Origin of the sequence: Variovorax boronicumulans (genome assembly GCF_040544675.1) — a bacterium.
Taxonomy (GTDB): domain Bacteria; phylum Pseudomonadota; class Gammaproteobacteria; order Burkholderiales; family Burkholderiaceae_C; genus Variovorax; species Variovorax boronicumulans_D.
The window spans coordinates 1-56,795 of record NZ_JBEPKK010000006.1 but is presented as its reverse complement, the minus strand read 5'-3'; the positions used below and the strand labels follow the sequence as shown (position 1 = coordinate 56,795).

Below are 56,795 nucleotides of genomic sequence, written 5' to 3'. Positions count from 1 at the left end.
GGGCCACGGCATCAGCCAGTTCACGCCGCCGGACCATGTGGCGGCGCTGGTGCAAGCTGTGCACAGCCAATCGCGCGCCCTGCGCGGCTGAAACTGTTAACTAGGGCCGGCCGCGCGAAAGGCGGCTGCGCGCCCCTGAAAAACGTTCCGCGGCGGTTTGTCAAGCCTAAAAACGGTGTAGGGAGGCAGACTTATGCACAAAACAAGTGTTGCAGTGCGGAAGATTATCTGAGGGGTGCCCTTCTTTGCTCCCAAACCAATAGCACGCGCAAGTTGTTGATTTATATAGGATTTGAACTTTGCTTTTTTTTGGGGCAATCCAGCGAGAGCCTTGATTTTCAAGGCTCTCCGGCCCGTCGAGCCTTGTTGTCAACAAAGTTATCCACAGAAACTCTGGATGGATGCCAAAGCGCTGAAAAATCAACGACTTAAGCGATTTAGCTCAAAGTCGCATTAACAACCCTTGCCAACAAGGTCACCCATTTCCACCGCCCGCTCCGCCCCCGAAAACGGCGCCCCCACGACCGGCGGCGCCGACGCGCCTGCACCTCCGGCCGCGCCCGCCGACCTGGCCTGGCGGCTGGACATCGCCGTGCAGACGCCCGCGCATGCCGCGCTCGGCGACCTGCTGAGCTACGCCAGCGCGGCGCCGCTCGTGCCCGGCACGCTGGTGCGGGTGCCGCTGGGGCGGCGCGAGGTGCTGGGCGTGGTCTGGAACGAAGCGGCCTCGCTGGACGGCGCCGAGCCCGACATGGCGCTCAAGCCCGTGGGCGCCGCGCTCGATGCGCTGGCGCCGCTGGGCGAGGCCTGGCGCGACCTCGTGGCCTTTGCCGGGCGCTACTACCAGCGCTCCATCGGCGAGATCGCCCTGGCCTCCCTGCCGCCGCAGTTGCGCGACCTGACGACCACCCAGCTCGCGCGCCGCCTCAAGCGCAAGACGACGACCGGCCCCGTCGCCCAGACCGCCGAAGCCGCCAACCTGATCGCCCTGAGTGCGGAGCAGACCGCCGCGCTGGCCCGCATCGAGGCCGAAAGCGGCACCTTCCTGCTGGTCGGCAGCACCGGCAGCGGCAAGACCGAGGTCTACCTGCGCTGCGTGGCCGACCTGCTGGCGCGCGACCCCGAAGCGCAGGCGCTGGTGATGGTGCCCGAGATCAACCTCACGCCCCAACTGGAAGCACGTTTCAAGGCGCGCTTCGGCGACGAGGCCGTCGTGTCGCTGCACAGCGGCATGACGAACCCGCAGCGCCTGGCGAGCTGGCTCGCGGCGCACAGCGGCGCCGCGCGCATTGTGCTGGGCACGCGCATGGCGGTGTTCGCGTCGATCCCGGGGCTGAAGCTGATCGTGGTCGACGAGGAGCACGACCCCAGCTACAAGCAGCAGGAAGGCGCGCGCTACTCCGCGCGCGACCTCGCGGTGTGGCGCGGCCAGCGCGAAGGCGCGAAGGTGATCCTCGGCTCGGCCACGCCTTCGCTCGAGAGCTGGCACCAGAGCCGCCCCGCCGAAGGCGAGGACCCGGGCGGGCGCTACGTGCGGCTGGAGATGCCGTCGCGCATCGGCGCGGGCGAACTGCCCGCGGTGCGGCTGGTGGACATGAACCTGCAGCCGCCCAAGACGGTGCTCTCGGGCGCGCTGCTGGACGCCATCGGCCAGCGCATCGCGCGCGGCGAGCAGAGCATGATCTTCCTGAACCGCCGCGGCTACGCGCCGGTGCTGGCCTGCGGCGACTGCGGCTGGAAAAGCGAATGCCCGCACTGCAGCGCCTACCGCGTGTTCCACAAGATCGACCGCACGCTGCGCTGCCACCACTGCGGCTTTGCCGAGCGCGTGCCCCGCGCCTGCCCGGCCTGCGGCAACCCCGACATCGCACCGGTGGGCCGCGGCACCGAGCGGCTCGAAGAGCACCTGGCCGAACTGTTCGCCCACGTGAAGCGGCCCGACGGCAGCGCGGTGCGCATCGCGCGCATCGACGCCGACAGCACCAAGAAACAGGGCGCGCTCGAATCGCAGCTCGCCGCCGTGCATGCGGGCGAGGTCGATGTGCTGGTCGGCACGCAGATGATCGCCAAGGGCCACGACTTCCGGCGCATCACGCTGGTGGCGGCGGTCAACCCCGACGGCGCGCTGTTCTCCAGCGACTTTCGCGCGCCCGAGCGGCTGTTCAGCCTCTTGATGCAGTCGGCCGGACGCGCCGGACGCGACGCCGCCTACCTGGCCGCGCAGGGCGCCACGGCCGAGATGTGGATCCAGACCTTCCATTCGCAGCACCCGCTCTTCATGGCGCTGCGCAAGCACGACTACGCCGCGTTCGCGAAGCAGCAGCTGGACGAGCGCCTGGCCGCCGCGATGCCGCCCTTCGCCTTCCAGGCGCTGCTGCGCGCCGATGCGCGCGAGCAATCGGTGGCGCAGGCCTTCCTGAACATCGCAGCCGACGCGGCCGAGGCCCTGCCGGGCGCGGACATCGTCACGCGCTACCCCGCCGTGCCGCTCGCGATCCAGCGGGTGGCCAACGTGGAGCGCGCGCAGTTGCTCATCGAAAGCCCCTCGCGCGCCGCGCTGCAACGGCTGCTGGCGGCCTGGCAGCCGCTGCTGCACGAACTGCGCCGCACGCCCGAGGGCAAAGGCGTGATCCGCTGGCTCATCGACGTCGATCCGCACAGCATCTGAGCCGGTTGTCCTGCATGGCAAGACGGTGCGCCGCGCAAAGGTATGTCGGCATGAAAACCCTCTTCGCCCACACGGTCCGTTGCGCCGGGCTCGGACTCTCTTTGGCGGTGGCCTCAACGCTCGCGCTGGCGCAGCAACAGCCCGCCGCTGCCGCATCGGACGGCGGACCGGGAGCCGCGCTGACCGCCAAGCTGCAGTCGCTCGCGCCGCAACTGGAGCGCAATGCCTTTCGCCGCCCGCTTTCTCTGGAATCCAGCGAGGCGTCGGACCGGCTGAGCGGCGACGTCTATGCGCTGGTCGATCACCCCTTCGCCCAGGTGAGCGGCGCCCTGCGCGAGCCGGCGGCCTGGTGCCAGGTGCTGATGCTTCACCTGAACACCAAGCATTGCGCGGTCAAGGGCGGCGGCGGCACGCTGGCCGTGGCCGTCGGCCGCAAGTTCGACCAGCCGCTGTCGGACGCGCAGAACATCGCCTTCGGCTACAGCGTGGGCAAGGCGGATGCGAACTACCTGAACGTGCGCCTGAGCGCGGCCACCGGCCCGCTCTCCACGCGCGACTACAGCATCGTGTTCGAGGCCGCGCCGGCCGGCGCCGACAAGACCGCCATCCACATGCGCTACGCCTATGCCTACGGCACCGCCGCGCGGCTGGCGATGAAGGGCTATCTCGCCACGCTGGGCAGCGACAAGGTCGGCTTCACGCCCGCGGAACAGGGCGGCAACATCGGCGGCGTGCGTGGCGTGGTGGAGCGCAACACCATGCGCTACTACCTGGCGATCGACAGCTATCTGGATGCGCCCGCGCCGGCGCAGCTGACGCAGCGCCTGAACGCATGGTTCGACGCCACGGAGCAGTACGCCAAGCAACTGCACGAGATCGACAGGAACGACTACCTCGCGATGAAGCGCCACGAGTTCGAGCGCATGGCCAAAGCCGCGCCCTGAAGAAGAAAAAGAAGAAGAAGAGTCGCGGGACAGTCCAGCGAGGTCGGCGAATTCAGTGGAAGCCCGTGGGCTCCTTGCCCATGTCGACGTAGCGCAACTCGTTGTGCCGGCGGCGCGCAATGCTGCCCGGCCATGCGAACACCACCAGGCTCAGCGCGCCGAGCGCGATGGACGATGCGGTGCCCAGCACCCCGGCATGCCACAGCCAGCCCGCGCCAGCGAGCCAGGCCACCCACAGGAGGATGCGAACCAGTATTGCCATCGTGCACCCCAGACATCTCTTTGACTTCGGTCCACTTTAGCAGCGCATCTGCAAACTCAAGCATTCGTCTGAAGAGATACCAATTCCTACGACTTAAGGCCTGCCCTGGGGTTACCCGGAAAAAATCTGAAAAAGGTATTGACGCAGGGCGGTGCCGCTGCTCAAGCTGTAACAGCGCGAAGCCGTCGCGGTTTCGTGTTTCCAAGCAAGCCTGTCCGCCCACTTCCGAGGTCGCCGTGAAACCGCCCAAGCTGCCGAAATCGCCGGGATCGCCGCCTCTGGGCGGCCCGATTCTGTGGTCCGCCTGTGTCTTCCTGGCCCTGGGCATGGGGGCGCCCGCTTCCGCGGCCGACATCGAGCTGCAGGGCCGCGAGCTGGTGGTGTCGGGCACGCTCGACGGCAGCGCGATCAAGACCTTCACCGACCTCCTGGCCAGCGGCTCGGTGCGCACCGTGGTGTTCGAAGACCTCTCGGGCGGCACCGCCGATGCGGCCGGCGCCTTTGCCGAAGCCATTCGCGCGAGCGGCGTCGACACCGAGATCCGCGGCCAATGCATGGCCGCCTGCGCCTACGCCTTCCTGGCCGGCAAGACGCACCGCTTCAGCTTCGGCTTCCAGGTCAACGGCATCCTGCTGCCGGTGGCGGCCCGGCCCACGGCGGCCGAGCTCGCGGTGCGGTGGCGCGGCGGCGAGGTGCACAAGACGCTGGCCGACTTCACGCCCTCGGCCCCGGCGGCGCAGTCCATGGATGCGAGCGCCCCTGCAAAGGACGCCGCGAAGGACACGGTCAAGGAAAACTGGCAGCCCGACCACGGCATCCTCTTCACCGCGAGCCCCACGCTCTTCGGCCGCAGCTACAACGCGTACTACTGCGACGGCACGCAGGGCCGCGATTTCTCCAAGTGCGAGCGGCTGTCGGACGCCGATCCCTACAAGCTGGGCGTGCTCACCCCTTAGGGCCGCTGGCCGCGCAGGCTCAGCGCAGCCACCCCACCGCCAGCGGAAAGCTGAAGAACGCCGCCACCGTCGTCCAAAGGATGATGCGTGCGATGCGGCCGTTGTCCGCGCCGAAGCGCTCGGCCAGCATCGACACGTTGCTCGCGCTCGGCAGCGCCGCGACCATCACGATCACCACCAGTGCCGAATGCGCGAGCGGCAGGCCCAGCGCGATGGCGCCATAGCCCAGCCCCCACACCAGCAGCGGATGCACCAGCAGCTTGACCGCCACCACCGGAAGCACATCGGCCAGCGGCGCCTTGTGCCCTGCGGTGCCGCCCGTTCCCATGGCCTGAGCGACCGCGGCGCTGGCCGCGTGCTCGCGCGCCAGCAATGCCGAGCGCGCCAGCACCGCACCGATGGTGAAGAGCGCCACGGGCGAGGCCGCATCCGCCAGCATCGCCACGGTGCGCTCGATGGGTCCGGGCAGTTGCCAGCGCGCCGCCGACAGCAGCACCCCCAGCAGGATCGACCACGGCATCGGATTGACCAGGATGCCGCGCAGCGCCTTGCGCGCCGCCAGCGAAGCGCCGCTGCGCCCCGCGACCCCCGCACCGCCGGCACCGTCGAGCCGCGACAGCGCAATGCACAGCGACGAAGTCACCACCAGGTCGAAGGCGATGGTGATGATCATCGGCCCGGCCGCCTGCGCGCCGAGGATCGCCACCAGCAGCGGCACGCCCATGAACCCGGTGTTGGGAAAGGCTGCCACCAGCGCGCCGAAGGCCGCGTCGTTCCAGCCGATGCGCGCATTGCGGGTGAGCATGACCACGCCCGCCACCACCGCCAGCGCGCTCGCGCCCCAGATGAGTGCCACGCTGCCGTCCAGCAATTGCGCGATCGGCGTGCCGGCACCGAAGCGCAGCAGCATGCACGGCAGCGCGAAATACAGCACGAAGGTGTTGAGGCCGGGAATCGCCTCCAGCGGCAGGAGACGGGCGCGGGCGGCGGCATAACCGGCCGCGATGAGCGCAAAGAAAGGGAAGGTGACGAGGAATACGGGCAGCACCCGCCGATTGTCGTTGCAGGCCCGCCAGGAGCGGGCCCGGCCTACACCGGGCCGGGGGGCGGCCCCGTATCATTGCCCGCTTTGCGCCTGCCGTTCCCCACGGCGTTTTCCGGTTCTCCCTCCCCCATGTCCCACGGTCTCAATCTCGCGCAGCAAGAAGCGGTCAACTACATGCACGGTCCCTGCCTGGTGCTCGCCGGCGCGGGCTCGGGCAAGACGCGCGTGATCACGCACAAGATCGGCCGGCTGATCCAGGCCGGCATGGAGCCCAAGCGCATTGCCGCCATCACCTTCACCAACAAGGCGGCCGCCGAGATGCGTGAGCGCGCGAAGGACCTGATCGGCAAGGACGCGCGCAAGGTCGTGGTCTGCACCTTCCACGCGCTGGGCGTGCGCATGATGCGCGAAGACGGCGCGGTGCTGGGCCTGAAGCCCGCCTTCAGCATCCTGGACAGCGACGATGTGACCAAGATATTGAAGGACGCCGGCGGCACCACCGACATCGCCACCGCCCGCATCTGGCAGTGGACCATCAGCAAGTGGAAGAACATGGGCCTCAACGCCCAGCAGGCCGCGGCCGCGGCGGTGGACGACAACGAGCGCATCACCGCCGAGGTCATGGGCCACTACCAGGAGCGGCTGCAGGCCTACCAGAGCGTCGACTTCGACGACCTCATCGGCATGCCGCTCAAGCTGCTCAATGACTTTCCCGAGGTGCGCGCCAAGTGGCAGGCCGCGCTCGGCCACATCCTGGTGGACGAATACCAGGACACCAACGCCACCCAGTACGAAGTGCTCAAGGCCCTGGCCGGCGAGCGCGGCCGCATCACCGCAGTGGGCGACGACGACCAGTCGATCTACGGCTGGCGCGGCGCCACGCTGGACAACCTGCGCAAGCTCCCGGTCGACTACCCGACGCTCAAGGTCATCAAGCTGGAGCAGAACTACCGCTCCACCAGCGCCATCCTGCGCGCGGCCAACAACGTGATCGGCCCCAACCCCAAGCTGTTTCCCAAGACGCTGTTCTCCGAGCTGGGCGAAGGCGAACCGGTGCGCATCGTCGATGCCGACACCGAGCAGCACGAGGCCGAGCGCGCGGTGGCGCGCATCGTGAGCCTGCGCGCGGGCGATGCATCCACGCAGGGCAAGCAGTACAAGGAGTTCCGCGACTTCGCGATCCTGTACCGCGCCAACCACCAGGCGCGCGTGTTCGAGCAGGCGCTGCGCCGCGCGCAGATTCCCTACAAGGTCTCGGGCGGCCAGAGCTTCTTCGACCGTGCCGAGATCAAGGACCTGTGCGGGTGGTTCCGCCTGTGGGTCAACAACGACGACGACCCCGCGTTCCTGCGCGCCATCACCACGCCCAAGCGCGGCATCGGCCACACCACGCTCGCGAGCCTGGGCACCTTCGCGAGCCAGTACAAGCTGAGCCTGTTCGCGGCCCTGTTCAGCCCGTCGCTGCCCAGCGTGATCCCCAAGCGCACGCTGGAGGGCGTGCACGAGTTCGGCCGCTACATCAACGACCTGGAATACCGCGCGCGCCGCACCATGGGCGCGGAAGACTCGCGCACCTTCATGCTCGACTGGCTCAAGGAGATCGACTACGAGCGCCATCTCTACGAAGGCGAAGACAGCGAGGCCGCCGCCGCCACGCGCTGGAACAACGTGCTGGAGTTCGTCGACTGGATGTCGCAGCGCGCCGGCGGTGCGCTGGACGACGCCTCGGGTGCCGACGACACCGGAACCGAACGCAAGAGCCTGCTCGAAGTGGCGCAGACCATCTCGCTGCTCTCCACCATCAGCGAGCGCGAGCAGGACCAGAACGTGGTCACGCTCTCCACGCTGCACGCCTCCAAGGGCCTCGAATGGCCGCACGTGATGCTCATCGGCGTGACCGAAGGGCTCTTGCCCTTCAAGCTGGACGACGACAACGGCCGCCAGAAGATGGTGAGCGACGAAACGACGCAGCGCCTGCAGGAAGAGCGCCGGCTGATGTACGTGGGCATCACCCGCGCGCAGCGAAGCCTGGCGGTGAGCTGGACCAAGAAGCGCAAGCAGGGCCGCGACATGGTGCCCTGCGTGCCGAGCCGCTTCATCGCCGAGATGGGCCTGGACAAGGCCACGACCCGCGAAGACCCGCGCGAGAAGCTCAAGGCGCTGCGCGCCGAGTTCGCGCAGAAGGCACAGGAAAGCGCGGCCGCGAAGGCGGCTGCGGCGGCGTCATGAAGGCGCGCTTCGCTTTCTGCGCCGCGCTCATGGCCCTGGTGCTCGGCGGCTGCGCGGCCCCGCAGGGCGGCACGCCCGGTTGCCCCGCCGACGCGCGCGAGCTGCCGCTGCCATCGCTCTACGGCCGATGGGAGGCCCGCTTCGACGGCCTGCCCGCCGTGTCCGTCGTGCAACTGGGCAAACACCCCGACTACGCCGGCGTGCGCGGCACCATCACGCGCAACGCCGGCGGCGGCGCCAAGCCCACGGTCGCGCAACTGGCGGGCGACGTCGACGACGAAGGGGCGCTCTCCATCGACGAATCGCAGGACGGCCGCGCCATCAGCGGCAACTGGGCCGGCACGCTGCAGCCTCGCTCCTGTGGACGCGAATTCAGAGGCACGTGGCGCAACGCCGCGGACGACACCACCCACCCGTTCGTGCTGACCAAGACCGGCGACGCCGAAGGAAAACAATGACCACCCGCACCCCTCCTTTCTTCAAGACCTCCAGGACCTTCGTGGCCGTCGCGGCATGCATGGGCGGTGCCGCGGCCTACGCGCAGGCCGTCGACAAGCCCGCCAGCCCGCTGGCCGATGCCCAGCTCACCTGGCAGCAATGCGCCGCGCTGGGCGCCAACAACGACGCGCGCCTGGCCTGCTTCGACCGCTGGGCGCAGCAGCAGACGCTGCCCTCGGTGTCGGTGCCCGTCGCGCCGCCGGTGCTGGCCAGCACGCAGCCGGCGCCGCCTGTGGACGGCTCGATCCCCGCCACCCGCGTGATCTCGGTGGCCACCAGCGAAGGCTGCCGCGACCGCCAATACTCGGCGCTCTCGCGTTTCTGGGAACTGGAGAACGCCACCGACTGCGGCACCTTCGGTTTCCGCGGCTACCGTCCGCTCACCGTGTCGGTCTCGGCCGCCACCAAGAAGCCCCAGACGCCGACCTCGCCCGCGCCCGACCACACCGGCGACCCCATCGCCTACCAGGCCAACGAGATGCGCATCGGCCTGTCGGTGCGCACCAAGCTCGCGCAAGGGATGCTCACGCAGGACGATCCGGTCAAGAAGGATTCGCTGTGGTTCGCCTACTCGCAGCAGTCGACCTGGCAGCTGTTCAACGGCGCGATCTCGCGGCCTTTCCGCACCACCGATCACGAGCCCGAGCTGATGTATGTCTACCCGACCGACTTCAAGCTGCCCGGCGGCTGGCGCTGGCGCTACACGGGGCTGGGCATCGTGCACCAGTCGAACGGCCAGACGCTGCCGCTGTCGCGCAGCTGGAACCGCGTGTACCTCATGGGCGGCGCGGAGCTGGACGACCGCTTCAGCATCACCGGGCGGATCTGGAAGCGCATTTCCGAAGACGCGGCCAAGGACGACAACCCCGACATCGCCGACTACATCGGCCGTGCCGAAGTCACCGGCCGCTGGAACCTCAACCGCGACAACACGCTGGGCCTCACGGTGCGCAACAACCTGCGCGACAGCGGCCGCGGCTCGGTCAAGCTCGAATGGCTCAAGGCCATCGGCGACCCGACCAAGAGCAACCTGCGCTTTCACACGCAGCTGTTCCACGGCTACGGCGACACGCTGGTGGACTACAACCGCAAGCGCACCGTGCTCAGCATCGGCCTGAGCCTTGTGGATTTTTGACCTTTTTCCATTCAAACCGGCAAACATCATGAGTGCTGACCTGTCCCCCGTCGACGCCACGCAGCGCGAGATCATCGCGGCGCTGCATGTGGCTCCCGTGTTCGATGCCGCCGCCGAACTGGAGCGGCGCACCGAATTTCTCGCGAGCTACCTGAAGCAGACCGGCCTGAAGACGCTGGTGCTGGGCATCAGCGGCGGCGTCGATTCGCTGACCGCCGGCTGCCTGGCGCAGCGCGCCGTCGAGAAGCTGCGCGCCGGCGGCTACGACGCGAGCTTCATCGCGATGCGTTTGCCCTACGGCGTGCAGAAAGACGAAGCGGAAGCCCAGCGATCGCTCACCGTGATCAAGCCAGACCGCACGATCACCGTCGACATCCGCCCCGCGGCCGACGGCATGCTGGCCGCGCTGAAAGCCGGCGACCTGAAGTTCCGCGATGCGGCGCACGAAGACTTCGTGCTGGGCAACATCAAGGCGCGCCAGCGCATGATTGCGCAGTTCGCGGTGGCGGGCGCGCACGACGGCATCGTCATCGGCACCGACCATGCGGCCGAAGCGCTGATGGGTTTCTTCACCAAGTTCGGCGACGGCGCGGCCGACATCACGCCGCTCACCGGCCTGAACAAGCGCCGCGTGCGCGCCGTGGCCGCGCTGCTCGGCGCGCCCGACGAACTGGTCTACAAGGTGCCCACCGCCGACCTCGAATCGCTGGTGCCGGGCAAGCCCGACGAAGACGCCTTCGGCGTGACCTACGAAGAGATCGACGACTTCCTCGAAGGCAAGCCGGTGTCGGCCGCGGCGCGGGCGATCATTCTCTCGACGCACCGCAAGAGCGCGCACAAGCGCGCGCTGCCGGTGGAGCCGGCGCCCGCAGCGAGCGCCTGAACGCAGGCCAGGCGGCCCGAGGCCCATCCCCACGAGGTGCCATGACACAAGACATGCGACAGACCTTCGATGCGATGCGCGCCGCCAGCCTTCGCGCGCAGACGCCACCGTGGGCAGAGCGGGCCGACCGCCTCGAGCGCCTGCGCGCCCTGGTCACGGGCCACCGCAAGAAGATGGCCGCCGCCATCAGCGCCGACTTCTACAACCGGCCCTTTCAGGAAACCGAGCTGGCCGAGGTGTTCCCCTCCATCGCGGGCATCGACCATGCGCTGCGCCACGGCAGGAAATGGATGCGCCCGCAGCGCCGCGCCACGGGCCTCTGGTTCAAGCCCGCGTCGTCGCGGATCCTGCCGCAGCCGCTGGGCGTGGTCGGCATCGTGGTGCCGTGGAACTACCCGCTGAACCTGGCCGTGGGCCCGATGACGGCAGCACTGGCCGCGGGCAACCGCGTGATGGTGAAGCAGTCGGAGTTCACACCGCGCTTCGCCGAACTGTTCGCCGGCCTCGTGGGCGCGAGCTTTGCGGAAGACGAGATCGCGGTGGTCAACGGCGACGCCGAAGCGGCGCGCGAATTCTCCAGCCTGCCCTTCGACCACCTGCTGTTCACCGGCTCCACGGCCGTGGGCCACCATGTGATGCGCGCCGCGAGCGAGAACCTCACGCCGGTGACGCTGGAGCTGGGCGGCAAGTCGCCCGCGATCATCGGACCCGGTGCGAACTTCGAGAGGGCCGTCGAGCGCATCCTCGTGGGCAAGACGCTCAACGCGGGCCAGACCTGCATCGCGCCCGACTATGTGCTCGTGCCCGAGGGCCAGCAACAGCGCTTTGCCGACAGCGCACGGCGCGTGTTCGCAGCCATGTACCCGGACATTGCAGGCAACCCCGACTACACCAGCATCGTGAGCCCGCGCCATTTCTCGCGGCTGCAGGAGCTCGCCGCGACGGCGCAGGCGCAGGGCGCATCGGCCATCCCGCTCTCGGACATGGCGCCCGATGCCGCGACGCGCCGCTTCCCGCCCGTGCTGCTGACCGGTGTGCAGCCCGGCATGCGCGTGATGCAGGAAGAGATCTTCGGCCCGATCCTGCCGGTGATGGGGTACGACGCCATCGAAGACGCCATCGCCTACGTCAACGCGCATCCGCGCCCGCTCGCGCTCTATCTGTTCGAGAAGAACCGCGCGACCATCGACCGTGTGATGCACGAAACGGTGGCAGGCGGCGTGTCGATCAACGACACGCTGCTGCACATCGCGCAGGACAACCTGCCCTTCGGCGGCGTCGGCGCGAGCGGCATGGGGGCGTACCACGGCGAGTACGGCTTCCAGACCTTCTCGAAGATGAAGCCGATCTTTCACCAGTCGGCATTCAGCGGCGTCGGCCTCTTCAAGCCGCCCTATGGCAAGACCTTCGAGCGGATGATGAAGCTGCTGGTGCGCTGAGCGGGCTTCTGCACAGGGTGGGGCCATCGGACATTCGTCCAATGGCGCTGCGGGCCCGCTGCGCCGACAGTACGGGCTCCGCTTCAACTCACTCGCAAGGACTCCCATGAAAACCGCTCAACGCTTCAAGCTCGCCGCCGCTGCCCTCGCCATCGGCCTCTCGTTCGCAACCGGCGCCATCGCGGCCGACAAGCCCAGCGTGGTCATCGTCCACGGCGCATTCGCCGACGGCTCCGACTGGGCCAAGGTGATCCCGCTGCTGCAGGCCAAGGGCGTGAACGTGGTGGCGGTGCAGAACCCGCTGACCTCGCTCGAAGACGACGTGGCCGCCGCCAAGCGCGCCATCGACGCGCAGCCCGGCAAGGTCGTGCTGGTCGGCCATTCGTGGGGCGGCTCGGTCATCACCGAAGCCGGCGCGAACGACAAGGTGTCGTCGCTCGTGTACATCGCGGCCTTTGCGCCCGATGCGGGACAGAACTCGGCCGAGCTCGGCAAGGACTACCCCACCGCGCCCGGCTTCGCGCACATCAAGGCCGACGCGAGCGGGTTCCTGTCGCTCACGAAGGAAGGCATGTCCAGGCACTTCGCGCAGGACCTGCCCGCCGCCGCCACCGCGGTGATGACCGCGACGCAGGGTCCGATCCTGGGCAAGTCCTTCGAGCAGAAGCTGACCGTGGCCGCATGGAAGACCAAGCCCTCGTGGTACCTGGTCGCGAGCTCGGACCACATGATCCAGCCGGCGCTGCAACGTGACATGGCCAAGAAGATCGGCGCGACCGTCACCACGGTCAACAGCAGCCACGTGCCGCAGCAGTCGCAGCCGGCCAAGGTGGCGCAGGTGATTCTGGACGCCGTGAACCATTCCAAGTAAGGTGCCCGGCGTGCCGGCTGTGGCCGGCACGCCTTCCTTATTTTCTCTTCGGTTTCTCTCGTGCAGCCTGCGCCCCACATCCCGGTCTTCGACGCCATCAAGGCCCTTGCATTCGTCGGCGACCTGAGCATGGGGCAACCCATCGACCATTCCGCACGCACCGCGTGGATCGCCTCGCAGCTCGCCGCCGCCATCGGCCGCGATGCAGCAGTGCAAGGCCACGCAGCCTGTGCGTCGCTGTTGCGATGGTCCGGCTGCACCGCGAATGCGCCCGAGTTCTCCGATCTGATGGGCGACGACGTCGGCGGGCGCCGCGCGATGCTCTCGACCGCATCAGCGAGTGCCGCGGCCGAATTCGCGGGTTCCGTCGGTCCGATGGCGGAGATCCATTGCGAGGTGTCGGGCGATATCGCGCGCACGCTGGGCATGCCGCCTGAAGTGGAGCGCACGCTGCGCCACATGTTCGAGACCTTCGACGGACGCGGCAAGCCGCACGGACTGCGCGCCTCGCAGATTCCCGAAGAAGTCTTCGTCGTCTCGGTCGCCGGCGACCTCGAAATCTTTTCGCGCGTGCATGGCCTCCGCAACGCGCTGCGCTACATCGCAGAGCGGTCCGATGCACGCTATCCGGCCTTCGTGGTCGATGCCGTGCAGCAGCACGCGGTCGACTGGCTGCATGCGCTGGAGCAAGGTGCGGCGGCCGACATGCAAACCCCCTCCGACGCACTGCGCGAGGCAACCGCATCGCTCGAGCTGATCGCCGACGTGATCGACCTCAAGCTTCCGTGGATGACAGGCTTCTCTCGTCGCGTGGCCGATGCCGCGTTCGCATGCGCCGCGGGCGTGGGGCTGGGCGAGGTCGAGCAGGGGCAGGTGCGGCGCGCGGCGCTCATCCACGGTATCGGCCGCGCGTCGGTGCCGAATGCGGTGTGGGATTCGCCGGGCGTGCGCAGCGAGGCCGACAAGGAGCGCCTGCGGCTCGTGCCCTACTGGACGGACCGCGCGGCGCGGCGCATCGGCACGCTGCGCACCGAGGCGGAGATCGCCTCCTTCGTCGATGAACGTCTCGATGGCTCGGGGTTTTTCCGGGGCATCAAGGGGCCGGCCATCGACGTCGAGGGGCGCGTGCTCGCGGTCGCCGCCCACTGGGTTCTGTTGCGCACCAGCCAGCCGGGGCATCCTGCGCTCGACCAAGCCGACGCGATTGCCGCGTTGAAGAACGAAGCGGAACTCGGGCGGCTCGATGCGGCGGCTGTGGCCGTGCTGACGGGACACCCGCAAGCCGGTGCCGCCCCTCTGCCATCGAACGAGGCCGCCGCACTTCTCTCCAGCCGCGAGATCGAAGTGCTGGGGCGCATCAGCCTTGGCGACAGCAACAAGGAAGCGGCGCGCGTGCTGGGCATCAGCCCGAGCACCGTGCGGGCGCATCTGGAGAACATCTTTCGCAAGCTTGAATGCACGACGCGTGCTGCGGCTACTTTGAAGGCGTTGACGCTCGGGCTGCTTTGAAAACGGGTTCATTCGGGGCATGTGCACAGGCCACCGGGTGCTCCCGTCGGCGTGATCGCAGCCCTGGACAGTTTCAACCGAACGTGAACGCATAAGCCTGCGCCCCACCGTCCAGAAACTCGATCTCGAACAACCGCTCCTTCTCACCCTTCGCCTGGCGAACGAGCTGGTAGAGCTTCTGCGCCTCGATGGTCCCGTAGCCCTCTGCATCGGTGTCGGCGCCGTGGTCCGCGAGCGGCGCCTTGCCGTCCACCAGCACACGGAAGCGCACCGGCTTGCCATCGGCCGCGGGGCCGAGCACCAGGTGCAGGTCGCGCGCCTGAAAGCGGTAGGCGATGCGGCCGTTCGCACGGTTCGACACGGCGCGCTCGGGCTCCACGGTCCAGTCGCCGGCGAGCGCCCACTGGTTGGTGCGCAGCGACGCCGGGCGCTGGTAGACATGGGCGCGCCCGCTCACCAGGCCACCGGGCGAAGCGAAGCCGTGTGCACGCTCCGCGCCCACGTAAGTCTCGCCTGACATCGCGAGCTCGGTGCCCGGCGCGGCCTGCGTGCCCTGCCCTGTGGGCGCGACCAAGTCCGCCGGCAGGTTGCGCTGCCCCGCTTCGGCCAGCAGTTGCTGGATGACCTGCTCGGCCTTGTCATACCGGCTCTCTCCGAACTGGTGGTGGCGGATGCGCCCTTGCGCGTCGATGAAATAGAACGCGGGCCAGGCCCGGTTGTCGAAGCCGCGCCAGATGGCGAAGTCGTTGTCCAGCGCCACCGGGAAGTCGATGTCCAGGTCCTTCGTCGCTTTGCGCACATTGGCCGGGCGCTTCTCGAACGCGAACTCCGGCGAATGCACGCCGATGACGACCAGGCCCGCGTCCTTGTACTTCTCGGCCCACGCGCGAACGTAGGGCAACGTGCGCAGGCAGTTGATGCACGAATAGGTCCAGAAGTCGACCAGCACGACCTTGCCGCGCAGGGCCTCGGGGCTCAGCGGCGGCGAGTTGAGCCATTCGGTCGCGCCGGCGAGCGACGGGAAATCGCCTTGCACGCCGAGCTTGCGCACCGGCTGGCGCGCCGGGGTGATGTCGGCCGTGCGCATGAAGCCGGCGTCCCTGCCATCCAGGCCGGCGCCTGGCTCTGCGGCTTGCGGTTGTGGCCTCGGCTTCGGCGTGTGGATCCTGTCCACCAGCGCCTGCTCCAGCGCCGAGGTGGTGCCCACCGAGAGGCGCGCAAGCAAGCCCGTGTCCAGCCCCAGCGCGATGGCGCCCACGCCCACCAGCACGGCGGCACCGGCCGCGCGGCGCACCCATTCGCCCGTGTGCAGCGAACGCCTCATGACCGAGAACACCCGCCCGCCGAACAGCAACGCCGCCGCCAGCGAGGTGCACGCACCCGCGGCATAGGCCAGCAGCAGCACCGTGGTGCCGACGCTTGCGCCATTGAGCGCCGCGCCCGTCAGGATGAGCCCGAGGATCGGCCCCGCGCACGGCGCCCAGAGCAGGCCGGTGCCCACGCCCAGCAGCAGCGGTGTGAACACGGTGCCCTTGCCGTTCGTGCCGCCGGATGGCGCTTCGGCCATGCGCATGCCCAGCGCCACCAGCGGCCGGCTCATGCGGTCGGCAATGCCCGGGAACAGCAGCGTCGCGCCGAACAGCGCGAGCATCGCAATGGCCGCGTGGCGCCCGTACTCGTTGACCGTGACGACCCAGCCGCCGCCCACGGCCGCCAGCGTGGCGACGGCGGCAAAGGCCAGCGCCATGCCGGTCAGCATCGGCAGGCCGTGCGCGCGGAACGGCCGGTCGGCCCGTGCGAACACGAAGGGCAGCACCGGAAGGATGCAGGGGCTCAGGATGGTGAGCGCCCCGCCGAGGTAGGCAATGAGAAGGATCAACATGGTTCGGGTCCAGGCGATAAGGCGTGCAGGCTCTTCACGGTCTCGATGCACGAGCCGCGGGCTTCGGAAAAAAACGGAAGGAGCGGGAACTGCCGCGCGCACCGCGCGGCGCGGTTCAGCTCGTCGGAGCGGTGTGTGTGCGCATGGTCAGGCGTGCCTCCAGTCCGCCCTCGGGGCAGTTCTGCAGCTTCAGCTCGGCGCCCATCGCCATCGCGAGCTGGTGCGCGATGGCCAGGCCCAGGCCGGTGCCGCCGGTGCTGCGGTTGCGCGAGCTCTCGACGCGGTAGAAAGGCTTGAGCACCGCATCCAGTTCGTCGGGCGGAATGCCGGGGCCGTTGTCGATCACCGCGATGGCCAGTTGGCCGTGGCCGGCCTCGACGCGCAGGCGCACATCGCTGCCGAAGATCAGCGCGTTGTCGACCAGGTTCATCACGATGCGGCGCAGCGCGTTGGGCCGGCTCACGATCGGCGCGCCGACGCGGCCTTCGAGGCGCACGATCTTTCCGGCGTCTTCGTAGTCGGCCACCATGCTTTCGAGCAGCGCATCGGCGTCCATGCGCAGCGGCGGCTCGGTGGCGCCGTGCAGCGTGCGCGCATAGGTCACGCCTTCGCGCACCAGCGAGTTCATCTCGTCCAGGTCCTGGCGGAACTTGGTGCGGTCGTGTGCGTCGTCCATCATCTCGGTGCGCAGCCGCATCCGCGTAATAGGGGTCTGCAGGTCGTGCGAGATGGCCGCGAGAATTTCCACGCGTTCGGCCATGTAGCCGCCGATGCGCGTCTGCATGGCATTGAAGGCGCGCGCCGCATGCGCGACTTCGGTGGGGCCTTCTTCGGTGAGCGTCTGCGCCTGGAGGTCGGGCCCCAGGTGGTCGGCCGCGGCGGCCAGGTCGGCCAGCGGCCGCGTGACCAGCCGCACCGCAAACCATGCGCACACGGCCAGCACCAGCAGCTGCATCGCCAGCAGCCACATCACCCAGCGCGACACCGGCATGCCCACCCGCCTGGCATGCACCACCACCGAGGAGCCGTCGGTCAGCCGCACCTGGATCTGCAGGCCCTCGGCCGGCTTCTCGACCTGCCCGACCTTGACGATCTGGAACGGCCGCATCGCCTCCGCGATGGCCGTCGCGAACTGGCGCGACAGCAGCGACTGGGGATCGCCGCCCTCGGCCATGCCGCCCAGCACGAAGCGGTAGTTGCGCCGCTCCAGGCGCTCCAGCCAGTCAGGCCGTTCCGCGGCGGGCAGGCGGTCGAGGATGGCGACCGAGCTGGCGATGTCGCGCTCGATGCCGGTCATCATCAGTTCGCGCATCGCCATGTCCCGCTCGTAGCGGATGGCCGCGAAGGTCAACAGCTGCGCGATCGCCAGGCCCACCACGATGATCAGCGTCACGCGGGCGAAGAGCGATCGCGGCACCAGGCGGCGCAAGCCGCCAGCGGTGCTGGCCGGGATCGGGGACGGGCTGGCGGATGTGGACATGGGCTCGTTTATAGACCCCGGCTCATACCACGTGGATCGTGACGTCGACGTTGCCGCGCGTGGCCTTGGAGTACGGGCAGGTCTGGTGTGCCGCATCCACCAGCGACTGCACCACCTCGCGCTCGATGCCGGGCACGCTGACGTTCAGGCGGGCCTTGAGGAAATAGGCACCGTCGGTGTTGGCCAGGTCCACTTCGGCATCGACGGCCAGGTCGGCGGGCAGCTTGATCTTGAGCTTGCCGGCGGCCAGGCCCATGGCGCCGATGAAGCAGGCGGACCAGCCGGCTGCGAAGAGCTGCTCGGGGTTGGTGCCGTTGCCGGGGCCGCCGGGCGACGACAGCTTGACGTCCAGGCGGCCGTCACTGCTGGTGGAGGCGCCGTCGCGGCCGCCGGTGGTGTGGGTCTTGCCGGTGTAGAGGATCTTTTCGGTGGAGGACATGGTGTGTTCCTGGGAGCGGGTTGAGTTGAGAACGGCTGGATTGTTGGCCCGCCGCCGCCCCGCCGGAACGCATTGCGTATGCCTCTGTATCCGCGCCGGAAATCCAAACACTACGTTTCACCGAAGCGCCGATGGCCGCCGCAGGGGCCAGGCGCGGCACGAAACAAACTGTCGCGCCCATGCCGCCAGATACTTGCGAATACAAACCCGCTGGCGGCGAAGAACCCGCGGGATACATTGCGGCTGCGGCGCAACCCACACCCCACCACTGCCATGACTCCCAAGACCTCCGACCACATCCTCATCGTCGACGACGACCGGGAAATCCGCGAACTGCTCACGACCTACCTGGTCAAGAACGGCCTGCGCGTGGCGGCGGTGCCCACCGGGCGGCACATGCGCGCGGCGCTGGAGGAGTCGGGGCCTTTTGACCTGATCATCCTGGACCTGATGCTGCCGGGCGAAGACGGCCTCACGCTCTGCCGCGACCTGCGCACCGGCAAGTACAAGGCCACGCCCATCCTGATGCTCACCGCGCGCAGCGAGGAAGCCGACCGCATCCTGGGGCTGGAGATGGGCGCCGACGACTACCTGGCCAAGCCTTTCTCGGCGCGCGAACTGCTCGCGCGCATCCGCTCGGTGATGCGCCGCACGCGCATGCTGCCGCCGAACATGGGGGCGGTCGAGCCCTCGCAGAAGCTGGCTTTCGGCGACTGGCATGTGGACACGGTGGCGCGCCACCTGCTGGACGACAGCGGCACGATGGTGGCGCTGAGCGGCGCCGAATACCGCCTGCTGCGCGTGTTTCTCGACCATCCGCAGAAGGTGCTGAGCCGCGACCAGCTGCTGAGCCTCACGCAGGGGCGCGAAGCCGAGCTCTTCGAGCGCTCGATCGACCTGCTGGTGAGCCGCCTGCGCCAGCGTCTGCGCGACGATGCGCGCGAGCCGCGCTACATCAAGACGGTGCGCAGCGAAGGCTACGTGTTCGCCTCGGCGGTCGAGGCGCGGGACGGCTGAGCAAGCGTCCCGCCGCCTCGCTTCATGTGCGGGCGCGCTTGCGGGTGCCCGTGAAATCGCGGGTCGTGGCGATGCATTGGCAATTCACCGGGTTGCGAACTTCATGCGCCAAGCCGCCCGCAAAGAACAGCAGCGCGAACCAGAGCTTTTTCATGTCAGCCCCCTGCCGCCGAAGACGCCGGCTCCGGTGCCGGCTCGGCCAGCAGCGCCTGGATCTTTTTCTCGATGGTGCCATAGCTGCCCTCGCCGAAGTGCGAATAGACGATCTTTCCCTGCTTGTCGATGAGGTAGACCGCGGGCCAGTACTGGTTGTTGAACGCCTTCCAGGTGCCATAGCTGTTGTCCTGCGCCACGGCGTGCTTGATCTGCAGGCGGTTGATTGCGTCCTGCACGTTCTTGGTCGACTTTTCATAGGCGAACTCCGGCGTGTGCACGCCCACGACGACGAGGCCCTTGTCCTTGTACTTCTCGTTCCACTCTTTCACATAGGGAAGGTGGTTGAGGCAGTTGATGCAGGTGTAGGTCCAGAAGTCGACCAGCACGACCTTGCCGCGCAGTTCTTCCAGCTTCAGCGGCTGGGAGTTGAGCCACTTGTCGATGTTCTGGAATTCGGGCGCCTTTTGCGCGCCACCGGCAGCGATGTCGCCGCCGGGCGGCGGCGACGCGAAGGTGAGGACGGCCACGGAAGCCGCGACTGCGGCGACGGCGAGAACCACGTTGGATCGGATGCTCATGGCGATTTCCTGGGTGCAGAAGTGAGGGGAAGTGAGTGCTATTGAAGAACAAGCGAGCGGATTGTTCGCCGCGCCTCGCGCACCAGGCACAGATTGCGTATGCCTCTGTGTCCGCCCCGAAATTGCACACACTACGTTTCACACGGGGCGGCGTCTGGGCCCTGCCGCGCAGGCTTGGAACTGACGCATCTGGCCTACAGACAGCCGATGCGCAAAAGAACACTGTGAGGCCATGACACATCCGATCGAACTCACAGTCACAGAGTCGGCGCCCGGATCGTTTGTCTGGCGATTGCTCGAAACCGATGCGAACGGCGGCCATCCGACCGTGTTTCGCAGCGCCTACGACGCATTCGACAGCTACGAACTCGCACTGGCTGCAGGCCAACGGGCCCTGCACAGCGAAATTCGCAACATCGCGGCCGGCGCGCACTGAAGCGCCCCGGCTGCGCCGGTACGCCGGATCTGCTGAACCGGCTTACTTGCGCGCCTTCTCGATCTCGGCCATCAGCTCCTTGACGGTGGCCTCGCCCACCGAGGCCGAGTACTTGTCGATGACGGGCTTGACCTTCGCACGCAGCTTGGTCATTTCTTCGGGCGGCAATTCGGAGACGGTCATGCCCGCCTTCTTCAGCGCATCGAGCGCGCTGTCGGCCGCGCCGCGCGAGGCCGCACGCTGGAACGCGGTCGATTCGGCGGCGGCGTCGTTGATGATCTTTTTCTCTTCCGCGCTCATGCCGTCCCAGGTCTTCTTGCTGATCAGCAAGGCCTGCGGGTTGTAGATGTGGCGCGTCTGGGTGATGTACTTCTGCACCTCGGCGAACTTGGACGAGAGGATCGTGGTGTTCGGGTTCTCCTGCCCGTCGACCGCCTTCTGGTCGAGGGCAGGATAGAGCTCGGGAAACGGCAGCGGCGTGGCGTTGGCGCCGAGTGCGCCGAACAGATCGATGTAGATCGGCGACTGAATGACGCGGATCTTCAGCCCCGCGATGTCGTCGGCCTTCACGATCGGCCGCTTGCTGTTGGTGAGGTTGCGAAAGCCCAGGTCCCAGTAGCCCAGGCCGTGCAGGCCCTTGTCTTCGAGCCTGGCCATCAGCTTCTGGCCGAAGGGGCCGTCGGTGACGGCGTCGGCTTCCTTGCCGCTGTTGAAGAGAAAGGGAAAGTCGTAGGCCGCGAATTCCTTGACCTGCGCCGAGAGGATGCCGGCGTTGAGCACGGTGATCTCGACCGTGCCGCCCTGCAGTGCAGAGACCGTCTGCAGGTCGCCGCCCAGCGAGCCGCCCGCGAAGAGCTTGACCGTGATCTTGCCGGCGGACTTGGCCGCGACGATGTCCGCGAACTTCTGCGCGCCCTGCGCCTGCGGATGGCCGGTCTGGTTCTGGAACGCGAACTTGAGCGTGCGCTCCTTGATCTGCGCGAACACGCCGCCGGTGGCGAACACAGCGGCGGCTGCGACGGCGGCGAGCGCCAGTCTGCGAATCGAATGTCTCTTCATGCTTGTCTCCTTTTATGTGAGCCGAACCAGGGCCTGTTCACACTATGCAAGGGGTCCTTGCATAGTGTGAACAGGCCCTAGGCTCTTTTCTTGAACAAGGCCGAGGCGCCGCTGGCGCGCGCCACGTCCTCGGCCGTTTGAAGAAGCGCCGGTCCCAGCGCCTCCATCCGTTGCGGCGTGAGCCGCACGCGCGGCCCGGCGATGGTCACGACGCCGATCACCGCGCCGCTCGCGCCGAACACCGGTGCGGCCATGGCGGTCATCGCGGGCGCGAACACCTCGTCGATCATGCTGAAGCCGCGCTGCTTCGCCGCCTTCACATAGGCCATCACGGCCTTGATGGAAGTCGGGGCCTTGGGGCCGTAGTCCTGCGGCTGGCCCAATCCTTTTTTTGCGACGAGCACCGTGGCGTCGTCCTCGCTCATGGTCGACAGCCATGCATGCCCGGCCGCGCTGCACGAGAGCGTGACCGACAGGCCCATGTCGGGGTCGTAGCGAAGGCCGTGCGTGGCGCCCTGCGCCTTGGCCACGAAGGTCAGCTCGTCGCCGTCGACCACCGCCAGGCGCACCAGTTCGCCCGAAGCCGAGGCGAGGTGGTCCAGCAGGGGTTGCGCGATATCGACGATGCCCGAGCGGCTCAAGAAGGAAAGGCCGATGGAGACCAGCTTGATGGTTAGCACGTAATGGCCGTCGCGCGGGTCCTGCCGCACGTAGCCGCAGCGGATCAGCTCGGTGAGCAGGCGATGCGAGGCGCTGAGGGGAATCTCCAGCTTGGCGGCCAATGCCGACAGGGCGCAGCCCTCCGGGTGATCGGCCAGGTATTCCAGCACGTTGAAGCTGCGTTCCAGTATCCCGCTCATATGTCGCTCCGAATTTGATTCACAGATGCCGGCGATTCTTGCCCGGCCGGAGCGTAGCAGATTCCAAGGAAGGGATTTCCATAGTGGAAACGCTTTCCAAGAAAAATTATGATCGCGGCCAGCCGGGCTTCAGTGCCCTCTTCCGCCCGTTTTTTCGCGCCAGTTTTACGCATCGTTTTTCCGCATCTCTTTCACACCGAGGACTTCCCGTGAAACTTCTCCGCACGCTCGCCGTCGCCGGCCTCTGCATCGGCCTTGCCGCCCCTTCCTGGGCCCAGCAGGAGCGCGTGATCCGCTTCGGCCACCTGAACAACGCCGACCACCCGGTGAGCTTCGGCGTCAAGCGCTTCGCCGAACTGCTCTCGGCCAAGAGCGGCGGCAAGATGAAGGTGCAGGAGTTCCCCGCCTCCCAGCTGGGCAACGAGATGCAGCAGCAGTCGGCCCTGCAGGGCGGCGTGCAACAGATGTCGGCCCCGGCCACGACTTCGCTCGCGGGCATCGTCAAGGAGTTCGGCCTGGTCGACTTTCCGTTCTCGGTGAACAACTTCGCACAGGCCGATGCGCTGCTCGATGGTCCGCTCGGGCAGGCGCTGATCGCCAAGCTCCCCGAGAAGGGCCTGGTCGCCCTGGGCTACTGGGACCTGGGCTTTCGCAACGTCACCAACAGCAAGCGGCCGATCACCAGGCCTGAAGACCTCGAAGGCTTGAAGATCCGCGTGATTCCGAACCCGGTGTTCCTGGAGACCTTCAAGGCCTTCAAGGCGAACCCGGTGCCGATGCCCTTTGCCGAGTTGTATGGCGCCCTCGAATCGAAGGCGGTCGATGGTCAAGAAAACCCGTACGCCGTGATCCTGTCGAACAAGTTCTTCGAAGTGCAGAAATTCGTGAGCGCCACGAACCATGTGTACGCCGCCAACATCGTGCTGGTGAGCAAGAAGTTCTGGGACTCGCTCACACCGGCCGAGCAGAAGATGATGAATGACGCAGCCAACGAGGCGCGCGGTTATCAGCGCCAGGTCAGCCGTGCCGCAGCACAGAAGGCCGTGGGGGAGCTGCAGGCCAAGGGCGCGCTCTTCAACGAGCTCACACCGGCCGAGCAGGACCGCATGCGCACCATCGCCAAGCCCGTCATCGACAAGTTCGCATCCCAATACGAACCCGCCATCGTCAAGCTCTACAACGACGAACTCGCTCGCATCCGCAAGTAAGCCCACACCGAAGCTCCCCATGAAGATCCTTGTCCTCCACGGCCCCAACCTCAACCTGTTCGGCCGCCGCGAACCCCACATCTATGGCAAGACCACGCTCGCCGAAATCAATGCGCGGCTCGACGCGCTGGCCGGCGAACTCGGCGTGACGCTGGAGACGATCCAGTCGAACCACGAAGGCGCGTTGATCGACTTCCTGCATGCGCACATCGACGACGCGCAGGGCGCGCTGGTCAATCCCGCCGGCCTCACGCAGCACGGCGTGCCGCTGCACGACGCGATCAAGGCGATGCCCTTTCCCACCATCGAGGTGCACATGTCGAACATCGCCGCGCGCGAAGCCTGGCGCGCGCATTCGATCATCTCGCCGGCGGTCAAGGGCACGGTGCAGGGCCTCGGCCCGCTGTCCTACCTGGCCGCGCTGCGCGCGCTGGTCGAAATGCAGACGCAGGCTCTCACGCAAGCCGCGCCATGAACCGCTGGATCGACCGGTGCTGCACCGGCATCGAGGCATTGATCGCCGCCGCACTTGCGGTCATGGTCGTTCTTGTCTTCGGCAACGTGGTGCTCCGCTACGGCTTCAACTCCGGCATCACGATGTCGGAAGAAGTCTCGCGCTGGCTCTTCATCTGGATGACCTTCCTGGGCGCGGTGGTCGCGCTGAAGGAACACGGCCACCTGGGCGTGGACATGGTGGTGCAGAAGCTGCCGCCCGTCGGCAAGAAGATCTGCCTGGCCGTCGGCCACCTGGTGATGCTCTACATCGTGTGGCTGCTGTTCCAGGGCAGTGTGGCGCAGGCGCGCATCAACTGGGACGTGACGGCGCCGGTCACCGGCGCGTCGATGGCCATCGTCTATGCATCGGGCGTGGTGTTCTCCGTGCTGGCGGGCTTCATCCTCGCGCTCGACCTGCTGCGGCTTCTGACGGGACGCATCTCCGAGCGTGATCTGGTGATGGTCAAGGAGTCGGAAGAAGCCGTGCAGCTGCAGCAGATCCTGGGTTCGCAGCAGGACGCAACGGGAGCGCGCAAATGACCATCGCCGTCTTTGTCGGCTCCCTGCTGCTCGCGATGGGCATGGGCATCCCCATCGCCTTCGCGCTGCTCGCCAGCGGCGTCGCGCTCATGTGGCACCTGGACCTGTTCGATGCACAGATCCTCGCGCAGAACGTCATCGGCGGCGCCGACAGCTTTCCGCTGCTGGCCGTGCCCTTCTTCATGCTGGCCGGCGAGATCATGAACGTGGGCGGCCTCTCCAAGCGCATCGTCGACTTCGCGCTCGCGCTGGTCGGCCATGTGAAGGGCGGACTGGGCTACGTGACCATCATGGCCGGCTGCCTGCTCTCCGCGCTCTCGGGCTCGGCCGTGGCCGACGCCGCCGCGCTCACCGCGCTGCTGCTGCCGATGATGGTCAAGGCGGGCCACGACAAGCCGCGCGCAGCCGGCCTGATCGCCGCCACCGGCGTCATCGGGCCGGTGATTCCGCCGAGCATCGGGCTCGTGATCTTCGGCGTGGCGGCGAACGTGTCGATCTCCAAGCTGTTCCTCGCGGCCATCGTGCCGGGGCTGCTGATCGGCGGTGCGTTGTGGATCACCTGGGCCTGGCTGGTGCGGCGCGAGAAGATCGTGCCGCCGCCGCGCAAGTCGTCGGCCGAGATCGCCACCGCATTCCGCAATGCGCTGTGGGCGCTGATGCTGCCGGTGATCATCCTGGTAGGCCTGCGCATGGGCGTGTTCACGCCGACCGAGGCCGCGGTGGTGGCCGCGGTGTATGCGCTCTTCGTCTCGACGGTGATCTACCGCGAGATCAGCTGGCGCGATCTCTACGGCATCTTCGTGGCCGCGGCCAAGACCAGCGCTGTCGTGATGTTCCTGATCGCCGCGGCGATGGTGAGCGCCTGGCTCATCACCGTGGCCGACCTGCCGTCCAAGATCATCGGCCTGCTGGAGCCCTTCATGGGCAACCAGATCCTGCTGATGCTCGCGATCATGGTGATCGTGATGGTCGTGGGCACCGCGATGGACATGACGCCGACCATCCTGATCCTCACGCCGGTGCTGATGCCGGTGGTGAAGGCGGCCGGCATCGACCCCGTGTACTTCGGCGTGCTGTTCATCATCAACAACTCGATCGGGCTGGTGACGCCGCCGGTGGGCACGGTGCTCAACGTGGTGGCGGGCGTCGGAAAGATATCGATGGACGACGTCACGCGCGGCGTGGTGCCTTTCATGATCGCGGAGTTCGCCATCCTGCTGGTGATGGTGGTGTTTCCGCAGCTGGTGATTGCACCGGCGCGATGGTTCGGGGGCTGAGATGGCTTCGGCTTCATGCGCCTTCGGGCGCCCCGCATGGCTGGCCTCACCATTGGCCGCAACACTGGCCGCGCTGTTCGTGCAGCTGCCCGCGGCCGCGCAGGACCCCGAGCGCGAGGTGCTGCCCGAGCAGCGCCACGCCCTCGCCTTCGTTTCTCCCACCGGGCTCGCGCCGCTGGGCGGAAAGATGCTCTTTTCCGCCTTCCACATCGCATCGGGCCAGGAGTTGTGGGTCACCGACGGCAGCAGCGCCGGCACGACGCTGCTGAAGGACATCCGCCCCGGCTTCCGCGGCGCCTTTCCCACGGGGCAGACGGCCTTCAAGGGCCACGTCTACATGACCGCCACCGACGGCGAGAGCGGCCTGGAGCTCTGGCGCACCGACGGCACCGCCGCGGGCACGTCCCGGGTCGTCGACCTGCGGCCCGGCGAAGAAGGCGCCATGCCCAGCGAACTGACGGTGTTCGGCGATGCGCTCTACTTCGTGGCCGACGACGGCCGCACGGGGTTTCAGCTGTGGAAGACATCGGGCACCGCGGACACGACGGTGCGCGTGTCCTCCATCGATGCCGGGCCACGCGCGGTCGCGCGGCAGCTCACCGTGGCCGGCCGCCGCCTGTTCTTCACCGCGACCACGCGCGAGCACGGCCATGAGCTCTGGGTGACCGACGGCACGCCGGCGGGCACGCGCAGGGTGAAGGACATCCGCCCCGGCCCCGAGGACGCAGGCATCCAGGCGCTGACGGCCATGGGCGATCACATCTATTTCACCGCGCACGACGGCACGCACGGCACCGAGCTGTGGAAGAGCGACGGCACCGAAGGCGGGACACGCATCGTCAAGGACCTGCGGCCCGGCGAATCGCCCTCGCGCCCTTCGCACCTGGTGGCGATCGGCCGCACGCTGTACTTCGCGGCCGACGACGGCGTGCACGGCACCGAGCTCTGGAAGAGCGACGGCACTGACAGTGGCACGACGCTGGTGAAGGACATTCGCGCAGGCTCGGGCGGGTCCATTTCGAGCCCGCTCACAACGATGAACGGCCGCGTCTACTTCGCAGCGACCGACGGCGCATCCGGCGCCGAGTTGTGGCGCAGCGACGGCACCGCCACGGGCACCGTGCAGGTCAAGGACATCGCACCGGGCGCAAAAAGCGGATCGCCCGCGCGCTTTGCCGTGATCGGCTCGCGCCTGTGGTTCTCCGCGAACGGCGGCAGCGCGACGGGTGTGGAACCCTGGATCAGCGACGGCTCGCCGGCCGGCACGCGCGCCGTCGCCGATGTGGCGGCAGGCCCGCGCAACGCACTGCCGCTGGGTTTTCGCGCGCTCGGCGATGCGGTGCTCTTCGCTGCCGACGACGGCCGCGGCAACGAGCGGCTGTGGCGACGCAGCAAGGACGGCCGCGTGACGCTGGTCGGCGCGCCGCTCAAGGAACGCTTGCGCTGAAGGCCTGCGTGTCCGCGTAGTCGCGCAGCGCCTGCTTCATCGCTGCGGCCAGGGCCGGATGGGTGGGGTCGTGCCCCGCGCCCTGTGCCCATTGCAGGATGGCTCGGCCATGCAGGATGTTCGCGAGCGCTTGCGCACCTTCCGGCGGGCACACGGCGTCGTGCGTCCCGTGCACGATGAGCGCAGGGACTGCGGGCAGCACGGCGCATCGTTGCAGCAGCGTGGGCGCGCCGAGCCAGCATTCGTGACGCAGGTAGTGGCTCTGCACGCGGTAGCGCGACACCAGCCGCTGCAAGGCGGCGTCATCGCCCGGCGGTGCGGCATTTGCGCCCGACATGTGCTGCTCCCAACCGGACCAGCAGAGCGCGGCATGCCGCTGCGCCTCCCGCGTTCCATGCGCAAAGATGTCCGCGAGCACCACCGTGATCGGGCATTGCCGGCGTTGCGCTTCGTTCGACAGCACGCGCCAGTCGGGGCCGCCGTGCCGCGCGGCCTCCGCGAAGAAACCGTGGATGTCCGAAGCGCGGGCCAGGAACACATTGCGCAGCAGGAGGCCTGCCACGGCTGAAGGCTGGTCCAGCGCATGCAGGAGTGCCAGCGTGGCGCCCCACGATCCGCCGACCACCAGCCACCGATCGACCTTCAGATGTTCGCGCAGCAATCGCAGGTCGTCGAGCAGGTCGGCGAGCGTGTTGAATGCGATCGATCCTGCGGGCGTGCTTTGGCCCGCGCCGCGCTGGTCGGGGCAGATGATGCGGTAGCGCGTGGGGTCGAAGCCGCCGCGGAGCAGTGGCGAGGTTCCCGAGCCGGGCCCGCCGTGGAGCACCAGCGCGGGCAGCCCGCGCGGATTGCCGTGCTCTTCCACATGCATGACATGGCCGCCGCTCAACGGCAGGCGATGCACGATCGTCATGAGCGTGCCGGCTCAGCCGCGCGAATTGGCATCCGTGCGGAAAACGAGCTCGCCCGCCCGCCGCGCACCCGGCACGAAACGGATCGGCGCAACGGCCTCGCGCGGGTCCGCCGCCGCGGCAACCATCGCCTCGACCTCCGCATGCCGAGGGCTCTTCGGGCAGACCGGATCCGTGGCGGCCGCGTCGCCGGTGAGCAGAAACGCCTGGCAGCGGCAGCCGCCGTGGTCCTTCTCCTTGTCTTCGCAGCTCCGGCAGGTGCTGCTCATCCAGCCGGTGCCGCGGTAGGCGCCGAATGCCGGGCTCTCTTGCCAGATCTCGCGGATGGAGTGTTCCCGCACGCTCGGGAAGTCGAGCCCCGGCAGCATGCGCGCGCTGTGGCACGGCAAGGCCACGCCATCGGGCGCGACCACCAGGAACACGCTGGCCCAGCCGGCCATGCAGGGCTTGGGCTTGCCCTCGGCGTAGTCGGGCACCACCCAGAGGATCTTCATGCGGCCTTGCAGGCGCGGCCGGTGTTCGTCGACCACGGCTTCGGCTTCAGCCAGGGCCGCGCGCGTGGGCATCAGCATCTCGCGGTTGCGCCACGCCCATCCGTAGTACTGCACGTTGGCCAGTTCGAGGAAGTCGGCTTCCATCGACTCGGCCATCTCGATGATGCGGCCCACGTGCGGAAGGTTGTAGCGGTGCATCACGCAGTTCAGCACCATTGGATAGCCCAGGTCCTTGATGGTGCGCGCCACGCGCTGCTTGAGGTCGAAGGTCCTTGTCGAGCTGAGGAAGTCGTTGAGTTCGCGGCTGGAGTCCTGGAACGACAGCTGGATGTGGTCCAGCCCCGCGTTCTTCAGCGCCTGTGCGCGCTGCGGCGTGAGGCCCACGCCCGAGGTGATGAGGTTGGTATAGAAGCCCAGTTCGTGCGCCGCCGCGACGAGCTCGGTGAGGTCTTCGCGTACCAGCGGTTCACCACCCGAAAAGCCCAGTTGCACCGCGCCCATGGCACGTGCTTCGCGGAACACGCGAATCCATTCGTCTGTGGTGAGCTCGTTGCTGTAGCTGGTGTAGTCCACCGGGTTGGAGCAGAACGCGCAATGCAGCGGGCAGCGATACGTCAGCTCCGCGAGCAGCCAGAGCGGCGGCTTGGCTGCAGCGCGCGGATCACCGGATCCAGTGGCGTCCATGGGCCTGCTCCAGGAATTCGATCACGTCGGCCCGCAGGTCGGTTTCCGCGAAAGTGCTCTCCAGGTCGGCCACCAAGGCCGCGACGCTGGTCTTGCCGTCGCAGCGCTTGAGGATCTCCGCTGCCGGGCCGTTGAGCTTGATCATGCCTTCGGGAAAGAGCAGCACATGGCACTGCTGCACCTCCTCCCACTGCAGCCGGTACATCGTGCCGATGGCCGGTTGTGCGTTGTCGGTCCATTGCGTCATGGCCGATGCTCCTTCGCAAGATCGTCGGGGTAGGCGCGCTCGATGGCATCGAGCATGGCCCAGAGGATGTCGAGCTTGAAGCCCAGGATCTGCAACGCCCGATCCTGCCGCTCGCGCGTGGTGCACCACTGCATCGCGACCTCCAGGCCGTGCTCCACGTCGCGGTCGGCCAGCGGGATGCGGCTGCGGAAGTAGTCGAGGCCCGAAGTGTCGATCCACGGATAGTGCGTGGGCCAGCCCGCGAGCCGGTCCTTGTGGATGCGCGGCGCGAACATCTCGGTGAGCGAGGAGATCACCGCCTCCTGCCACGGCGCGGTGCGTGCGAAGTTGACGTACGCATCGACGGCGAAGCGCACGCCGGGCAGCACCAGCGCGTGCGATTCGAGCGTCTCGCGCGCGAGGCCGGTGGCGATGCCCAGGCGCGTCCAGATCTCAATGCCACCGGCGTTCGCGCCTTCGTGGCCGTCATGCCCGTCGTGGTCGAGCATGCGCACCACCCAGCGCCGGCGCGTCGCGCGGTCGTCGCAGTTCGAGAGGATGGCCGCGTCCTTCACCGGGATGCGGCACTGGTAATAGAAGCGGTTCGCTACCCAGCCTCGAACCTGGAAGGGCTGGAGTTCGCCCGCATTGAGCCGGCGGTTGAAGGGGTGGTGGCTGTGGTAGCGGGACTCCATGGCGCGCAGCTTCGATTCGAAGACCTGCGGGGACCACGCGTCCTGGTGCTGCTGTTGCTGCTGCGTCACGGGTTCAGATCTCCAGTTCCATGCCGTCGAAGGCAACCTCGATGCCGCGGCGCGTGAGTTCCGCGCGCTCCGCGCCGTCTTCGTCGAGCATGGGATTGCTGTTGTTGATGTGGATCAGCACCTTGCGCCTTGCAGCGCAGGCGTCGAGCGCTTTCAGCATGCCGGGGCCGTGCGGCCCGTCGCATTGCGGCAGGTGGCCCATGTCGGCCGCGCGCTTGGTGCCCAGGCCTGCGGTGAGCATCTCGTCTTCGGTCCAGAAGGTGCCGTCGACCAGCACGCAGTCGCAGGCGTCGAGGCTTTTGCGTTCGGCGTCGCCGACTTGCGCCAGGCCCGGCGCGTAGAGCACGCGCTTGCCGGAGGCCGGGTCTTCGATCAGCACTGCCGCGTTGTCGCTGCGCGCTTCGGTCTGCCGACGCGGTGAATAGGGCGGCGCCTTGCCGGGCACAGGCACGGCCTGCAGGCGCAGGCCTGCGATCTCATGCCATTCGCCGCCACCGGGCACCAGCGGCATCGGGTGCCAGTTCACGCCGCAGTATTTGTCGAGCGCTTTCAGCAGCGGCAGGCTGCCGGTGAGGTCTTCATATGACTCGGGCGTGCAGTAGAGCTGCAGGCGTGGCCCTTCGCGCAGGCTCAGCAGGCCCGCGACGTGATCGATCTGCGAGTCCATCAGCACCACGGCCTTGATCGGCGAGTGGCGCACGCCGTGTTGAGGTTGCAGTGCTTTAGACGCACGCAGCTGCGCGCCGATGTCGGGCGAAGCGTTGAGCAGGATCCAGTCGTCGCCATTGGCAGACACGGCGATGGAGCTCTGGGTGCGCGCACTCGCACGGACCTGGCCGCTTCGCTGTCCCGCGCACAGGCGGCAGTTGCAATTCCACTGCGGGAAGCCGCCGCCCGCCCCCGACCCAAGAACCAGTATCTTCATAGGCACAAGAAAAAACGGCACCGGTGAAAGCCGGTGCCGTTGTGTTGCCCGCGCTCAGCGGGCGGAGATGTACATCGTGATCTCGAAGCCGAAACGCAGCTCTTCGAACTCGGGTTTGCACCATTTCATCGCATTGCTCCTTCAGTGGTTGGGGATTGAGGACACGGTATCAATACACGACGATCTTGCCCGTAGGACGGGGGCTATGGCAGTCGTTGTAGAAGTATTCGCCCGGCGTGTCAAAGGTGTGGGTCCCCGACTGACCCGGGGCCAGGTTGAAGTTGAACCGGCCTTCGAAGAATTGCGTGGCGCAATGCGTGTTGACGTTGGCGACCGGATTGGTGAAGGTCACCGTGGTGTTCACCGGCACGCGCATGAAGGTCGGCGTCATGGCATTCACCGCTGTCGATTCCGTGGCGCCGGGCTCGTTGGCGGCGGTCTGCACGCGCGCCAGGAACACGGTGTTGGGCGTGGGCAGCGCCGCGCCTTCCACCGCCGAGCCGGACACCGGCCGGCGCACGACGGGCGGTGTCGGCGTGGCAGGCGGCATCACCGTGCCGCCGACCTTGAAGGCCCACAGCCGGTCGCCGCGCGGTGCCGAATCGCCATACGGAATGCCCGTGCCGCCCGAGAACACCGCCACGTACTGCTCGCCGTCGATCTCGTACGCGATGGGGCTGGCGCTGATGGCCGCGCCCGTCTGGAAGCGCCACAGCTCGCTGCCGTCGTTGGCATCCATGGCGAGCAGGTTGCCGTCGGGCTGGCCGATGAAGAGCAGATTCGATGCTGTGGCCAGGATGCCGTTGCCGTGCGCGAGCGAGTACGGCATCTGCTTCTTCCACTTCACGAGGTTGGTGCTCGGGTCGACCGCCACCACCGCGCCCGTCATGTAGGTGCCCGGCGGGCGCAGGCCGTTGCTCGACTCGGTGAGCGAATGCGCGGCCGACACGTAGCCCATGCCCGTGTAGACGAGACCGGTGCGCTGGCTGAAGGCCTGGTGGTTCCAGTTGGCGCCGCCGCCGTGACCGGGGATGGAGAGGATCGGCACGTCCCAGTGCGCGTCGTAGAGGCAGCCCTTCACGTAGTTGGGCACGGCGCGATTCGGGTCGCCGGGAATGGCGGTGCCCAGCGGCTGGTCGACGATGCAGGTTTCTGTCCACGCACCTTGGCGCGGCAGCGGCTGCGTGGGCCAGCTGGCCTGGCGGGCATCCTGCTTCACCGGCACCTCGTCGATGCCCAGCGGCGCGCTGCCGTCCTTGCGGTCGAGGATGTAGTACATGCCGGTCTTGCTGCCGTAGATGACGACCTTGCGGTCCTTGCCATCGATCTTCACGTCGGCGAGCACGGGCGACATCACGTTGTCCATGTCCCAGATGTCGTGGTGCACCGACTGGAAATGCCACTTGTATTCGCCGGTCTTCAGATCGAGCGCGACGAGCGAGTTGGCGAACAGGTTCAGGCCCGGACGCGTGGAACCGTTCTGCGATGAGCCGCCGCGCACGTTGCCGAAGGTCCAGTAGATGAGGCCGAGCTCGGGGTCCACCGCGGGATGGATCCACGGCGTGGCGCCCGCGCGGTCGGACTCGGCCGCACCGCCCCAGGTGTCGTAGCCGATCTCGCCGGCGCGCGGCACGCCCCAGAACGACGTCAGCACCTTGCCGGTGAGCGCATCGGCCGAGAACGCGGCGCCGCGGCTGCCGTCGTTGGTGCCGAGGAACAGCCGCTTGTCGTGATAGACCAGCGCCACCTTCTGCAGCGCGCCCTGGTAGTCGGGGTCGGTGGCGCTGCTGGGGTACTGCTTGATCCATGCGATGGCGCCGGTGTCGGTGCGCAGTGCCACCAGGCGGTTGCCGGTGGCCACGGTGAAGACCAGGCCCAGGTCCTTCGCAACGGCCACGCCGCGGCGTGTGATCGCGCCGTAGGGCGTGGTCCACTTCCACTTGGTCAGGCCGGTCTTGCCGTCGACCGCAACCACGTTGCCGACGGCCGACTCGATGTAGATGGTGCCGTCGACCACCACCGTGGTGCTCTGGTTGTTGCCGGTGGCCATGCCGCCTTCGATCTGGTTGACCCAGGCGCCGCCGAGCTTGGCGACCTGGGCCTTGTCGATCTTCGCAAGGCTGGAGTAGTTCTGGTTGCCCAGGTTGCCGCCGACCTTAGGAAAGTCCTTGTCGCCGGCGGTGCAGCAGTCGGACAGGTTCGCCGAAGGTGCCGCGGGTGCGGGCGGCGGCGGAGGCGGTGCGCCGGGCTCCGGCGGCGGCGCGGGCGGGGCCGGCACCACCGGGAATGCGGGCGTGCCGCCGCCCGATGATCCGCCGCACGCGGTGATCAACAACGGCGATGCGAGCACGCCGCAGGAAATCAGCAGCGTGACCAATGACTTTGGTTTCATGGATGTCTCTACTCGTTGAACGTTGGAACGGAAGTGTTCGGAACGACCGGTGCCGCACGCCTCGCGCCGCACCGGTCCCGGAAGGCCGTCGTTACTCGGTGCAGAAAGGCGTGAGGCCCATCGCCGACTTCACGCCCTGGACGACCAGCTTCTGGAACTCGATGGCGCCGACGCCCGAGAGGTCCGCGGTGAACGAATGGGCGTTGTGGCCGAGCGTGGTCAGCCATGCGCGGCCGCCGTCGTAGTACTGGCACCAGGCGACCGGATGGAAGTCCGCATGGCCGGGGTGCGGCGCGGAGGTCAACGGCTTCAGCGTGGAGGTGTCGACCTTGGCAAGGAACTTCACCTTCGTGGGGAAGGGCGCGAGGTTGTACCACTCGTCCTGGAAGGAGAAGCGCTTGGGCACGTCCTTGGTCGAAGGGTCGTCCGAGACGATCTCGACATCGCCTGCACGGTTCGGACCGTGGTTGTAGAAGTTGGCGTTGCCCAGCAGTCCTTCGTAGTAGGGCCAGTTGTATTCGGCACCGAAGGCGTTGTGCAGGCCGACGAAGCCGCCGCCGCGGCGCATGTAGTTGCGCAGCGCAGTGCGTGCGGCATCCTGGCTCGTGCTGACCGCGCCGTTCCACAGCGTGTCGCGGTTGGAGCTCGCGAAGATGATGGCCTTGTAGTTGTTGATGCGGCTGCCGAGGATGGCGACGTCTTCGGTCCAATCGACCGTGATGCCTTCGGCCGTGAGCATGCGCACCAGGCCGGCCTGCATGACGTTGTCGGGGTTCATCACCGGGTTCAGGCCGGTGCCCATGGGCGTGCCCAGCACCGCATGGCGCGGACCGGCGGTGCGCGAATAGACCAGCACGCGATCGGGCGTCGTGGCGAACGCGCCCCAATCGTTGTAGCACTTGGGGTTCGTTCCGCGGCAGACGTTGTAGTAGGTGTCGAAGCTGTCGTCCACCTCGGCCACGGGGTCCGTCGGCTGCACCGGCACTTCGTCGGTCGGCGCCGTCGGCTCGGTGGGCGCGGCCGGCGCGACGGGCTGGATCGGAAAGCCCGCGAACGACGGGCCGCCGCCGCTGCCACCACCGCACGCGGTCACCGCCAGCGCGAGCGCCGCGGTCGATGCAAGTCCGAAGAGAAATGATCTGGAAGATTTCAAGGGTGTCTCCTTTTTTTGGTCGAAGCGGGACCCGCGGGGACATGTCCCCGAGAGCGGATTGGGCTGCTCGGCGGCGGCCGGCAGGAGCAGCGGTGGATGCAGATTGCCGGCAGGAATGAGGGGGCGTTCAGCCCGTGGCGTGGTTCGCGATGAACGCGGACGGCCGGGTGGTCAGGGCTTGCGGATGCGAGCGAGTTCGTCGTTGTAGAGCTTGACGATGGCGGGTTCGTACTGGGATGCGAACTTGTCGATGACGGGCTTGGCGATGGTGCGCATGCGGTCCTGCTCGGCGGGGGTGAGCTCGTTGAAGAGTGCGCCCTTGGCCTGCAGCTCGCCCACGGCTTTCTGGGCCGCGGCACGGCTGACCTGGCGTTGATAACCGCGCGCCTCATTGGCCGCGTCATTCATCATCTTCTGCTCGGCCGGCGTGAGCGAGTCCCAGAACTTCTTGCTCACCAGCACGATGTTGGCGGCGTACACATGGTTGGTGGCGCTCACGAACTTCTGCACCTCGAAGAACTTGTTCGACAGGATCACCGCATACGGATTCTCCTGACCGTCCACCGCCTTCGATTCGAGGGCGCCATACAACTCGGCAAAAGGCATCGGCACCGGGTTCGCCTTGAAGGCCTTGAAGGTCTCCAGGAACACCGGGTTCGGAATCACACGGATCTTCAAGCCTTCGAGGTCTTCAGGCTTGGTGATGGGCCGCTTGCTGTTGGTGACGTTGCGAAAGCCCAGGTCCCAGTAGCCGAGCGCAACGAGGCCCTTCTCGGGGAGCTTGGCGATCAGCGCCTGGCCGAGCGGGCCGTCGAGCAGCGCATCGGCCTGTGCGAAGTTGTTCACCGAGAACGGAAAGTCGACCAGGCCGAACTCCTTGACGATGCCTGCGAGCGAGGTGGTGGCCGGGGCCGACATCTGCTGCACGCCGCCCTGCAGGGCCGATTGCTGCTGCATCTCGTTGCCCAGCTGGGAGGCGGGGAACTCCTGCACCTTCATCTTGCCGCCGCTCTTGGCCGCGAGCAGTTCGGCAAAGCGCTTGACGCCGAAGCTCACCGGGTGGTCGGCGTTGTTCAGGTGACCGAAGCGGATCACGCGCTCCTGCTGGGCCTGCGCGAGGGAAGGAAGGGCCAGCGCGAGGGCGAGACCGGCGGTGGCCAGCGAGCGGTAAAGCGTTCTCAAGATGATCTCCAGCTGCGATGTAGGGAATGCATGTCGGGGCGCTCGAAATGACGCCTCCAACCTCCAGGCGGCGCGATCTTAATTGGAAAGTGGAAAATCTTTCTACTAGTGAAAACACTTGGCAAAATGCTAAAGTTGATCGCATGACCGCCATACTCGAACGCAGCTTCAAGGTGCTTGAACACCTGGCCGGCCACCCGGAAGGCCGCGCCCTTTCCGCGCTGTCGGCCGAGCTGGAAATGCCCTTGAGCGCCACCCATCGGCTGCTGAGCGAACTGGTGCGCTGCGGCTACGTGCGGCAGGACCAGAGCCACGGCGACTACATCCTCACGATCAAGCTCGTCTCGCTGGGCTTGAGCTTCCTGAGCAACAGCGGCATCGTGGACATCGCGCAGCCGCTGCTCGACAGGCTCGCAGCCGCGTCGGGCGAGCTGGTGCGGCTGGCGGTGGTCGACGGCGACGAACTGACCTTCGTCGCAAAGGCGCAAGGCGCGACGCGCGGTTTGCGCTACGACCCGGACATGGGCCTGTCGGTCAATCTTTCATGCAGCTCGGCAGGCCACGCCTGGCTGTCGACGATGACAGACGAGCAGGCGCTCCAGTTGGTTGCAAGACAAGGCTTCGGACAACCCGAAGACTTCGGGCCGAAGGCGCCCACCACCGTCAAGGCGCTGCTCGCGTATTTGCGCGCGGCGCGCAAGCGCGGCTTCTCGATGATCAGCGAGGTGTTCTCCCCCGCGATGACGGCCATGGCCGCGCCGGTGCGCAACAGCGGAAGCAGCAGCGGCGCGGTGATCGGCGTCATCACGATCGCGGGGCCGATGGTGCGGCTGTCGGAGGAACGCATGCTCGCGCTGGGGCCGGATCTGCTGGTGGCTGCGGAAGACCTGGCGCGGGCGAGCGGGGCTTCGGCGCATTTCAAGAAGAGGGCCTGACGTACGCTGACGGCGGAAAACATCCGGCCAACGAAAAAGCCCTTGATCCTGTGAAGAATCAAGGGCTTCGAATTTGGTGGCTGGGGCGGAATCGAAAAATCGTCCGCGCGCCACGCAACACCGACCGCCGTACTGTTAGCAGGACACACCCGACCCTTCACTTGGATCGGGAGGATGTTTCCCATGCCGCTTTGCCGAACGACTTTGACATGGCCGGCATCGCACTCCGTCATGCTCGCGGTTGCGTTTTGTCCAGCCGCAGCCCACGCAGCCTGCAGATATGCCAAACCGGCATCGCATGCCGCTTGAAAGGCCGGCCGCCAAGGCCCGGCCCTCTCTGCTTCACCTTCCACGACCCAAGGGCGTACTACACGACGCAGCACAAGGCGCAATACGGCTCGCTTCCCGAGTTGCACGCAGACATGAAGACAACTGCATGGGTGTACGACCGCTCTCGCATCTCCGAGCGCAGAGGGCTTTAAGCCCATTGAAGAATGAAAGTGCGCCGAGGCCCATCGATGGTCGTCAAGACGGTACTCAACACATCTCGACCAAGCAGACCATCTATACCCTCGTTATGCAATTCCTGAGCAAGCACTTCCAGCGCTGGAATTTCATGTGGTCGGTCGCCGAACAGATGTGAGTCAATGCGCAGACTGGCGTCATACGTGTTGCAGGCGGCACCTGTCACGCCTGTCGTAATGGTGCGCACAGGCGCCGCGCCGCTGGGAGTGAGTCCCAGCGATCTCATATGAATTTCCGCGATCATGGTTGTATCTGCCCCAGTGTCGATCAGCAACTGCACTGTGATCGGAGGCGGGACATGAAGGCCGCGCGCTCTCATGAGATTGCGCAGCGGTTCGCTGGGGCCTATATGCGCATCGATGATCGGACCGCGCGCCCCATACCTCGCACGGATGACAGGCACTTAGCCTAGGTCGCGAGTGAAATGTGCGGCAGCGAAATCTTCGGTCACTTTTTTGACGAAGAAGCGCTCCAGACCGAACTTGTCGTAGGCCCAATTCAATGCAGCCTCGTACGTGCGTTCGAAATGAAATGGCTGCGACTCGCGGATCACGACATATTCGCCGTCGTGGCCGTTCACGATCATCTCGGGCAGCTTTGCGCAGTAGGTCTGGAACTCGGTTTGGAGGTCAACCGTCATGACAAAGCCCGAAGGAATGTGTGCATGATTTTCTCCACTTTGTAAGTTGTAAACCGTCTGTCCACAAGGTTATCCACAGACGGCTTGCTGAGGCTACCGAATACGGTCGACTAAATCAACGCAAATTTCCCTCATATTTGAGGTATCGCAATCAAGTGTCGCAATGACGTCGAATTCCCGTGGTGGGAATAAAACGAGAAAGGCGCTACAACCTTGATAGCTGTAGCGCCTTACGGGATATGGTGGCCTGGGGCGGAATCGAACCACCGACACGCGGATTTTCAATCCGCTGCTCTACCAACTGAGCTACCGGGCCATTGTGTGCAGCCCTAAATTATACAGCGGTTCTGCGGCCTCTTGAAAGATCGACGCCAAGTTGTTTGAGCTTGCGATAAAGATGGGTGCGTTCTAGGCCGGTTTTCTCGGCCACGCGGGTCATCGAACCGTTCTCCATCGCCAGGTGGAATTCGAAGTACGCCTTCTCGAAGCCGTCGCGGGCATCGCGCAGCGGGCGATCGAGATCAAAGCTTTGGGTCGACTGCGGGCCGGCGTCCGGCACGGGCACTGCGGCCAGCGAGGCCATGAGCAGGCTGTCGCCGGTGGTGGTGATGGCAGCGCCCTGGTTGCCGCCGGTGGGCACCGGCACCACGCCCGCTGCGGCGCGCCGTGCGCTTTCGCGTGCAAGGCCCTGCTCCACGGCCTTGAGCAGCTTCTGCAGAGTGATCGGTTTTTCGAGGAAGGCGAAGGCGCCGATGCGCGTGGCGTCCACCGCGGTGTCGATGGTGGCGTGGCCGCTCATCATGATGACGGGCATGCTCAGGAGGCCGGCGGTGGACCATTCCTTGAGCAGCGTGACGCCGTCGGTGTCGGGCATCCAGATGTCGAGCAGCACCAGGTCGGGCCGCGCACGCTGGCGCGCGGCGCGGGCCTCGGCGGCGTTTTCCGCGAGCTCCACGTTGTGGCCCTCGTCATTGAGAATTTCGAAGAGCAGGTCCCGGATGCCCAGCTCGTCATCGACCACGAGAATGTTTGCCATGAGTGCTGATTGTTGTGTGCGCTGGTGTGTGTTGGTTCGCCGTCCGGCCCAGCGTCCTTGCGCTGGATTGATGGACGCTCAGGCGGTGGAAGACTTGGAATCTTCGGTGTGAGCGACCGCTGCCCGCAGCTCGCCTGCCAGCGCGAATGATAGCGAGACTTGCGCCCCCGCCACAGCCCCGTCGACAACGCGGTTGGAAAGCTCGATGCGCGCGCCGTGCTCGTCCGCGATTTTCTTGACCACCGCGAGCCCCAGACCTGTACCTTTTGTTTTCGTCGTCACGTAGGGTTCGAAGGCGCGCTTGAGGATGTTTTCTGCAAAGCCGGGGCCGCTGTCCTGCACCGTCAGGCGCACGCGCTGGCCCGAATCGCCCAGCCGGGTGCGGATGATGACCTCGCCCGCCCTGCCGGTGCCGCTGGCGGCCGCCTCGGCGGCGTCCTGCGCGTTCTGCAGCAGGTTGTGGATGACCTGGCGAATTTGCTGCTCGTCGCCGCGAATGGACGGACAGCGCTCGTCGAGCTCGGAGCGCAGCGCGATGGGCAGGTTCTCGGCGTTGTAGAGCTGGAGCACGTCGACCAGGAGCGCGTTGAGGTCCACGGGCTTCAGGTCGGCCGCGGGCAGCCGTGCGTAATCGCGGAATTCGTTCACCAGCCGCTTCATCGCATCGACCTGGTCGACGATGGTCTTCACCGACTTCACCAGAATGGCCTGCTCCGGCGGCGCGACCTTGCCGGAGAGCTTCATCTCCAGCCGCTCGGCCGACAGCTGGATGGGCGTCAGCGGGTTCTTGATTTCATGCGCGAGGCGGCGCGCCACTTCGCCCCAGGCCTGCGCACGCTGGGCCGACACGATCTCGGAGATGTCGTCGAACACCAGCAGCCGCGCGGCACCGGGCAATTCCGCGCCGCGCGCGACGATGTTGATGGCGCCGTCCTTGTGCGGCAGGTCGTTGCCGGTGGCGTGCAGCTCGAAGGCATGCTGCCAGTGGTCCAGGCCGTGTTGCATGCGCTCGACCTGAAACTCGTCGAACTGCTGCTGCACCTTGGCGCCGAAGTCGGCCAGCCCCGGCACGTCGACGAGCGACTGGCCCTCGTAGGCCGCCAGCGGCGCGCGCAGCACGCGGGTGGCGCCCGGGTTGGTGGACAGCACTGTGCCCTTGGCGTCCAGCACGATCACGCCCGAGGTCAGGTTGTCCAGGATGGTCTGCAGGTTGGCGCGGGCGGCATCGAGCTGGCCCATGGTTTTTTCGACCGCGCCGCGGGCGTCTGACAGCTGCTGGGTCATGACCGCGAACGAGCGCGTCAGGCCGCCCAGCTCGTCCTTGCCCTGCAGCACGGCGGTGGGCCGCAGGTCGCCGGCGGCCACCTGGCGCACGCCGTCGGCCAGCACGAGCAGCGGCCGCGCCAGCTGGTTGCCGAACAGCACGGCCAGCAGCACCGCGCCGAACACCGCCAGGAAGAGGCTCAGCGTGAGCGTGCCGATGTACATGCGGCGGAGGCCCTCGCGGGCGAGCGCCCGCTCCTGGTACTCGCGATTGGCCTCCTGCACCGCCAGCGCGTTGGCGACCACGGCCGGCGGCAGCAGGCGCGTCACCTGCAGGTAGCGCCTGGCTGTGTCGAAGTCGAAACCCGGGCTCTGCACCATGGCGAGCGCGCGCACGCTGGCGGCAGGAGGCGGCCCGCCGGGCACCGCGATTTCGTCCAGGCCTTCGATGTGCGCGATCGCGCGGTCCGGGCGCACCTGGCGGAACTGCTGCACGGTCGGCCGCTCGGGGTTGAGCTGGAAGCGCGAGGTGCCGGCGCTGGCGATGAGCTGGCCGGAGCCGGTCCAGAGCACCACGTCGCTCGCTTCGAGCTGGTCGCGGATGCGCTCCAGCGCCAGGCCGGCGCTCGCATCGGACACCTGCGACAACTGGGCGCTGGCGGCACGGGTCTTGGTGGAGAGGTCATCGGACAGCGAATCGAGCGTGGCACGGCCCAGGTTCAGGCCCGCATCGAGGGCGCCCTCGACCTTGACGTCGAACCAGCTCTCGATCGAGCGCGCAACGAACTGGTAGGACACCACATAGACCAGCGCCCCCGGCACCACGCCCACCAGCGCGAAGATGGCCGCCAGCTTGATCAACAGCCGGCTGCCGAACTTGCCCTGGCGCAGCCGCCGCAGCAACCTGAAGGCGACCCAGCCGATCACCAGCACCAGCAGCACCGCCACCACGACGTTGATGCCGAACAGGCGCACGTAATAGCGTTCGTACAGCGCGCGGTTGTTGGTGGCCTGGGCCAGCAGGAAGATCAGGACGAGGCCGATGGCCGTGACCAGCGCGGCGCCCACGCCCACGGCCCAGCGCATCGCGCGCGAGCGGCTGGCGGCGGGGGTGGCCGCTGCGCCGCTGCGCGGTTTGGTGCTCACCGCTGCTTCTCCAGCGCCAGCCGCGCGGTGCGTTCGGCCGAAATGTTCCAGTCCGCCTGGCCGACCACGCCGATCTGGAACGGCCGGGGCAACTGCGAGGTGTCCAGCCGAAAGCGGAACATCACCTGGTGCACCGGGTCGTCGCCGATTTCCGCGGCGTCGCCCAGGCGCAACCGGCCCACGCGCCTGATGGCCTCCAGCGCATCGTCGAGGGTGTCGAAGTTCTGGTTCAGCGAGATGCCGAAGCCGGCCGCGCCGGTGATGGGCACCGGCGATACGTTGAGCCGCCAGCGGCGGGTGAGCGGCTGGTAGGCCAGCCGCATGTGGCGCGTGGCCTGCGCGACCTTGCGGTCGGTCCAGTACCAGCGCTCCTGGTACAGCTCGGCCTCGGCCACGAAATAGATGGCAATGCCCTTGTCGAGCACTTCCTCGACCAGCGAGGGCAGTTCGAACTGCACGGCAGCGCTGAGGTAAACGCCGTCGTCGGACTGCTCCAGGCGCATCTGGGTGATTGCCGTGTTCGGACGGCCCTGGGCCCCGGCAGGCGCCGGCAGCCACGCCAGCAGCAGCAACCCGATCAGCAACGCCGCGGCCAGCAGGACCGACAGGCGCGAACGGACGGGCTCAGGGCGGGCGTTTTTCAAGCAGGGCGTAGAAGAAGCCGTCGTGGTCACCAGAGGGATTGTCCGGGACGCCACGGACATTCCCCCCGCTTTGGGGCAGCAAATGGCCGGGGGACGGTTGCAATCGTGCGTCAGTGTTGTGTGCAAGGAACGCATCAATTTGTTGCGAGCCCTCTTCCCGGAAGACGGAACAGGTGCAGTAAAGGAGGCGGCCGCCGGGCCGCACGAGCGGCCAGAGCGCGGCCAGGAGCGAGGCCTGCTGGGCGGAAAGCTGGGCGGTGTCGCTCTCGCGGCGCAGCCAGCGGACATCGGGATGGCGCCGGACGATGCCCGAGGCGGTGCACGGCGCATCGAGCAGGATGGCGTCGAAGGGCGTACCGTCCCACCAGGCGGCGGGGCGGGCCGCATCGGCCACCACCACCTGGGCCTTGAGACCGAGGCGGGCCAGGGTTTCGTCGATGCGGCGGCTGCGGACGCCGTCGACCTCCAGCGCCATGACCTCGGCCGAGCCGGGGCCGGCCAGCTCGAGCAGGTGCGCGGTCTTGCCGCCGGGGGCGGCGCAGGCGTCGAGCACGCGCAGGGGCCCGGCGCCGGGCTTCGCTGGCAGCAGGCCCTCGAGCAACAGCGGGGCCGCGAGCTGCGCGGCCTCGTCCTGCACCGAACAGGCGCCGTCGGCAAAGCCGGGCAGTTGCTGCACGGGGCGGGCGCGTCCCAGCTGGAGGCCGCTGGCGCCCACGCGCACGGCGGAGAGGCCCACTGCCTCGAGCTCGGCCTGGTAGGCAGCGACCGTGGATTTCTGGAGATTGACCCGCAGCGTCATCGGCGCCTGCGCGTTGTCGGCGGCCAGCACCCGCTGCCAGTCGCGCGGATGATCGCGCTTGAGCCGCTCGATCCACCAGCGCGGATGGTTCCATTGCGCAACCGGCTCCTGGTCGGTGATGGCAACGAGCTCATCGCGCTCGCGCAAGAAGCGCCGCAGGCAGGCGTTGATGAAGCTGGCCTGCGCCCGCGTCGCCGGATTGCGCTTGGCGGCCTCCACGGCCTGGTCGACCAGCGTAAAGGGTTCGTACGGTGCGCGTTCACCGTCCCAGGCCAGCCCCAGCGCGGTGCAGAGCAAGGCATCAGGCAGCGGCGGCGGGGTGCGCTTGGCCAGGTGACGGCGCAGCGCTTCGGCCCGGCCAAGCCAGCGCAGCACCTGGAAGCCGAGCGCCTGCACGCCAGGCCGCATGGCGGGCTCGACGGCTTCGAAGGCCACGGAGCCCGAAGTGCCGGCGCGGATCGACGCGAGCGCCGCAGCGGTCAGTTGCAGTTGGCGCCACAGCGGCGGCTGCAGCGAAGGCGCTGCGTTGCCGGGGGAATCGGAAGGTAGGTCAGACAAGTTGGGGCGATGGTAACGGGCGGGCCAAAGGCACTGCGCCACGCAGAGTAAAAAAGGAAGACGCCGCTCAGCGCAAGGGCGCGGCCGGACGAAGACGCACGGCCCATGCCACCAGCTGCGCCGGAAACTGGACGATCGCGTCGTTGTAGTGGGCCACCGCAAGGTTGAACTGGCTGCGCGCGATCTCGGCGGCCGCCGAAGGCTCGGGCCAGGGAATCGGTTCGACCGCGTTCGGCGCGGTGGTCATGCCGTTCCCCGTGCTGCCGCCCGTGCTCGTGCCCGCGGGGGTGAGCGGCACCGGCCGCGACAGCGTTCCGTCCGCATCGAAGACCGTCACCGCATCCGGATGCTGTCGCTGCCATGCCGTGATTAGCACCTGCAGCGCCGTGCCCAGCGCCGCCATGCCGCCCGGGTCCAGCGGATGCAGCCGGGTGGCGCCCAGCAGCGTGGCCAGTTGCGTGGTGGCCGCCTGCAGCGGCGCCACCGACGACGACAGCTCCTGCGGCGGCGGCGACTCCCCCTGCAGCGCGGCGGTGATGCTGGCCTGCACGAAATCGAGCTGCCTGCTCAATGCCGCGTCCAGCGTCGCGTACGCCTGCAGCACGGCCGCGCGCAGGCGCACCAGCCGGTTGTAGGCGCCGACGAACCAGAACAACAGCACCGCAATGGCGATCCAGCTGGCCAGCGACTCGGGCAACACACTCATCGGAAACGACACCTCATCGAAACACAAAGAAAAACGCCCCCCAACCAGGGGCGGTCGGGGGGCGTGTTGTACCGGTCATGGCCGGTGATGCTAGCCGCTTATTCGGTCGCGGCGCCTTCGCTGGCGTCGACCGTGGCGTCCGCATCGCTCGAGGAACCCGCCAGTTCGGCGGCTTCGGATTCGGCGATGGCGCGGCGCTCGGCGTCGTCCATGGCGTCCTTGGCCCGGCGTGCCTGGTGATACGCCATGCCGGTGCCCGCGGGAATCAGGCGGCCGACGATGACGTTTTCCTTCAGGCCGCGCAGCTCGTCGCGCTTGCCCATGATCGCGGCTTCGGTCAGCACGCGCGTCGTTTCCTGGAACGAAGCAGCCGAGATGAACGAGTCGGTCGACAGCGACGCCTTCGTGATACCGAGCAGCAGGTTGGTGAACGTCGCGGGGATCTTGCCAGCGGCGCGCAGGGCGTCGTTGGTGTTGAGCATTTCGCTGCGTTCGACCTGTTCGCCGGAGATGTAGTTCGTCTCGCCGATGTTGTCGACCACGACGCGGCGCAGCATCTGGCGAACGATCACCTCGATGTGCTTGTCGTTGATCTTCACACCCTGCAAGCGGTACACGTCCTGCACTTCGTCCACGATGTAGCGCGCCAGTTCTTCCGAACCCAGCAGGCGCAGGATGTCCTGCGGGTCCGCCGGACCGTCGACCACCGACTCGCCCTTGTTCACCACCTGGCCTTCGTGCACCAGGATGTTCTTTTCCTTGGGCACGAGGTCTTCGTAGACGCCGCCTTCGGGATCGGTGATCTGCAGGCGGATCTTGCCCTTGGTCTCTTTACCGAACGACACGGTACCGGTCATTTCGGCCAGCATGCCCTTGTCCTTGGGCGAACGGGCTTCGAACAGCTCGGCCACACGCGGCAGACCGCCGGTGATGTCTCGCGTCTTCTGGCCTTCGACCGGGATGCGGGCCAGCACTTCGCCGGGGCCCACGTCCTGGCCGTCGCGGATCTGCACCAGCGAGCCGATCGGGAAGCCGATCGTCACCGAGTGGTCGGTGCCCGGGATCTTCACTTCGGCGCCGGAGGCGTCGATGAGCTTCACCTGCGGGCGCACGACCTTGGCGGCGCCGCGGCGCTTCGGGTCGATCACGACCAGGGTCGACAGACCGGTCACTTCGTCCACCTGCTTGGCGACCGTGAGGCCTTCCTCGACGTTCTCGAACTGCGTCTTGCCGGCGAACTCGGTGATGATCGGGCGCGTCAGCGGATCCCAGTTGGCAAGCACGTGGCCGGCCTTGATCTGCTGGTCGGCCTTGACGGCCAGGATCGCGCCGTACGGCACCTTGTGGCGCTCGCGCTCGCGGCCGTGTTCGTCATGGATGACGATCTCGCCCGAACGCGAAATCACGACCAGCTCGTTCTTGCTGTTGGTCACATAGCGCATCGTGGCGTTGAAGCCGATCGAACCGTTCGACTTGGCTTCCACGCTCGAGGCGACGGCAGCGCGCGAAGCGGCGCCGCCGATGTGGAAGGTACGCATCGTCAGCTGCGTGCCGGGCTCGCCGATGGACTGGGCGGCGATCACACCGACGGCTTCGCCGATGTTGATCAGGCCGCCGCGGCCCAGGTCGCGGCCGTAGCAGGTGGCGCAGATGCCGAAGCGGGTTTCGCAGGTCAGCGCGGTGCGGACCTTGACTTCGTCGACGCCCTGGGCTTCCAGGACTTCGATGTTGTCTTCGTCGAACATCTCGCCGGCCTTCAGCAGCACCGAACGGTTTTCCGGATGCAGCACGTCGTCCGCAGCCGAGCGGCCGAGGATTCGGTCGCGCAGCGACTCGATCACTTCACCGCCTTCGACGATGGCGCGCATCAGGTAGCCGCCGTGGGTGCCGCAGTCCTGCTCGGTCACGACCAAGTCTTGCGTCACGTCGACCAGACGACGGGTCAGGTAACCCGAGTTCGCCGTCTTCAGCGCCGTGTCGGCCAGACCCTTACGGGCACCGTGGGTGGAGATGAAGTACTCCAGCACGTTCAGGCCTTCGCGGAAGTTCGCGGTAATGGGCGTCTCGATGATCGAGCCGTCCGGCTTGGCCATCAGGCCACGCATGCCGGCCACCTGGCGAATCTGCGCTGCGGAACCGCGGGCGCCGGAGTCGGCCATCATGTAGATGGAGTTGAACGACTCCTGCTCGACTTCCTTGCCGTGACGGTCGATGACCTTCTGCTTGGAAAGCTTGGCCATCATGACCTTCGACACTTCGTCGCCGGCCTTGCCCCAGATGTCCACTACCTTGTTGTAGCGTTCGCCGGATGTCACCAGACCGGAGACGTACTGCTGTTCGATCTCCTTCACTTCCTTGGCGGAGCGCTCGATGATGCCGTGCTTTTCAGCGGGCACCAGCATGTCGTCGATCGCGATCGAGATACCGGCCTTGGTCGCCAGACGGAAGCCGTTTTGCAGCAGCTTGTCGGCGAACACGACGGTCTCTTTCAGGCCGCACTTGCGGAACGAGACGTTGATGAGCTTGGAGATTTCCTTCTTCTTCAGCGCCTTGTTGATGTTCGAGAACGGCAGGCCCTTGGGCAGGATCTCGGACAGCAGCGCGCGGCCCACGGTGGTGTCCACGAGCGAGGTCGACGGCGTGAAGACGCCGGTTTCCTTGTCCTTGGTGTATTCCGTGATGCGCACTGCCACCTTGGCGGTGAGCTCGACTTCGCTGGCGTCCAGCGCGCGCTGCACTTCACCGATGTCGGAGAAGATCAGGCCCTCGCCCTTGCCGTTGATGCGGTCGCGGGTCGTGTAGTACAGACCCAGCACCACGTCCTGCGAAGGAACGATCGACGGTTCGCCCGACGCCGGGAACAGCACGTTGTTGGAGGCCAGCATCAGCGTGCGGGCTTCCATTTGTGCTTCCACCGACAGCGGCACGTGAACAGCCATCTGGTCGCCGTCGAAGTCGGCGTTGAAGGCCGCGCAAACGAGCGGGTGCAGCTGGATGGCCTTGCCTTCGATCAGGATCGGCTCGAACGCCTGGATGCCCAAACGGTGCAGCGTAGGCGCACGGTTCAGCATGACCGGGTGTTCCTTGATCACTTCTTCCAGGATGTCCCAGACCACCGGCGTGCCCGATTCGACTTCCTTCTTGGCAGCCTTGATCGTGGTCGCGATGCCCATGGCTTCGAGGCGCGAGAAGATGAAGGGCTTGAACAGCTCGAGCGCCATCAGCTTGGGCAGGCCGCACTGGTGCAGCTTGAGCGTCGGGCCCACCACGATGACCGAGCGGCCCGAGTAGTCCACGCGCTTGCCCAGCAAGTTCTGGCGGAAACGACCGCTCTTGCCCTTGATCATGTCGGCCAGCGACTTGAGCGCGCGCTTGTTGGCGCCCGTCATGGCCTTGCCGCGACGACCGTTGTCCAGCAGCGAGTCGACGGCTTCCTGCAGCATCCGCTTTTCGTTGCGCGCGATGATTTCCGGAGCCTTCAGCTCCAAGAGGCGGCGCAGGCGCGAATTGCGGTTGATGACGCGGCGGTACAGGTCGTTCAGGTCGGAGGTCGCAAAGCGGCCGCCGTCCAGCGGCACCAGCGGACGCAGGTCCGGCGGCAGCACAGGCAGCACGTCCAGCACCATCCACTGGGGCTTGATGCCCGACTTGCGGAAGGCTTCCAGCACCTTCAGGCGCTTGGAGTTCTTCTTGACCTTGACTTCGGAGCCGGTCAGGTCACCGCGCAGGCGTTCGATCTCGCTGTCGAGCTCGATGCCTTCCAGCAGGTCCTTGATGCCTTCGGCGCCCATCTTGGCAACGAATTCGTCGCCGTATTCCTTGCGCTTGGCGTCGTAGTCGTCCTCGGACATGATGCCGAACTTCTTCAGCGGGGTCATGCCGGGGTCGGTGATCACGTAGGCTTCGAAGTACAGCACGCGTTCGATGTCGCGCAGCGTCATGTCGAGCACCAGGCCCAGACGCGACGGCAGCGACTTCAGGAACCAGATGTGGGCGCAGGGCGCGGCCAGGTCGATGTGACCCATGCGCTCGCGACGCACCTTGGTCTGCGTGACTTCAACGCCGCACTTCTCGCAGATCACGCCGCGGTGCTTCAGGCGCTTGTACTTGCCGCACAGGCACTCGTAGTCCTTGATGGGGCCGAAGATCTTGGCGCAGAAGAGACCGTCGCGCTCGGGCTTGAACGTGCGGTAGTTGATCGTCTCGGGCTTCTTCACTTCACCGAAAGACCACGAGCGGATCTTCTCGGGCGAAGCCATGCCGATCTTGATGGCATCGAAATGCTCATCGGGCGTGAATTGCTTGAACAGGTCGAGTAGCGATTTCATAAGACTCTTTCCCTTTTCAATTAAGAACGCTCGAGCTCGATGTCGAGCCCCAGCGAACGAATTTCCTTGACCAGCACGTTGAACGATTCCGGCATGCCGGCTTCGATCGAGTGCTCGCCCTTGACGATGCTTTCGTACACCTTGGTACGGCCTTGCACGTCGTCGGACTTCACGGTCAGCATTTCCTGCAGGACGTAGGCGGCGCCATAAGCTTCCAGCGCCCACACTTCCATTTCACCGAAACGCTGGCCGCCGAACTGCGCCTTGCCGCCCAGCGGTTGCTGGGTAACGAGCGAGTACGGGCCGGTCGAGCGGGCGTGCATCTTGTCGTCCACCAGGTGATGCAGCTTCAGGAAGTGCATGTAGCCGACGGTGACGGGGCGCTCGAACTGGTCGCCGGTGCGGCCGTCGTACAGGTACGCCTGCGTGCGCGTATCGGTCAGGCCCTTGAGCTTGGCGATGTCGTCCGGGTAGGCGAGCTTCAGCATGCCGCGAATTTCGTCTTCCGAGGCGCCGTCGAACACCGGCGTGGCAAAGGTCGCGCCGCTTTGCAGGTTGGCCGCCATGGCGAGCACGTCGGTGTCGCTCAGCTGGCTGAGGTCTTCCGGACGGCCCGAGCCGTTGTACAGCTGCTCCATGAACTTGCGCACTTCGGCCACCTTGGCTTCTTGCTGCAGCAGGTCGCCGATGCGCTGGCCGATGCCCTTGCCGGCCCAGCCCAGATGCACTTCGAGCACCTGGCCCACGTTCATCCGCGAAGGCACGCCCAGCGGGTTCAGGCAGATGTCGCACGGCGTGCCGTCGGCCATGTGGGGCATGTCTTCGACCGGAACGATCTTGGACACAACACCCTTGTTGCCGTGGCGGCCGGCCATCTTGTCGCCGGGTTGCAGGCGGCGCTTGACGGCCAGGTAGACCTTGACCATCTTGAGCACGCCCGCGGGCAGCTCGTCGCCCTGCGTGAGCTTCTTGCGCTTTTCTTCGAACGCGAGGTCGAAGCTGTGGCGCGTCTGCTCGAGCGAGTTCTTGATCGACTCGAGTTGCGTTGCCACTTCGTCTTCCGCCGGGCGGATGTCGAACCAGTGGAACTTCTCGACCGATGCCAGGTAGGCCTTGTCGAGCTTGGTGCCCTTGGCCAGCTTGTTCGGGCCGCCGTTGGCGACCTTGCCGGTCAGCAGCTTCTCGATACGGTCGAACGCGTCGGCTTCGACGATGCGAAGCTGGTCGTTCAGGTCGAGGCGGAAGCGCTTGAGCTCGTCGTCGATGATCTGCTGGGCGCGCTTGTCGCGCGTGATGCCTTCGCGGGTGAACACCTGCACGTCGATCACGGTGCCTTGCGAGCCCTGGTCCACACGCAGCGAGGTGTCCTTCACGTCGGAAGCCTTCTCGCCGAAGATGGCGCGAAGCAGCTTCTCTTCAGGCGTCAGCGTGGTCTCGCCCTTCGGCGTGACCTTGCCCACCAGCGTGTCGCCCGGCTGCACTTCGGCGCCGACATAAATGATGCCGGATTCGTCGAGGCGGTTGAGCTGCTGCTCGGCCAGGTTCGGGATGTCGCGCGTGATTTCTTCGGCGCCCAGCTTGGTGTCGCGCGCCATCACCACCAGTTCCTCGATGTGGATCGAGGTGTAGCGGTCTTCGGCGACGACGCGTTCGGAGATCAGGATCGAGTCTTCGAAGTTGTAGCCGTTCCAGGGCATGAACGCGATCAGCATGTTCTGGCCGAGGGCCAGCTCACCCAGGTCGGTCGATGCGCCGTCGGCGATCACGTCGCCCTTGGCGATCTTGTCGCCGCGCTTGACGATGGGGCGCTGATGGATGTTGGTGTTCTGGTTCGAACGCTGATACTTGATCAGGTTGTAGATGTCCACACCCACTTCACCGGCAGCTGCTTCGGCGTCGTTCACGCGCACCACGACACGGGTCGCATCGACGTAGTCGACGATACCGCCACGGGTGGCCGTGACCACGGTGCCCGAGTCGACCGCGGAGACGCGCTCGATACCGGTACCGACCATCGGCTTTTCGGGACGCAGCACAGGCACGGCCTGACGCTGCATGTTGGCGCCCATCAGCGCGCGGTTCGCATCGTCGTGCTCCAGGAACGGCACGAGCGAGGCAGCCACCGACACGATCTGCGCGGGCGACACGTCCATGTACTGGATGCGTTCGGCGCCGACCAGGATCGATTCGCCGGCTTCACGCGCCGACACCAGGTCGCCGGTCAGCTTGCCGTCCTTGTCCAGGACCGCATTGGCCTGGGCGATGACGTACTTGCCTTCCTCGATGGCCGACAGGTAGTCGATGTCCATCGTGACCTTGCTGTCGACCACGCGGCGGTACGGCGTCTCGATGAAGCCGTATTCGTTCAGGCGGGCGTACAGGGCCAGCGAATTGATCAGGCCGATGTTCGGGCCTTCGGGCGTTTCGATCGGGCAGACGCGGCCGTAATGGGTCACGTGCACGTCGCGCACTTCGAAGCCTGCACGTTCACGCGTCAGACCGCCCGGGCCAAGGGCCGACACGCGGCGCTTGTGGGTGATTTCGGACAGCGGGTTCGTCTGGTCCATGAACTGCGACAGCTGGGAGGCACCGAAGAATTCCTTCAGCGCGGCCGAGATCGGCTTGCTGTTGATCAGGTCGTGCGGCATCAGCGGCTCTTGCTCGGCCTGACCCAGACGTTCCTTCACGGCCTTCTCGATACGCGCCAGGCCGGTGCGGTACTGGTTTTCGGCCAGTTCGCCGACGCAACGCACGCGGCGGTTGCCCAGGTGGTCGATGTCGTCGACTTCGCCGTTGCCGTTGCGCAGGTCCACGAGGATCTTGACCACGGCCAGGATGTCTTCGTTGGTCAGCACCATCGGGCCGGTGGATTCGTCGCGGCCGACCTTGGCGTTGAACTTCATGCGGCCCACGCGCGACAGGTCGTACGTGTCCGGGTTGTAGAACAGGCGCTGGAACAGGGCCTGCACCGCGTCTTCCGTCGGCGGCTCGCCGGGACGCATCATGCGGTAGATGGCCACGCGGGCTGCGAACTCGTCGACGGTTTCGTCGATGCGCAGCGTCTGCGAGATGTACGCGCCCTGGTCCAGTTCGTTCGTGTAGATGACCTGGATGTCCTGCACGCCGGCCGTGCGCAGCTTCTTGAGCAGCGCTTCGGTCAGTTCGTCGTTGGCCTTGGCCAGGATTTCGCCGGAGTCGGCGTCGACGATGTTGCGGGCGATGACGCGGCCCACCAGGAAGTCTTCCGGCACGCTGATGTGCGTGGTGTTCGACTGTTCCAGTTCACGCGTGTGGCGTGCGGTGACGCGCTTGTCCTTGGCGACCACGACCTTGCCCGACTTGTCGGTGATGTCGAAGCGCGCGACTTCGCCGCGCAGGCGCTCGGAGACGAACTCCATCTGCGCGCCGCTGTCCATCAGGCGGAAGTTGTCGTTCACGAAGAAGTTCGCGAGGATCGATTCCGGGTTCAGGCCGATGGCCTTCAGCAGGATCGTGACCGGCATCTTGCGGCGACGGTCCACGCGGAAGTACAGCATGTCCTTCGGGTCGAATTCGAAGTCGAGCCACGAGCCGCGGTAAGGAATCACGCGGGCTGAGAACAGGAGCTTGCCCGAGCTGTGCGTCTTGCCCTTGTCGTGTTCGAAGAACACGCCGGGCGAACGGTGCAGCTGCGACACGATCACGCGCTCGGTGCCGTTGATGATGAACGAACCCTTTTCGGTCATGAGCGGCACTTCGCCCATGTAGACCTCTTGTTCCTTCACTTCCTTGACCACCTTGGACTGCGACGTCGACGACTCGCGGTCATAGATGATGAGCTGGACCTTGGCGCGCACGGCCGAGGCGAAGGTCAGACCGCGGGTCTGGCATTCACGCACATCGAAAGCCGGTTTCGCGAGGTTGTACTCGAGAAACTTCATCTCGACGAAACCGTTGTGCGAGACGATCGGGAAGGCGGCGTCGAACGCGGCCTGCAGGCCTTCGACGGTGCGTTGTTTGGGGGCGATGCCCGCTTGCAGGAACGCGGTGTACGCGTCTTTCTGCATCTGCAGCAGGTAGGGGATTTCGACGACGCTGTCGCGATTACCGAAACTTTTTCGGATGCGCTTGCGTTCGGTGTAACTGTACGCGGACGATTGGGCCATGAGAGCTCCGGAGCTTGAGATCTTCAGCGACTTGTCAGCAGTGCCTAGGCACCACTGCTTGGCGGCTGGCCACTACCAGCCGTTGGCGGACGGCGATGCATTGCACATCGCCCGAACCAAGGGGTCTTCTGCAGTCGGGGTCAGAAGACACTCGAAAAACGCGTCGGGATGGCGTCTTTCGGGTGCGCTCTGAAAGCGGCAAAGGCTGGAGGGCCTTTTCAGGCACCTCCAGCCCTCTAGAGGGTCTGAATTACTTCAGTTCCACCTTGGCGCCGGCTTCTTCCAGCTTCTTCTTTGCGGCTTCAGCGTCAGCCTTGGACAGGCCTTCCTTGACAGCCTTGGGAGCGGCTTCCACCAGGTCCTTGGCTTCCTTGAGGCCCAGGCCGGTGATTTCGCGCACGGCCTTGATGACCGACACCTTGTTCGCGCCGACATCGGCCAGCACGACGTTGAACTCGGTCTGTTCTTCAGCTGCCGCGACTGCGGGGCCTGCAGTTGCGGGACCTGCCATGGCGGCAGCGCTCACGCCGAACTTCTCTTCGATGGCTTTCACCAGTTCGTTGAGTTCCAGGACCGTCATGCTGTCGAGCGCGGTCAGAAATGCGTCTTTATCGAATGCCATTTTTGTTTCCTAACAATTGGGTTGAATATTTCAAACGCCGGCCGCTTACGCGGGCTGCGCTTCGGCTTCTGCCGGTGCATCGGTTGCGGGTGCTGCTGCGCCTTCGCCACGCTTCGCGGCCAGCGCCGCGAGAACGCGTGCCGTACGGGAAATCGGGGATTGCATCAAGCCCAGCAACTGCGCCAACAGCACTTCCTTCGAAGGGATGCTTGCGAGCTGCTTCACGCCGTTCACGTCCAGGACCTTGCCGCCAAACGCACCGCCGCGAATCACCAACTTGTCGTTGGTCTTCGCGAAGTCGGCCACCACCTTGGCGGCGGCCACTGCGTCTTCGGAAAAGCCGTAGATCAGCGGGCCGGTCATCTGGTCGCCGATGACTTCGAATGCGCTACCAGTCACAGCACGGCGTGCCAGCGTGTTCTTGAACACGCTGAGAGTCACACCCTTGCTGCGTGCTTCGGTACGCAGTTTGGTCATATCGGCAACCGTGATGCCACGGTATTCCGCCAGCACGAGCGTTTGAGCTTTTGCGGCGAGGCTGGTCACATCACTGATGACCGCTTCTTTCTCACTGCGATTCAGACTCAAGGTCTACTCCTTTTAATGCGACCTTCGGCCGGGGCCTCGGATCGCGCTTCATGCAGCGACCAACTGTCAGGAACAAAACTAATTCCTTGCAGTGGGGTCGCCATCTGCGCTGATTGCCGGACAAGAGGTCCGGTGATTAAGTGCAGGCAACCCTGCACACCAGCGGTCTTGGATGGCTCACGGCAACCGAAGCTGCCGCGACCCACCACATCCGCCCCGCGCCTTTCGGAGCCGGGCAAATTTCTTCAGCTCGCCGAGATGGTTTGCGTGTCCACGCGGACACCCAGACCCATGGTCGACGACACAGCCACCTTGCGCAGGTACACACCCTTGCTGGTCGCCGGCTTGGCCTTGACCAGAGCGTCGATCAGCGCGGCGAGGTTGCCTTGCAGCTTGTCGGTGTCGAACGAACGACGGCCGATCGTGCCATGGATGATGCCGGCCTTGTCGACGCGGAACTGGACCTGGCCAGCCTTGGCGTTCTTCACGGCCGTGGCGACGTCCGGGGTCACCGTGCCAACCTTGGGGTTGGGCATCAGGCCGCGCGGGCCGAGAATCTGGCCGAGCGTACCGACGACGCGCATGGCATCGGGGGCAGCGATCACGACGTCGAAAGGCATGTCGCCAGCCTTGACCATGGCAGCCAGGTCGTCCATGCCGACGATGTCGGCGCCGGCGGCCTTGGCTTCTTCAGCCTTGGCGCCCTGGGCGAACACAGCCACGCGCTTGGTCTTGCCGGTGCCGTTGGGCATCACGACGGCGCCACGCACGACCTGGTCCGACTTCTTCGCGTCGATGCCCAGTTGCACGGCCACGTCGATGGATTCATCGAACTTGGCGGTGGCGGCTTCCTTCACGAGACCGATGGCGTCAACGAGGGAGTACAGCTTGTTGCTGTCGACCTTGCCTTCGAACGACTTTTGCTTCTTGGTGATCTTGGACATTTACACGCCCTCCACAGTCACGCCCATCGAACGGGCGGAGCCGGCGATGGTGCGAACGGCCGCATCCAGATCGGCAGCGGTCAAATCCTTCATCTTGGCCTTGGCGATCTCTTCGAGCTGAGCGCGCGTGATCTTGCCGACCTTGACGGATTGCGGCGTGGCCGAACCCTTGTCCAGCTTGATGGCCTTCTTGATCAAGGTGATCGCCGGCGGCGTCTTGATGATGAAGGTGAAGCTCTTGTCAGCGAACGCGGTGATGACCACCGGCAGCGGCAGACCCGGCTCGACGCCTTGGGTTTGCGCGTTGAACGCCTTGCAAAACTCCATGATGTTCAAACCACGCTGGCCCAGTGCGGGACCGATGGGTGGTGACGGGTTGGCCTTACCAGCTGGCACTTGCAGCTTGATGAAGCCGACGATTTTTTTCGCCATGCTTTGCTCCTTGCGGGTGATATCGCCTTGGCTTTCGCCGCAGCTCCCCGGGGTTGAACGACTCTTCGATCAAGGCCGCGCACCGAGTCGGATAGCGCGCAGCCGGAAATGGTTCGGGCCTTTCGGCCCGAGGCTCAGGTCTTTTCGACCTGGCTGAATTCGAGCTCGACGGGCGTGGAGCGGCCAAAAATCATGACCGACACGCTGACCTTGCTCTTCTCGTAGTTGACGTCTTCCACCGTGCCATTGAAGTCGGTGAACGGGCCTTCCTTGACGCGCACGAACTCGCCGACGGTGAATTCGACCTTGTGGCGCGGCTTCTCGGTGCCCTGCTGCATCTGGCTGACGATGTCCTCGACCTCTTTCTGCGAGATCGGAGCCGGACGGTTCTTGGCGCCGCCCACGAAACCCGTCACCTTGTTGGTGTGCTTCACCAGGTGCCAGCTCTCGTCGTTCATGATCATTTCGACCAGCACGTAGCCAGGGAAGAAACGACGCTCGGTGGTGCGCTTCTGGCCGTTCTTGATTTCGACCACTTCTTCGGTCGGAACCAGGATGCGGCCGAACTTGTCTTGCATGCCGGCGCGGTTGATGCGCTCGGTGATGTTGCGCTCGACAGCCTTCTCCATGCCCGAATAGGCATGCACCACGTACCAACGCAGATCGGGGTTGGCGGCAGGAGCCAGGACAGAGGTGTTTTCCTCTTCCGGAGTGCCCGGCGTGGCTTCAACTGCATTCACTGGATCAGCGGTCATTTATTTTCTCCAGCCCAGAATGAGGTCGAAAAACACCCATTCGAGCGTTTTGTCGGTGAGCCAGAGGAAGACGGACATGACCGCCACGAAGGCGAACACATAAGCCGTCATCTGCATCGCTTCCTTGCGGGTCGGCCAGACAACCTTCTTGACCTCGCGCCACGAGTCGCGACCAAAGGCCCACAACTGACGGCCATTCTCCGAACTGCCGAAAGCACCCACGGCCGCAGCCAGGCCGACCAGCAGCGCAGCCCATTGCACCAGCGATCCTTGGCGCGACAGCAGATAGAACGCCACGATGGCGCCCACTGCCAGCACCACAGCCGCAGCCATCTTGGCTTTGTCGGCACCCGTGCTCACGGTTTCGATTTGAGAAGTGGCCATGGTTGGCTGATTTCCTGTGGTCTTTCGACCTTCAATTCAATGCGTCTCTTGAGACGCCGAAGCCCATCGGGTCGCGATGGGCTTTTTTGGAGGTGCCACCTAGGTGGCAGGGGCAGTAGGAATCGAACCTACAACCTTCGGTTTTGGAGACCGACGCTCTGCCAATTGAGCTATACCCCTCCGGTACTCTTTGCGTGCGACTTCTTCTTAGATGTCGAGGATCTTTGCCACGACGCCCGAACCCACGGTGCGGCCGCCTTCACGGATGGCGAAGCGCAGGCCTTCTTCCATCGCGATCGGG

At 66.4% G+C, this 56,795-nt stretch carries 52 protein-coding genes, 2 tRNA genes and 1 pseudogene (1 of these 55 running past the window's edge); 19 read left to right on the top strand and 36 right to left on the bottom strand.

The window, feature by feature from the left end; all coding sequences use genetic code 11:
* From hemE to ABIC90_RS12750, 3 genes are all read left to right on the top strand, one after another.
* A protein-coding gene (hemE, locus tag ABIC90_RS12760; protein ID WP_354354486.1) for a uroporphyrinogen decarboxylase crosses the window boundary here: on the top strand, positions 1-91 show its end. Its footprint begins 1,019 nt before the window's first position; only the last 91 of its 1,110 coding nucleotides appear in the window; its start codon lies beyond the left edge, outside the window; its stop codon occupies positions 89-91.
* 501 nt (positions 92-592) lie between these two features.
* The gene (priA, locus tag ABIC90_RS12755; RefSeq protein ID WP_354354746.1) at positions 593-2,668 is read left to right on the top strand and encodes a replication restart helicase PriA; all 2,076 of its coding nucleotides are present in this window, start codon (positions 593-595) and stop codon (positions 2,666-2,668) included.
* 50 nt (positions 2,669-2,718) lie between these two features.
* Entirely contained in the window at positions 2,719-3,612 is an 894-nt protein-coding gene (locus ABIC90_RS12750; RefSeq protein WP_354354485.1) for a hypothetical protein, read from the top strand.
* A 52-nt stretch (positions 3,613-3,664) separates the two neighbouring features.
* On the opposite strand, the gene ABIC90_RS12745 is transcribed toward ABIC90_RS12750, so the two are convergent.
* Positions 3,665-3,874 (bottom strand): hypothetical protein, encoded by a 210-nt coding sequence (locus ABIC90_RS12745; protein WP_354354484.1) that lies wholly within the window; start codon positions 3,872-3,874, stop codon positions 3,665-3,667.
* Between the two features lie 236 nt (positions 3,875-4,110).
* Here ABIC90_RS12745 and ABIC90_RS12740 point away from each other — a divergent pair, with 236 nt between their 5' ends.
* Positions 4,111-4,830, top strand: a complete 720-nt coding sequence (locus tag ABIC90_RS12740) for a hypothetical protein (protein WP_354354483.1) — start codon at positions 4,111-4,113, stop codon at positions 4,828-4,830.
* A gap of 19 nt (positions 4,831-4,849) precedes the next feature.
* Here the strand turns inward: ABIC90_RS12740 and ABIC90_RS12735 are convergent, their stop codons facing one another.
* Entirely contained in the window at positions 4,850-5,878 is a 1,029-nt protein-coding gene (locus tag ABIC90_RS12735; protein WP_354354482.1) for an AEC family transporter, read from the bottom strand.
* Positions 5,879-6,004: 126 nt separating this feature from the next.
* On the opposite strand from ABIC90_RS12735, the gene ABIC90_RS12730 reads away from it, so the two are divergent.
* The 7 genes from ABIC90_RS12730 to ABIC90_RS12700 all read left to right on the top strand — a co-directional run bounded on the left by ABIC90_RS12730 (position 6,005) and on the right by ABIC90_RS12700 (position 14,439).
* On the top strand, positions 6,005-8,104 hold the full coding sequence (locus ABIC90_RS12730; protein ID WP_354354481.1) for an ATP-dependent helicase: 2,100 nt from the start codon (positions 6,005-6,007) through the stop codon (positions 8,102-8,104).
* Positions 8,101-8,562, top strand: a complete 462-nt coding sequence (locus ABIC90_RS12725; RefSeq protein WP_354354480.1) for a hypothetical protein — start codon at positions 8,101-8,103, stop codon at positions 8,560-8,562. The genes ABIC90_RS12730 and ABIC90_RS12725 overlap by 4 nt, the downstream gene beginning before the upstream one ends.
* Positions 8,559-9,737: a phospholipase A gene (locus ABIC90_RS12720; RefSeq protein ID WP_354354479.1), complete on the top strand. Its 1,179-nt coding sequence runs from the start codon at positions 8,559-8,561 to the stop codon at positions 9,735-9,737. The genes ABIC90_RS12725 and ABIC90_RS12720 overlap by 4 nt, the downstream gene beginning before the upstream one ends.
* Positions 9,738-9,765: 28 nt before the next feature.
* Positions 9,766-10,620, top strand: a complete 855-nt coding sequence (nadE, locus tag ABIC90_RS12715) for an ammonia-dependent NAD(+) synthetase (RefSeq protein WP_354354478.1) — start codon at positions 9,766-9,768, stop codon at positions 10,618-10,620.
* Between the two features lie 41 nt (positions 10,621-10,661).
* Positions 10,662-12,059, top strand: coding sequence for a coniferyl aldehyde dehydrogenase (locus ABIC90_RS12710; RefSeq protein WP_354354477.1), 1,398 nt, complete (start codon positions 10,662-10,664; stop codon positions 12,057-12,059).
* 106 nt (positions 12,060-12,165) lie between these two features.
* Positions 12,166-12,930, top strand: coding sequence for an alpha/beta fold hydrolase (locus ABIC90_RS12705; RefSeq protein WP_354354476.1), 765 nt, complete (start codon positions 12,166-12,168; stop codon positions 12,928-12,930).
* A 60-nt stretch (positions 12,931-12,990) separates the two neighbouring features.
* On the top strand, positions 12,991-14,439 hold the full coding sequence (locus ABIC90_RS12700; protein WP_354354475.1) for an HD domain-containing phosphohydrolase: 1,449 nt from the start codon (positions 12,991-12,993) through the stop codon (positions 14,437-14,439).
* A 73-nt stretch (positions 14,440-14,512) separates the two neighbouring features.
* Here ABIC90_RS12700 and ABIC90_RS12695 read toward each other — a convergent pair whose 3' ends face one another.
* The 3 genes from ABIC90_RS12695 to ABIC90_RS12685 form a co-directional block, all read right to left on the bottom strand.
* Positions 14,513-16,321, bottom strand: a complete 1,809-nt coding sequence (locus ABIC90_RS12695) for a cytochrome c biogenesis protein DipZ (RefSeq protein WP_354354474.1) — start codon at positions 16,319-16,321, stop codon at positions 14,513-14,515.
* 115 nt (positions 16,322-16,436) lie between these two features.
* Complete coding sequence (locus ABIC90_RS12690; protein ID WP_354354473.1) at positions 16,437-17,801, bottom strand: ATP-binding protein; 1,365 nt, start codon at positions 17,799-17,801, stop codon at positions 16,437-16,439.
* Positions 17,802-17,823: 22 nt separating this feature from the next.
* Positions 17,824-18,240: an organic hydroperoxide resistance protein gene (locus ABIC90_RS12685; protein ID WP_354354472.1), complete on the bottom strand. Its 417-nt coding sequence runs from the start codon at positions 18,238-18,240 to the stop codon at positions 17,824-17,826.
* Positions 18,241-18,513: 273 nt separating this feature from the next.
* Here ABIC90_RS12685 and ABIC90_RS12680 point away from each other — a divergent pair, with 273 nt between their 5' ends.
* The gene (locus ABIC90_RS12680; RefSeq protein WP_354354471.1) at positions 18,514-19,257 is read left to right on the top strand and encodes a response regulator; all 744 of its coding nucleotides are present in this window, start codon (positions 18,514-18,516) and stop codon (positions 19,255-19,257) included.
* Between the two features lie 22 nt (positions 19,258-19,279).
* Here ABIC90_RS12680 and ABIC90_RS12675 read toward each other — a convergent pair whose 3' ends face one another.
* Entirely contained in the window at positions 19,280-19,411 is a 132-nt protein-coding gene (locus ABIC90_RS12675) for a hypothetical protein (RefSeq protein WP_354354470.1), read from the bottom strand.
* 1 nt (position 19,412) lies between these two features.
* Positions 19,413-19,991, bottom strand: coding sequence for a thioredoxin family protein (locus ABIC90_RS12670; RefSeq protein ID WP_354354469.1), 579 nt, complete (start codon positions 19,989-19,991; stop codon positions 19,413-19,415).
* A gap of 232 nt (positions 19,992-20,223) precedes the next feature.
* Between ABIC90_RS12670 and ABIC90_RS12665 the strand changes: the two genes are divergently transcribed.
* A complete protein-coding gene (locus ABIC90_RS12665) occupies positions 20,224-20,427 on the top strand; it encodes a hypothetical protein (RefSeq protein ID WP_354354468.1) in 204 nt (67 codons plus the stop codon).
* A gap of 42 nt (positions 20,428-20,469) precedes the next feature.
* Here the strand turns inward: ABIC90_RS12665 and ABIC90_RS12660 are convergent, their stop codons facing one another.
* Together ABIC90_RS12660 and ABIC90_RS12655 are read right to left on the bottom strand one after the other, a co-directional pair.
* Positions 20,470-21,486 carry a TRAP transporter substrate-binding protein gene (locus ABIC90_RS12660; protein WP_354354467.1) on the bottom strand — a complete coding sequence of 339 codons (1,017 nt, stop codon included), beginning with the start codon at positions 21,484-21,486 and terminating at the stop codon, positions 20,470-20,472.
* A gap of 77 nt (positions 21,487-21,563) precedes the next feature.
* Complete coding sequence (locus ABIC90_RS12655; RefSeq protein ID WP_354354466.1) at positions 21,564-22,346, bottom strand: IclR family transcriptional regulator; 783 nt, start codon at positions 22,344-22,346, stop codon at positions 21,564-21,566.
* Between the two features lie 209 nt (positions 22,347-22,555).
* Between ABIC90_RS12655 and ABIC90_RS12650 the strand changes: the two genes are divergently transcribed.
* The 5 genes from ABIC90_RS12650 to ABIC90_RS12630 are packed head-to-tail and all read left to right on the top strand — an operon-like array spanning position 22,556 to position 27,313.
* A complete protein-coding gene (locus ABIC90_RS12650; RefSeq protein WP_354354465.1) occupies positions 22,556-23,554 on the top strand; it encodes a TRAP transporter substrate-binding protein in 999 nt (332 codons plus the stop codon).
* A gap of 19 nt (positions 23,555-23,573) precedes the next feature.
* A complete protein-coding gene (locus tag ABIC90_RS12645; RefSeq protein ID WP_354354464.1) occupies positions 23,574-24,029 on the top strand; it encodes a type II 3-dehydroquinate dehydratase in 456 nt (151 codons plus the stop codon).
* On the top strand, positions 24,026-24,589 hold the full coding sequence (locus tag ABIC90_RS12640) for a TRAP transporter small permease (protein WP_354354463.1): 564 nt from the start codon (positions 24,026-24,028) through the stop codon (positions 24,587-24,589). Before ABIC90_RS12645 ends, ABIC90_RS12640 begins: the two co-directional genes overlap by 4 nt.
* A complete protein-coding gene (locus ABIC90_RS12635) occupies positions 24,586-25,866 on the top strand; it encodes a TRAP transporter large permease (RefSeq protein ID WP_354354462.1) in 1,281 nt (426 codons plus the stop codon). Before ABIC90_RS12640 ends, ABIC90_RS12635 begins: the two co-directional genes overlap by 4 nt.
* A 1-nt stretch (position 25,867) precedes the next feature.
* Positions 25,868-27,313 carry an ELWxxDGT repeat protein gene (locus tag ABIC90_RS12630; protein ID WP_354354461.1) on the top strand — a complete coding sequence of 482 codons (1,446 nt, stop codon included), beginning with the start codon at positions 25,868-25,870 and terminating at the stop codon, positions 27,311-27,313.
* Here ABIC90_RS12630 and ABIC90_RS12625 read toward each other — a convergent pair.
* From ABIC90_RS12625 to ABIC90_RS12585, 9 genes are all read right to left on the bottom strand, one after another.
* Positions 27,294-28,226 carry an alpha/beta fold hydrolase gene (locus ABIC90_RS12625; protein WP_354354460.1) on the bottom strand — a complete coding sequence of 311 codons (933 nt, stop codon included), beginning with the start codon at positions 28,224-28,226 and terminating at the stop codon, positions 27,294-27,296. The two genes, ABIC90_RS12630 and ABIC90_RS12625, sit on opposite strands and share 20 nt — an antisense overlap.
* A 12-nt stretch (positions 28,227-28,238) precedes the next feature.
* Positions 28,239-29,402, bottom strand: coding sequence for a pyrroloquinoline quinone biosynthesis protein PqqE (pqqE, locus tag ABIC90_RS12620; RefSeq protein WP_354354459.1), 1,164 nt, complete (start codon positions 29,400-29,402; stop codon positions 28,239-28,241).
* A complete protein-coding gene (gene pqqD, locus ABIC90_RS12615; protein WP_354354458.1) occupies positions 29,380-29,649 on the bottom strand; it encodes a pyrroloquinoline quinone biosynthesis peptide chaperone PqqD in 270 nt (89 codons plus the stop codon). The genes pqqE and pqqD overlap by 23 nt, the downstream gene beginning before the upstream one ends.
* On the bottom strand, positions 29,646-30,392 hold the full coding sequence (pqqC, locus tag ABIC90_RS12610; protein WP_354354457.1) for a pyrroloquinoline-quinone synthase PqqC: 747 nt from the start codon (positions 30,390-30,392) through the stop codon (positions 29,646-29,648). Before pqqC ends, pqqD begins: the two co-directional genes overlap by 4 nt.
* Positions 30,393-30,396: 4 nt before the next feature.
* Positions 30,397-31,317, bottom strand: a complete 921-nt coding sequence (gene pqqB / locus ABIC90_RS12605) for a pyrroloquinoline quinone biosynthesis protein PqqB (protein WP_354354456.1) — start codon at positions 31,315-31,317, stop codon at positions 30,397-30,399.
* 54 nt (positions 31,318-31,371) lie between these two features.
* Positions 31,372-31,446 (bottom strand): pyrroloquinoline quinone precursor peptide PqqA, encoded by a 75-nt coding sequence (gene pqqA / locus ABIC90_RS12600; protein WP_080898329.1) that lies wholly within the window; start codon positions 31,444-31,446, stop codon positions 31,372-31,374.
* Positions 31,447-31,486: 40 nt separating this feature from the next.
* The gene (locus tag ABIC90_RS12595) at positions 31,487-33,709 is read right to left on the bottom strand and encodes an outer membrane protein assembly factor BamB family protein (RefSeq protein ID WP_354354455.1); all 2,223 of its coding nucleotides are present in this window, start codon (positions 33,707-33,709) and stop codon (positions 31,487-31,489) included.
* Positions 33,710-33,800: 91 nt separating this feature from the next.
* Positions 33,801-34,862, bottom strand: coding sequence for a ThuA domain-containing protein (locus ABIC90_RS12590; RefSeq protein ID WP_354354454.1), 1,062 nt, complete (start codon positions 34,860-34,862; stop codon positions 33,801-33,803).
* A 171-nt stretch (positions 34,863-35,033) separates the two neighbouring features.
* Entirely contained in the window at positions 35,034-36,044 is a 1,011-nt protein-coding gene (locus ABIC90_RS12585; protein ID WP_354354453.1) for a TRAP transporter substrate-binding protein, read from the bottom strand.
* A 143-nt stretch (positions 36,045-36,187) separates the two neighbouring features.
* On the opposite strand from ABIC90_RS12585, the gene ABIC90_RS12580 reads away from it, so the two are divergent.
* On the top strand, positions 36,188-36,979 hold the full coding sequence (locus ABIC90_RS12580; protein ID WP_354354452.1) for an IclR family transcriptional regulator: 792 nt from the start codon (positions 36,188-36,190) through the stop codon (positions 36,977-36,979).
* A 478-nt stretch (positions 36,980-37,457) separates the two neighbouring features.
* On the opposite strand, the gene ABIC90_RS12575 is transcribed toward ABIC90_RS12580, so the two are convergent.
* From ABIC90_RS12575 to ABIC90_RS12490, 18 genes and pseudogenes are all read right to left on the bottom strand, one after another.
* Positions 37,458-37,784, bottom strand: coding sequence for a retropepsin-like aspartic protease (locus ABIC90_RS12575; RefSeq protein WP_354354451.1), 327 nt, complete (start codon positions 37,782-37,784; stop codon positions 37,458-37,460).
* A 123-nt stretch (positions 37,785-37,907) separates the two neighbouring features.
* Positions 37,908-38,144, bottom strand: a complete 237-nt coding sequence (locus ABIC90_RS12570; protein ID WP_354354450.1) for a hypothetical protein — start codon at positions 38,142-38,144, stop codon at positions 37,908-37,910.
* Positions 38,145-38,384: 240 nt separating this feature from the next.
* Positions 38,385-38,460 (bottom strand) — tRNA-Phe (locus tag ABIC90_RS12565).
* Positions 38,461-38,478: 18 nt separating this feature from the next.
* Entirely contained in the window at positions 38,479-39,180 is a 702-nt protein-coding gene (locus ABIC90_RS12560) for a response regulator (RefSeq protein WP_354354449.1), read from the bottom strand.
* A gap of 78 nt (positions 39,181-39,258) precedes the next feature.
* On the bottom strand, positions 39,259-41,589 hold the full coding sequence (locus tag ABIC90_RS12555; RefSeq protein WP_354354448.1) for a sensor histidine kinase: 2,331 nt from the start codon (positions 41,587-41,589) through the stop codon (positions 39,259-39,261).
* Positions 41,586-42,233: a DUF4390 domain-containing protein gene (locus ABIC90_RS12550; RefSeq protein ID WP_436318205.1), complete on the bottom strand. Its 648-nt coding sequence runs from the start codon at positions 42,231-42,233 to the stop codon at positions 41,586-41,588. The genes ABIC90_RS12555 and ABIC90_RS12550 overlap by 4 nt, the downstream gene beginning before the upstream one ends.
* Positions 42,214-43,545 carry a 16S rRNA (cytosine(967)-C(5))-methyltransferase RsmB gene (gene rsmB / locus ABIC90_RS12545; RefSeq protein WP_354354741.1) on the bottom strand — a complete coding sequence of 444 codons (1,332 nt, stop codon included), beginning with the start codon at positions 43,543-43,545 and terminating at the stop codon, positions 42,214-42,216. Before rsmB ends, ABIC90_RS12550 begins: the two co-directional genes overlap by 20 nt.
* Positions 43,546-43,657: 112 nt before the next feature.
* The gene (locus ABIC90_RS12540; protein WP_354354447.1) at positions 43,658-44,296 is read right to left on the bottom strand and encodes a lema family protein; all 639 of its coding nucleotides are present in this window, start codon (positions 44,294-44,296) and stop codon (positions 43,658-43,660) included.
* A gap of 98 nt (positions 44,297-44,394) precedes the next feature.
* Positions 44,395-48,624, bottom strand: a complete 4,230-nt coding sequence (gene rpoC / locus ABIC90_RS12535) for a DNA-directed RNA polymerase subunit beta' (RefSeq protein WP_354354446.1) — start codon at positions 48,622-48,624, stop codon at positions 44,395-44,397.
* Positions 48,625-48,644: 20 nt separating this feature from the next.
* Positions 48,645-52,769: a DNA-directed RNA polymerase subunit beta gene (rpoB, locus tag ABIC90_RS12530; RefSeq protein ID WP_354354445.1), complete on the bottom strand. Its 4,125-nt coding sequence runs from the start codon at positions 52,767-52,769 to the stop codon at positions 48,645-48,647.
* A gap of 250 nt (positions 52,770-53,019) precedes the next feature.
* Positions 53,020-53,391: a 50S ribosomal protein L7/L12 gene (rplL, locus tag ABIC90_RS12525; RefSeq protein WP_354354444.1), complete on the bottom strand. Its 372-nt coding sequence runs from the start codon at positions 53,389-53,391 to the stop codon at positions 53,020-53,022.
* A 45-nt stretch (positions 53,392-53,436) separates the two neighbouring features.
* Positions 53,437-53,979: a 50S ribosomal protein L10 gene (gene rplJ, locus ABIC90_RS12520; RefSeq protein ID WP_354354443.1), complete on the bottom strand. Its 543-nt coding sequence runs from the start codon at positions 53,977-53,979 to the stop codon at positions 53,437-53,439.
* Between the two features lie 245 nt (positions 53,980-54,224).
* Positions 54,225-54,923 (bottom strand): 50S ribosomal protein L1, encoded by a 699-nt coding sequence (gene rplA, locus ABIC90_RS12515; protein ID WP_354354442.1) that lies wholly within the window; start codon positions 54,921-54,923, stop codon positions 54,225-54,227.
* Positions 54,924-55,355: a 50S ribosomal protein L11 gene (rplK, locus tag ABIC90_RS12510; RefSeq protein ID WP_187113694.1), complete on the bottom strand. Its 432-nt coding sequence runs from the start codon at positions 55,353-55,355 to the stop codon at positions 54,924-54,926.
* A 134-nt stretch (positions 55,356-55,489) separates the two neighbouring features.
* Positions 55,490-56,110 carry a transcription termination/antitermination protein NusG gene (gene nusG, locus ABIC90_RS12505; protein ID WP_354354441.1) on the bottom strand — a complete coding sequence of 207 codons (621 nt, stop codon included), beginning with the start codon at positions 56,108-56,110 and terminating at the stop codon, positions 55,490-55,492.
* The gene (secE, locus tag ABIC90_RS12500) at positions 56,111-56,494 is read right to left on the bottom strand and encodes a preprotein translocase subunit SecE (RefSeq protein WP_354354440.1); all 384 of its coding nucleotides are present in this window, start codon (positions 56,492-56,494) and stop codon (positions 56,111-56,113) included. It abuts the gene before it with no gap.
* Positions 56,495-56,598: 104 nt separating this feature from the next.
* Positions 56,599-56,674 (bottom strand) — tRNA-Trp (locus ABIC90_RS12495).
* A gap of 27 nt (positions 56,675-56,701) precedes the next feature.
* Positions 56,702-56,795, bottom strand: a pseudogene (locus ABIC90_RS12490) (elongation factor Tu); the annotation flags it as partial.

What these genes read in the sequence shown, in the direction of transcription:
- ABIC90_RS12660 (WP_354354467.1), bottom strand. Translation starts at nt 21,486, where the DNA reads ATGAAGAGACATTCGATTCGCAGACTGGCGCTCGCCGCCGTCGCAGCC.
- ABIC90_RS12710 (WP_354354477.1), top strand. Translation starts at nt 10,662, where the DNA reads ATGACACAAGACATGCGACAGACCTTCGATGCGATGCGCGCCGCCAGC.
- secE (WP_354354440.1), bottom strand. Translation starts at nt 56,494, where the DNA reads ATGGCCACTTCTCAAATCGAAACCGTGAGCACGGGTGCCGACAAAGCC.
- ABIC90_RS12675 (WP_354354470.1), bottom strand. Translation starts at nt 19,411, where the DNA reads ATGAAAAAGCTCTGGTTCGCGCTGCTGTTCTTTGCGGGCGGCTTGGCG.
- ABIC90_RS12750 (WP_354354485.1), top strand. Translation starts at nt 2,719, where the DNA reads ATGAAAACCCTCTTCGCCCACACGGTCCGTTGCGCCGGGCTCGGACTC.
- rplL (WP_354354444.1), bottom strand. Translation starts at nt 53,391, where the DNA reads ATGGCATTCGATAAAGACGCATTTCTGACCGCGCTCGACAGCATGACG.
- rplK (WP_187113694.1), bottom strand. Translation starts at nt 55,355, where the DNA reads ATGGCGAAAAAAATCGTCGGCTTCATCAAGCTGCAAGTGCCAGCTGGT.
- ABIC90_RS12580 (WP_354354452.1), top strand. Translation starts at nt 36,188, where the DNA reads ATGACCGCCATACTCGAACGCAGCTTCAAGGTGCTTGAACACCTGGCC.
- ABIC90_RS12725 (WP_354354480.1), top strand. Translation starts at nt 8,101, where the DNA reads ATGAAGGCGCGCTTCGCTTTCTGCGCCGCGCTCATGGCCCTGGTGCTC.
- pqqB (WP_354354456.1), bottom strand. Translation starts at nt 31,317, where the DNA reads ATGAAGATACTGGTTCTTGGGTCGGGGGCGGGCGGCGGCTTCCCGCAG.
- ABIC90_RS12695 (WP_354354474.1), bottom strand. Translation starts at nt 16,321, where the DNA reads ATGTTGATCCTTCTCATTGCCTACCTCGGCGGGGCGCTCACCATCCTG.
- ABIC90_RS12630 (WP_354354461.1), top strand. Translation starts at nt 25,868, where the DNA reads ATGGCTTCGGCTTCATGCGCCTTCGGGCGCCCCGCATGGCTGGCCTCA.
- rpoB (WP_354354445.1), bottom strand. Translation starts at nt 52,769, where the DNA reads ATGGCCCAATCGTCCGCGTACAGTTACACCGAACGCAAGCGCATCCGA.
- ABIC90_RS12690 (WP_354354473.1), bottom strand. Translation starts at nt 17,801, where the DNA reads ATGTCCACATCCGCCAGCCCGTCCCCGATCCCGGCCAGCACCGCTGGC.
- nadE (WP_354354478.1), top strand. Translation starts at nt 9,766, where the DNA reads ATGAGTGCTGACCTGTCCCCCGTCGACGCCACGCAGCGCGAGATCATC.
- ABIC90_RS12730 (WP_354354481.1), top strand. Translation starts at nt 6,005, where the DNA reads ATGTCCCACGGTCTCAATCTCGCGCAGCAAGAAGCGGTCAACTACATG.
- ABIC90_RS12745 (WP_354354484.1), bottom strand. Translation starts at nt 3,874, where the DNA reads ATGGCAATACTGGTTCGCATCCTCCTGTGGGTGGCCTGGCTCGCTGGC.
- ABIC90_RS12625 (WP_354354460.1), bottom strand. Translation starts at nt 28,226, where the DNA reads ATGACGATCGTGCATCGCCTGCCGTTGAGCGGCGGCCATGTCATGCAT.
- nusG (WP_354354441.1), bottom strand. Translation starts at nt 56,110, where the DNA reads ATGACCGCTGATCCAGTGAATGCAGTTGAAGCCACGCCGGGCACTCCG.
- ABIC90_RS12685 (WP_354354472.1), bottom strand. Translation starts at nt 18,240, where the DNA reads ATGTCCTCCACCGAAAAGATCCTCTACACCGGCAAGACCCACACCACC.
- ABIC90_RS12670 (WP_354354469.1), bottom strand. Translation starts at nt 19,991, where the DNA reads ATGAGCATCCGATCCAACGTGGTTCTCGCCGTCGCCGCAGTCGCGGCT.
- ABIC90_RS12540 (WP_354354447.1), bottom strand. Translation starts at nt 44,296, where the DNA reads ATGAGTGTGTTGCCCGAGTCGCTGGCCAGCTGGATCGCCATTGCGGTG.
- ABIC90_RS12635 (WP_354354462.1), top strand. Translation starts at nt 24,586, where the DNA reads ATGACCATCGCCGTCTTTGTCGGCTCCCTGCTGCTCGCGATGGGCATG.
- ABIC90_RS12680 (WP_354354471.1), top strand. Translation starts at nt 18,514, where the DNA reads ATGACTCCCAAGACCTCCGACCACATCCTCATCGTCGACGACGACCGG.
- ABIC90_RS12720 (WP_354354479.1), top strand. Translation starts at nt 8,559, where the DNA reads ATGACCACCCGCACCCCTCCTTTCTTCAAGACCTCCAGGACCTTCGTG.
- ABIC90_RS12560 (WP_354354449.1), bottom strand. Translation starts at nt 39,180, where the DNA reads ATGGCAAACATTCTCGTGGTCGATGACGAGCTGGGCATCCGGGACCTG.
- ABIC90_RS12705 (WP_354354476.1), top strand. Translation starts at nt 12,166, where the DNA reads ATGAAAACCGCTCAACGCTTCAAGCTCGCCGCCGCTGCCCTCGCCATC.
- ABIC90_RS12645 (WP_354354464.1), top strand. Translation starts at nt 23,574, where the DNA reads ATGAAGATCCTTGTCCTCCACGGCCCCAACCTCAACCTGTTCGGCCGC.
- pqqE (WP_354354459.1), bottom strand. Translation starts at nt 29,402, where the DNA reads ATGGACGCCACTGGATCCGGTGATCCGCGCGCTGCAGCCAAGCCGCCG.
- ABIC90_RS12595 (WP_354354455.1), bottom strand. Translation starts at nt 33,709, where the DNA reads ATGAAACCAAAGTCATTGGTCACGCTGCTGATTTCCTGCGGCGTGCTC.
- ABIC90_RS12665 (WP_354354468.1), top strand. Translation starts at nt 20,224, where the DNA reads ATGACACATCCGATCGAACTCACAGTCACAGAGTCGGCGCCCGGATCG.
- ABIC90_RS12570 (WP_354354450.1), bottom strand. Translation starts at nt 38,144, where the DNA reads ATGACGGTTGACCTCCAAACCGAGTTCCAGACCTACTGCGCAAAGCTG.
- rpoC (WP_354354446.1), bottom strand. Translation starts at nt 48,624, where the DNA reads ATGAAATCGCTACTCGACCTGTTCAAGCAATTCACGCCCGATGAGCAT.
- pqqD (WP_354354458.1), bottom strand. Translation starts at nt 29,649, where the DNA reads ATGACGCAATGGACCGACAACGCACAACCGGCCATCGGCACGATGTAC.
- ABIC90_RS12655 (WP_354354466.1), bottom strand. Translation starts at nt 22,346, where the DNA reads ATGAGCGGGATACTGGAACGCAGCTTCAACGTGCTGGAATACCTGGCC.
- rplA (WP_354354442.1), bottom strand. Translation starts at nt 54,923, where the DNA reads ATGTCCAAGATCACCAAGAAGCAAAAGTCGTTCGAAGGCAAGGTCGAC.
- ABIC90_RS12640 (WP_354354463.1), top strand. Translation starts at nt 24,026, where the DNA reads ATGAACCGCTGGATCGACCGGTGCTGCACCGGCATCGAGGCATTGATC.